37 protein-coding genes and 5 tRNA genes are annotated in these 54,008 nt (G+C 40.0%); 15 read left to right on the top strand and 27 right to left on the bottom strand.

Translation table 11 applies throughout. The features are described from left to right. The 3 genes from ACWIX0_RS06520 to ACWIX0_RS06510 all read left to right on the top strand — a co-directional run. The coding region (locus tag ACWIX0_RS06520) for a hypothetical protein (RefSeq protein WP_454172962.1) at window positions 1-3,008 on the top strand (3,008 nt) is incomplete at its 5' end. A 3-nt stretch (window positions 3,009-3,011) separates the two neighbouring features. Next, window positions 3,012-3,263 (top strand): hypothetical protein, encoded by a 252-nt coding sequence (locus ACWIX0_RS06515; RefSeq protein ID WP_454172960.1) that lies wholly within the window; start codon window positions 3,012-3,014, stop codon window positions 3,261-3,263. A gap of 289 nt (window positions 3,264-3,552) precedes the next feature. Next, on the top strand, window positions 3,553-3,852 hold the full coding sequence (locus ACWIX0_RS06510; protein WP_454172958.1) for a hypothetical protein: 300 nt from the start codon (window positions 3,553-3,555) through the stop codon (window positions 3,850-3,852). A gap of 266 nt (window positions 3,853-4,118) precedes the next feature. On the opposite strand, the gene ligA is transcribed toward ACWIX0_RS06510, so the two are convergent. After that, window positions 4,119-6,149 carry an NAD-dependent DNA ligase LigA gene (ligA, locus tag ACWIX0_RS06505; RefSeq protein ID WP_454172956.1) on the bottom strand — a complete coding sequence of 677 codons (2,031 nt, stop codon included), beginning with the start codon at window positions 6,147-6,149 and terminating at the stop codon, window positions 4,119-4,121. Window positions 6,150-6,278: 129 nt separating this feature from the next. Between ligA and ACWIX0_RS06500 the strand changes: the two genes are divergently transcribed. From ACWIX0_RS06500 to ppa, 4 genes are all read left to right on the top strand, one after another. After that, a complete protein-coding gene (locus ACWIX0_RS06500) occupies window positions 6,279-7,844 on the top strand; it encodes a chemotaxis protein CheW (RefSeq protein WP_454172954.1) in 1,566 nt (521 codons plus the stop codon). Between the two features lie 89 nt (window positions 7,845-7,933). After that, window positions 7,934-9,712: an aspartate--tRNA ligase gene (gene aspS / locus ACWIX0_RS06495; RefSeq protein WP_454172952.1), complete on the top strand. Its 1,779-nt coding sequence runs from the start codon at window positions 7,934-7,936 to the stop codon at window positions 9,710-9,712. A 79-nt stretch (window positions 9,713-9,791) separates the two neighbouring features. Continuing rightward, a complete protein-coding gene (locus tag ACWIX0_RS06490; protein ID WP_454172950.1) occupies window positions 9,792-10,376 on the top strand; it encodes an adenylate kinase in 585 nt (194 codons plus the stop codon). Between the two features lie 85 nt (window positions 10,377-10,461). Beyond that, entirely contained in the window at window positions 10,462-10,983 is a 522-nt protein-coding gene (gene ppa / locus ACWIX0_RS06485) for an inorganic diphosphatase (RefSeq protein ID WP_454172948.1), read from the top strand. Window positions 10,984-12,315: 1,332 nt separating this feature from the next. Here ppa and ACWIX0_RS06480 read toward each other — a convergent pair. Both ACWIX0_RS06480 and ACWIX0_RS06475 read right to left on the bottom strand, forming a co-directional pair. Then, a complete protein-coding gene (locus tag ACWIX0_RS06480) occupies window positions 12,316-13,290 on the bottom strand; it encodes a hypothetical protein (protein WP_454172946.1) in 975 nt (324 codons plus the stop codon). Window positions 13,291-13,390: 100 nt separating this feature from the next. Beyond that, complete coding sequence (locus ACWIX0_RS06475; protein WP_454172944.1) at window positions 13,391-16,726, bottom strand: FAD-binding and (Fe-S)-binding domain-containing protein; 3,336 nt, start codon at window positions 16,724-16,726, stop codon at window positions 13,391-13,393. A gap of 236 nt (window positions 16,727-16,962) precedes the next feature. Between ACWIX0_RS06475 and ACWIX0_RS06470 the strand changes: the two genes are divergently transcribed. Genes ACWIX0_RS06470 through ACWIX0_RS06460 form a run of 3 tightly spaced genes read left to right on the top strand, consistent with a single transcriptional unit; the run spans window position 16,963 to window position 20,975 of the window. Continuing rightward, the gene (locus tag ACWIX0_RS06470; RefSeq protein ID WP_454172942.1) at window positions 16,963-18,216 is read left to right on the top strand and encodes a glycosyltransferase family 9 protein; all 1,254 of its coding nucleotides are present in this window, start codon (window positions 16,963-16,965) and stop codon (window positions 18,214-18,216) included. Window positions 18,217-18,263: 47 nt separating this feature from the next. Beyond that, window positions 18,264-20,129 carry a menaquinone biosynthesis decarboxylase gene (locus ACWIX0_RS06465; RefSeq protein WP_454172940.1) on the top strand — a complete coding sequence of 622 codons (1,866 nt, stop codon included), beginning with the start codon at window positions 18,264-18,266 and terminating at the stop codon, window positions 20,127-20,129. 33 nt (window positions 20,130-20,162) lie between these two features. After that, on the top strand, window positions 20,163-20,975 hold the full coding sequence (locus ACWIX0_RS06460; RefSeq protein ID WP_454172939.1) for an IMPACT family protein: 813 nt from the start codon (window positions 20,163-20,165) through the stop codon (window positions 20,973-20,975). Window positions 20,976-21,035: 60 nt separating this feature from the next. Here ACWIX0_RS06460 and ACWIX0_RS06455 read toward each other — a convergent pair whose 3' ends face one another. Together ACWIX0_RS06455 and ACWIX0_RS06450 are read right to left on the bottom strand one after the other, a co-directional pair. Next, window positions 21,036-22,325 (bottom strand): cytochrome-c peroxidase, encoded by a 1,290-nt coding sequence (locus ACWIX0_RS06455; RefSeq protein ID WP_454172937.1) that lies wholly within the window; start codon window positions 22,323-22,325, stop codon window positions 21,036-21,038. After that, a complete protein-coding gene (locus tag ACWIX0_RS06450; protein ID WP_454172935.1) occupies window positions 22,304-22,474 on the bottom strand; it encodes a hypothetical protein in 171 nt (56 codons plus the stop codon). Before ACWIX0_RS06450 ends, ACWIX0_RS06455 begins: the two co-directional genes overlap by 22 nt. Before the next feature lie 513 nt (window positions 22,475-22,987). Between ACWIX0_RS06450 and ACWIX0_RS06445 the strand changes: the two genes are divergently transcribed. Next, window positions 22,988-23,776, top strand: a complete 789-nt coding sequence (locus tag ACWIX0_RS06445) for a hypothetical protein (RefSeq protein WP_454172933.1) — start codon at window positions 22,988-22,990, stop codon at window positions 23,774-23,776. 258 nt (window positions 23,777-24,034) lie between these two features. On the opposite strand, the gene ACWIX0_RS06440 is transcribed toward ACWIX0_RS06445, so the two are convergent. From ACWIX0_RS06440 to ACWIX0_RS06340, 21 genes are all read right to left on the bottom strand, one after another. Beyond that, a complete protein-coding gene (locus tag ACWIX0_RS06440; RefSeq protein WP_454172931.1) occupies window positions 24,035-25,603 on the bottom strand; it encodes a DUF2779 domain-containing protein in 1,569 nt (522 codons plus the stop codon). A 205-nt stretch (window positions 25,604-25,808) separates the two neighbouring features. Beyond that, a complete protein-coding gene (locus tag ACWIX0_RS06435) occupies window positions 25,809-27,542 on the bottom strand; it encodes a DUF262 domain-containing protein (RefSeq protein WP_454172929.1) in 1,734 nt (577 codons plus the stop codon). Window positions 27,543-27,694: 152 nt separating this feature from the next. Next, window positions 27,695-28,378, bottom strand: a complete 684-nt coding sequence (locus ACWIX0_RS06430) for an ABC transporter ATP-binding protein (RefSeq protein WP_454172927.1) — start codon at window positions 28,376-28,378, stop codon at window positions 27,695-27,697. Window positions 28,379-28,674: 296 nt separating this feature from the next. Next, window positions 28,675-29,985 (bottom strand): cell envelope integrity protein TolA, encoded by a 1,311-nt coding sequence (locus tag ACWIX0_RS06425; protein ID WP_454172926.1) that lies wholly within the window; start codon window positions 29,983-29,985, stop codon window positions 28,675-28,677. A gap of 165 nt (window positions 29,986-30,150) precedes the next feature. Continuing rightward, the gene (gene fusA / locus ACWIX0_RS06420; protein WP_454172924.1) at window positions 30,151-32,232 is read right to left on the bottom strand and encodes an elongation factor G; all 2,082 of its coding nucleotides are present in this window, start codon (window positions 32,230-32,232) and stop codon (window positions 30,151-30,153) included. 39 nt (window positions 32,233-32,271) lie between these two features. Continuing rightward, window positions 32,272-32,739: a 30S ribosomal protein S7 gene (rpsG, locus tag ACWIX0_RS06415; protein WP_023928651.1), complete on the bottom strand. Its 468-nt coding sequence runs from the start codon at window positions 32,737-32,739 to the stop codon at window positions 32,272-32,274. Between the two features lie 34 nt (window positions 32,740-32,773). Further along, window positions 32,774-33,163 carry a 30S ribosomal protein S12 gene (gene rpsL, locus ACWIX0_RS06410; RefSeq protein WP_454172921.1) on the bottom strand — a complete coding sequence of 130 codons (390 nt, stop codon included), beginning with the start codon at window positions 33,161-33,163 and terminating at the stop codon, window positions 32,774-32,776. A gap of 102 nt (window positions 33,164-33,265) precedes the next feature. Further along, entirely contained in the window at window positions 33,266-41,995 is an 8,730-nt protein-coding gene (locus tag ACWIX0_RS06405; RefSeq protein ID WP_454172920.1) for a DNA-directed RNA polymerase subunit beta/beta', read from the bottom strand. A 358-nt stretch (window positions 41,996-42,353) separates the two neighbouring features. Beyond that, a complete protein-coding gene (gene rplL, locus ACWIX0_RS06400) occupies window positions 42,354-42,734 on the bottom strand; it encodes a 50S ribosomal protein L7/L12 (RefSeq protein WP_454172919.1) in 381 nt (126 codons plus the stop codon). A gap of 20 nt (window positions 42,735-42,754) precedes the next feature. Then, window positions 42,755-43,237, bottom strand: coding sequence for a 50S ribosomal protein L10 (gene rplJ, locus ACWIX0_RS06395; RefSeq protein WP_454172917.1), 483 nt, complete (start codon window positions 43,235-43,237; stop codon window positions 42,755-42,757). Between the two features lie 318 nt (window positions 43,238-43,555). Beyond that, a complete protein-coding gene (gene rplA / locus ACWIX0_RS06390; protein ID WP_454172915.1) occupies window positions 43,556-44,254 on the bottom strand; it encodes a 50S ribosomal protein L1 in 699 nt (232 codons plus the stop codon). A gap of 29 nt (window positions 44,255-44,283) precedes the next feature. Beyond that, window positions 44,284-44,709, bottom strand: coding sequence for a 50S ribosomal protein L11 (rplK, locus tag ACWIX0_RS06385; protein ID WP_454172913.1), 426 nt, complete (start codon window positions 44,707-44,709; stop codon window positions 44,284-44,286). A gap of 41 nt (window positions 44,710-44,750) precedes the next feature. Beyond that, on the bottom strand, window positions 44,751-45,281 hold the full coding sequence (gene nusG, locus ACWIX0_RS06380; protein ID WP_454172911.1) for a transcription termination/antitermination protein NusG: 531 nt from the start codon (window positions 45,279-45,281) through the stop codon (window positions 44,751-44,753). Between the two features lie 17 nt (window positions 45,282-45,298). After that, on the bottom strand, window positions 45,299-45,478 hold the full coding sequence (secE, locus tag ACWIX0_RS06375) for a preprotein translocase subunit SecE (RefSeq protein WP_454172910.1): 180 nt from the start codon (window positions 45,476-45,478) through the stop codon (window positions 45,299-45,301). A 49-nt stretch (window positions 45,479-45,527) separates the two neighbouring features. Then, a tRNA-Trp gene (locus tag ACWIX0_RS06370) sits at window positions 45,528-45,603 on the bottom strand. A gap of 66 nt (window positions 45,604-45,669) precedes the next feature. Continuing rightward, on the bottom strand, window positions 45,670-45,840 hold the full coding sequence (rpmG, locus tag ACWIX0_RS06365) for a 50S ribosomal protein L33 (protein WP_115520417.1): 171 nt from the start codon (window positions 45,838-45,840) through the stop codon (window positions 45,670-45,672). Window positions 45,841-45,849: 9 nt separating this feature from the next. Then, complete coding sequence (gene tuf / locus ACWIX0_RS06360) at window positions 45,850-47,049, bottom strand: elongation factor Tu (protein WP_454172908.1); 1,200 nt, start codon at window positions 47,047-47,049, stop codon at window positions 45,850-45,852. A 109-nt stretch (window positions 47,050-47,158) separates the two neighbouring features. Further along, window positions 47,159-47,233 (bottom strand) — tRNA-Thr (locus ACWIX0_RS06355). A gap of 58 nt (window positions 47,234-47,291) precedes the next feature. Further along, window positions 47,292-47,368, bottom strand: a tRNA-Gly gene (locus ACWIX0_RS06350). Window positions 47,369-47,416: 48 nt separating this feature from the next. Beyond that, window positions 47,417-47,501, bottom strand: a tRNA-Tyr gene (locus ACWIX0_RS06345). Between the two features lie 63 nt (window positions 47,502-47,564). Next, window positions 47,565-47,640: transfer RNA gene (locus tag ACWIX0_RS06340), tRNA-Thr, on the bottom strand. A 602-nt stretch (window positions 47,641-48,242) separates the two neighbouring features. Between ACWIX0_RS06340 and ACWIX0_RS06335 the strand changes: the two genes are divergently transcribed. The 4 genes from ACWIX0_RS06335 (at window position 48,243) to lpxC (ending at window position 53,223) form a co-directional block, all read left to right on the top strand. After that, entirely contained in the window at window positions 48,243-49,580 is a 1,338-nt protein-coding gene (locus ACWIX0_RS06335) for a 3-isopropylmalate dehydratase large subunit (RefSeq protein ID WP_454172906.1), read from the top strand. A gap of 383 nt (window positions 49,581-49,963) precedes the next feature. Further along, window positions 49,964-51,397 carry a M23 family metallopeptidase gene (locus tag ACWIX0_RS06330; RefSeq protein WP_454172904.1) on the top strand — a complete coding sequence of 478 codons (1,434 nt, stop codon included), beginning with the start codon at window positions 49,964-49,966 and terminating at the stop codon, window positions 51,395-51,397. A gap of 88 nt (window positions 51,398-51,485) precedes the next feature. Further along, entirely contained in the window at window positions 51,486-52,172 is a 687-nt protein-coding gene (locus ACWIX0_RS06325; RefSeq protein WP_454172901.1) for a septum site-determining protein MinC, read from the top strand. A 157-nt stretch (window positions 52,173-52,329) separates the two neighbouring features. Continuing rightward, complete coding sequence (gene lpxC / locus ACWIX0_RS06320) at window positions 52,330-53,223, top strand: UDP-3-O-acyl-N-acetylglucosamine deacetylase (protein ID WP_454172900.1); 894 nt, start codon at window positions 52,330-52,332, stop codon at window positions 53,221-53,223. Window positions 53,224-53,309: 86 nt separating this feature from the next. On the opposite strand, the gene ACWIX0_RS06315 is transcribed toward lpxC, so the two are convergent. Then, window positions 53,310-54,008, bottom strand: a 699-nt coding sequence (locus ACWIX0_RS06315) for a tetratricopeptide repeat protein (RefSeq protein ID WP_454172898.1), incomplete at its 5' end; no start/stop codon positions are given.

Below are 54,008 nucleotides of genomic sequence, written 5' to 3'. Positions count from 1 at the left end.
GTTTTAGCAAGGCAGATATTGTAAAAGCAAAATCTAGCGTTGCAAGCCTTGCAAAAGCAAAATCTAATAATGCAATTTTTGCTAGCGCAAAATCTACCTACCCCCAAACCCCCTCCGCAAGGGAGGGGGCTTTAATAGCCAACGCTACCACCAATATTTGTCATACTGAGGCTTTAGCCGAAGTATCTCAAAATGCAACAAAACTTTGTCATACTGAGCGTAGCGAAGTATCTCTAAAAAACATAAATTGCCACGAATTTGCAACTTTTAACAAAGTCGCAAATTCTCGAAATGACGGCAATGCAAATTCTAGCAATGAGAGGATTTCTACCTCCCTTGCGGATTCGCAAACCTCTTATCCCCACTCATTTGCGGAGTTGCAAACTTCTTGTCCCCCCTCCCTTGCGGAGGGGGCTAGGGGGTGGGTATCTTTAGATTCCACTTCCAAGATTTCTTTGCACAATTTAAAAGCAGATTCTAGCAAGGCAGATATTGCAAAAGAAAAATCTAATAATGCAATTTTTGCTAGCGCAAAATCTACCCACCCCCAAACCCCCTCCGCAAGGGAGGGGGCTTCTTTTTGGGCTTCTTCCGCAAGGGATGGGGTTTTTAAAGCAAATGTAATCCCCAAAAATGCAAAAACAACACCTAAAAAACGCCTAGCCTTATCTCTAGCCACTAGCGCGGTTATAGCTAGTCTTAGCATAGAGACTGCTGCGGCGTGGTGTCAGTGGAAGGGCAATAGAGTAACTGATTACAATACTTTGCAATGTATCGGCACTGATAATGGAGGAAGTCTTAGTTCAAACACTTGGAGAACCAATTGGGGAAATACTTTTAATAGTATCTACACCGTGGAGCTAGGCAATGAAAATACCGCCCTTAGAATCAATGGTGGTACAAGTCTAACACTAGAATCAAATCTACGCAATGTGCGACTAGGCAGACTAACTGCTGGTAATATTACGCTAGGAGGGACTATTAGTGGGAAAACACTAGCTACCATAGGCACTGCAAATGTAACCTCTCTCACTTTGCAAGATAAATGGGATAGTGTTTCTTTGGGCAATGGCTCAACTATCGGTAGCCTTACACTACCTACTACTACTACTACTCTTACGATAAATGGTGGTGCACTCATAGGCAACAAACTCTCTGGCACTGTAGGCACACTAAGCATAGGCGATAGAAACACGCCAAATAGTGGGCTTGTTACGGATTTTAGTGGGGTTACTATCAACAATAATCTACTCATATATAGTGCCTCTATCGTGCTAGATGGATCTGCTGATACTTGGAAATCTAGCACCACACAAGGAGCGCATATCTATGTAAAAGATGGCGATGGTGCAAAAACAAAATACAATGACACAACGAAAAAAGGTATCGGTGTTGCAAACAATGCCATCTATGTCTCTGCTGGGGATAATATCGTAGTAAATGAAGTCTATAAATATGAGGATATTATTCGTAATAATGGCACAAGTGTGAATATAGGGCTAAGTAGCCTACAAGTGAGGGCAGCTCCAGGACAAGCTATCAAAGAAAGCGCAGATAAAAGTGGCTTTAGCATAGTCGCGGATGTGGCATCTAGCTATGGTGCGTCTGTGTATCGTGCTTTGGTGCTATCAAGCTTACGCAGAAACACGATGGCGCAAAACATACTAGATACGATGACGACAAAGACTTTCCATAGCGACAGATATTACAATCAAGAAGTAGAGCTAAGATTGCTTCAATATGATTTATCTCGCCTTACCAATCGTAGCTCTAAGTTTAGCAAGCAAACGCGCAAAAACACCAAAAAAGTCGATAAAGTGCGCGAAAAAATGGCAAGGCTAACTTTGGAGCAATCTAAAGGGCAGATTTTGGACAAAGGCTATAATAACTATGAGCTAATCGACCAACTAGATGCCATTTTTATCCCTTATACGGGTAGGCGTGATTGGCGATTTTTTGCATTGCCCTATGCGACATATAGCTATGTAGATTTTGGTAATTCTACTGCTATGGAATACGCAGGCGGTGCATTATTTGGCGTGCAAAGAAATTTGCGTGCAAATGGAATCTTTGGTGGCTATGTGGGGTATGAGTTTGTAAATACTGATACTGCGCTTATGGGCACAGATACACGCGCACAGACAAATAGCGTGCAAGCAGGGCTAAATTATTTCAAAACATTCTCTGTGCCTGCAAAAGTGTGGGAAGGATTTATCAAAGCAAATATTCGAGGTGGAGTAGATTTGCCTACCCTAAACATCATCGCAGGTGGTGGTAACTCATATCTAAAATCTAATGACAAAGCCTCTAGCCTACCGCTAATGTATAGCGTGGGCGCAGAAGTCAAAGGTGGGGTTACATTTTATCAATACAAGCGAAATAGCTATCTAAGCCCTGAAGTATCTTTGAGCTATGATATGCTATCTGCTCTAGCTAGCAAAATCGACAAACCAGAAGCCACAGTCGGTGGTGCAAACTATCGCCCTTTGGGTGCAAGTGAATTTTACAACACATTTTATTGGCATTTGCCCCAAATAGGTGCAGCACTTCGCTACTACAAAATGTGGGGAAATACTTTCCGCACAAACTTAAAAGCGGGTATAAAATATAATGTGCTAAATAAACAAAAAGCATATCTTAGTATTGGTGCTCTAAAAGATAGTAGCGATATTACTTTGCCTGCGGTGTATGGGAATGTGGCATTTGATATGATATGGATGATAAAGAAAAACCACGAACTATCATTTGGTGTAGATGCAATGCTATATGCTAGCACATTTAGCAAGGCAAATGAGAGGGCATTAAATGAATGGTTTAATGGTGTATCTGGGACTGCAAATTTTAAATACGCTTATTGGTTTGGAGGAAGCGACTATGTAACGGACAAAGACGGCAACGCCGTAGCTAGAAACATAGTCGAGGGAGGCAAAAAGTCTAAGAAGTCCAAAAAGTCAAAGAAAAAGAAAGAAAAGAAGTCTAAGAAAAAGGTTTATTACATTGATGGGTAAATCTTGGACTTTTGGAGGGATTTTGTTCCCCCTCCCTTGCGGAGGGGGCTAGGGGGGGTTGTCATACTGAGGTTTCGCAAGAAACCGAAGTATCTCTATTTTTGTCATATTGAGCGTTTGGCAAAATATCTCTATTTTATTGCGTATTTTGAGATACTTCGCTCACTTCGTTCGCTCAGTATGACAATCATTGCCGTCATTGCGAGCCGCGCTTTCACGGCGTTGCAATCCAAATCCCCCCTCTCTTGCAGATGATTTTGCCTTTGATTTCCCCCTCCCTTGCGGAGGGGAATTAAGGGAGTGGGTAAATCTTGGACTTAGATTTATTTGGGTTTAGGTTTAGACTTAGGTTTATTTGAGTTTAGGCTTGGGCTTTTGGAGGGGAAAAATCTTGGGCGTAGGCTTATTTGGTTTTAGATTTATGCAGGGGGTTTTATCCCCCTCTCCCATTGCAGATAATTTTGCCTTTGATTTCCCCCTCCCTTAGCACGAGGGGGTTAGGGGGTGGGTTCTTTATCATTGCGAGCGGATTTGAAAAATCCGCATGGCAATCTATAAGCAAAAAAACATTGTCATACTGAGGTTGCAACACAACCGAAGTATTTCGTCATTGCGGGCCGTGCTTGCACGGCGTGGCAATCTATACCATAATACACACAAAATAGATTGCCACGATTCTAGTCTTTTTGACAAAAGCCTAGAATCTCACAATGATAAGAAAACCCACCCCCAAACCCCCTCCGCAAGGGAGGGGGTTTTAAGAGGTGTTGCCACTCTTTCAAATGAGGGGGCTTTTTTGGATTTCCACGCGGATTTTGACAAGTTAAAATCCGCGTGGAAATGACTAAGTTTTTGTCATATTTTGCAGAGTGCGTAGCACGAAGTGAAATATCTCGATTTGTGTTTTGAGATTTTTTAGATACTTCGGCTTTTAGCCCCAGTATGACAAATCAGCATAACAAAGAAAATGCGAAACGGCAATATGACAAAATTATATATTGCCACGCGAGTTTTTTTGCCTGCTTGAAATAAAAGCCTTTTATATCCTCACAAAAACTAACGATACAAAAACACCATATTTTAAGCTGCCTTAAATCTTAAGCCATAAAATCACTTAAGCATTTCTCTTAGCGTTGCTTCATCTATGATTTTTATGCCTAATTCGCGCGCTTTGTCTGCTTTGCTTCCCGCATTTTCGCCACATAGGACAAAATCCGTTTTTGCGCTCACGCTCCCGCTTACCCGCGCTCCTAGCGATTCTAGCTCATCTTTTATCTCATCTCTACTGCGCGATAGCGTGCCTGTGATGACAAAGGTTTTGCCACTAAAAATTTCCCCTCTAAAATCCCCCCTAGTATTCAAATCAAAACCTTCATCATCGCTAGATTTTACGCTAGAATCTAGCGATTTTTTAGGAGGGATTTTAGGCTTTATGATTGCTAAAATCTTAGCGATAATATCAGCATTTATCCTGCCAAATTCTAAAATCGATTCTGCCATTTCCTCGCCAAAGCCATTGATTGACAAAATCTCTTCTTTAGATTTTGTAAAAAAATCCGCTCCAAACGCATTTGAAAGCTGTTTGCTAGCCCACTCGCCAATATTTGGCACACCTAGTGCGTTTATCACGCGCCATAGCTCAACCCCTTTGCTTTGCTCTATCGCTTCTAGCAAATTATTGATTTTTTTGTCTTTAAATCCATCCAAATCCTCCAAATCCTCGCGTTTTAATGCGTAAATATCCAAAATCGAAGTGATTTTGCCCGCGTCATAAAGCAAGTAGATGATTTTTTCGCCTAAGCCATCGATATTTAGTGCTTTTTTGCTCGCAAAATGCACGATAGATTCTTTGATACGCGCTTTGCAAGAGAGGTTTGCACAGCGGATAAAAATATCCTCTTTGACTAGCTCGCTCTCACAAATCGGGCAATGCGTGGGGGGCGTTATGGGCGTTTGTGTGCCATCTCGTCTTGTTGGGATTGATTTGATGATTTTGGGGATTACATCGCCACTGCGGATTAAAATCACAAAGTCATTTATTTGAATGTCTTTTTTGGCGATTTCTGCGTAGTTATGCAAGGTGGCACGAGAGATTTTTGCGCCTTCGATTTCTACAGGCTCTAGCTCTGCTACGGGCGTGATTATCCCTGTGCGACCGACTTGATGCGTGATGGATAGGATTTTAGTGATTTTTTCTAGCGCAGGAAATTTATACGCGCACGCAAAGCGCGGGGATTTTGTCGTCCAGCCTAGCTCTTTTTGGGATTCAAAGCTATCTAGCATTATTACCATTCCATCTAAAAGCATCTCAAAACTATCTCGTTTGGATTTTAGAAACTCATAATGCGCTTGGATTTCTTGCGCGTTTTTTGCTACTTTTAAATCCCCCAAAAACTGCGCAAACCCAAAATCTTGGATTTTGCGCAATGCACCAAAAAAGCTAGAATCTAGTGCGTTTTGTGAATGCGCGCTATTGCCTATGCCCCACGGGATAAATAATAACTTACGCCTTGCGCTAATGGTGCTATCTAGCTGTCGCAGTGAGCCTGCAGCGGCATTTCTAGGATTTGCAAAGAGGGCTTCGCCATTTTGCAATCGCTCGTTATTTATGCGCTCAAAATCTTCTTTTTTGATTACCACTTCGCCACGAATCTCTATCAAATCTTTATGTAAAATCTGCAAAGGTATGGAGTGAATCGTCTTTGCATTGTGCAAGACTTCCTCGCCTACTAGCCCATCTCCACGCGTTGCAGCACTGATTAGATTTCCATTTTCATAGCGCAGATTTAGCGAAGCCCCGTCAAATTTGGGCGAGCATACAAAAGAGGCATTTGGATAGATTTTTAGGATTTTATCTATCCATTGAGCCATTTCCTCATAGCTAAATACATCATCTAAACTCCACATTCTACTTAAATGCGTGGCTTTGTTAAATGATTCTAGCACTTCGCCTCCTACGCGCTGTGTGGGGGAGTGTGGCAAGATAGAATCCTTATGCAAATCCTCATAAGATTTTACTTGATGATATAGTTTGTCATACTCCTCATCGCTAGCGATAGGATCATCTAAGACATAATAAGCGTGGGCATACTTGCGTAGTTTTTCAACAGCTTGTTTGTATAACTCAAAAGAAGTAAGCATTTTTTGCCTTTTATAAGAGTTTGTAAAGAAAAAATGAAGTAAAATTGTATAATTTTTTGCATAAGTTTTAGCATACAAACTACCCAAAACAACTTACGCTACATAAAAACCACTTCAAAAGGAGTTCGCTTGATACAAGATATAGACCAAAAAACAAGCCTGCATCTAAACAACGAAGCGCAATTTTTATGCTTTACCCTTGATGATAGCAATCCTTTGGCACTTTTCCCAAGCAATCAAGATGGCACAAATCCTCAAAATCTAGCAAGCCCAAATGCACAAAATCTAGCGCAAAATCTAGCAAATATAGCAGGCAAGACAAACGCTACAACTGCGCAAAATGGGCAAAATCTAGTAGCACAAACAAATCAAAATGAGCACGCAAACCACACACATATTCAAAACACTATGGATACAAATAATCCAAACACAACGACAATCTGCCCGCATTGTGGCGGGGCTGTATGTCCGCATTGTGGTAATGTGGTGGATTCTGCAGAAAATAGCGATATGTCCCAAAATCCACATTTGCAAAATATTGCGCAAAATCTTGCTACACAAGAGGGCGAAAAAAATCTAGCCCAAAATCCGCAAGACTCGATATATTCAGGTGCTTCTAAATCTACAAATGCCACAAGCACCACGCACAATAAAGCGCAAAATTCACTTATCACAAATCTAAGTGCCCATAATCCACAAAATGCCCCACACACGCAAAATCTAGCCTCCACCCAAAATCACACTCAAAGTGAAATAAGCGAGAAAAAAAGCCACGCCCATCCATTGCTAGAAAACCTAGAATCAAGTGTGTTTAGCCCCACTTCTGGCGAAAAAATGGGCGAGCAACTTTATGCGATAAATGTATTTAAAGTGCGTGAAATTATTTATTATGACGGGGAAATCACAGAAACTGCGGGCGAAAAAGATGGGCTTGTGCTTGGATTTTTGACAGTTCGGGGGGAATCTATGCCGCTTATTGATATGCGCAGGTGGCTTTATTTTAGTAGCAATGACCCGCATAGAGATTTGCGTCCTTTTTCGATAAATTCTCAAAAAAGCCTTGTGGTGATTTGTCATTTTTCTAGCCAAAATATCGGGCTTAAGATTTTGGGAGTAAAGCGAATCATTAACAAAAATTGGGGCGAAATCACTGCAGGCGGGGAGTTTGGGTTTGATGGGGAAAGCAAGGTAGTGGCTACGACAAAATATGATGATGGCTCGGTGATTCAAATTTTAGATGTTGAGCGAATGGTAGCAGATGCGTTCCCTGATATGACGGACTCAAATAGGCTTGAAATTAGCAACCTACAAGCCATTCATAGCAACAAACTTATCCTTGTCGCAGAGGATTCAAAATCCGCTAGCAAGGCTTTGGGATTGATTTTGGAGCATTTGCATTTGCATTATATGAGCTTTGCAAATGGCGAGGGGTTGCTTGATTATTTGTATTCTGAAGGTGTGGCAAGTCAAGTGGGGGCTGTGATTACGGATTTGGAAATGCCAAAAATATCGGGCTTTGAAGTGCTAAAAAGAATCAAAAACAACCCAGAATCTAGAGGGATTCCTGTGATTGTAAATTCATCGATGAGTAGCGATTCTAATGTCGAAATGGCACAAAAACTAGGCGCAGATGCCTTTATCTCAAAATCAAATCCCGCAGAAGTCGAAGAACATTTACGCAGATTTTTAATCTAAAATCTTTGTGTAAAAAAGCCGTTGATTTTAAGGTTTTGGATACATATAAACAAGGCTTTTTCAAACTAAAATAACTTAAAAGGAAATCTATGCAAAGAACGCATTTATGCGCACAAGTAAAAGAGAATCTAATCGGGCAAGAAGTGGAAGTATGTGGTTGGTGCAATTCTTATAGAGACCACGGAGGAGTGGTTTTTATTGATTTGCGTGATAGTAGCGGGCTAGTCCAGCTTGTATGTGATTCTACCTCTACGCCTAAGGCTTATGAGATAGCACAAAGCGTGCGAGATGAGTTTGTCCTGCTAGCAAAAGGCAAGGTGCGAGCGCGAGGCGAGGGGCTAGAAAATCCAAAACTAGAAACGGGCAAGATTGAGATTTTAATCGACACGCTAATCATTGAAAACAAAGCAAAAACTCCGCCAATCCTTGTAAATGATGAAAACATAAGCGATGAGCTAAAGCTAAAATATCGCTACTTAGATTTGCGTAGCCCAAAGGCTTTTAGCGTATTTAAAACTCGTAGCAATATCACAATGAGTGCTAGAAATAGCCTGCAAAAAATGGGATTTTTAGAAGTGGAAACACCGATTTTGACAAAGCAAACGCCAGAGGGGGCTAGGGATTATCTAGTCCCTAGCAGGATTCACGATGGGGAGTTTTATGCCTTGCCACAAAGCCCACAGCTTTTTAAACAGCTGCTTATGATAAGCGGGTTTGATAGATATTTCCAAATCGCAAAATGCTTTAGAGATGAAGATTTGCGCTCAGATAGACAGCCAGAATTTACCCAAATCGATGTGGAAATGAGCTTTTGTGATGAAAATGATGTGATGGGCGTGTGCGAAAATCTACTAGCAGATATTTTTGGCGCGCTAAATCTACCAATAAAGACGCCATTTGTGAGAATCCCATATAAAGAGGCGATGGAAAAATACGGCAGTGATAAGCCAGATTTGCGTTTTGATTTGCCACTTGTGGAAGTGGGGGATTTGTTTGTGGATTCTAGTAATGAGATTTTTGCCTCTATCGCCAAAGATTCGCAAAAAAATCGCTTCAAAGCCCTGTGCGTGAAGGGCGGGGATAATTTCTATTCGCGCAAAATGCTAAGCGAGGCAGAAGAATTTGTGCGAAAATTTGGCGCAAAAGGGCTAGCATATATCCAAATCAAAGACGAGCCAAAAGGACCGCTAGTAAAATTTATCAGTCAAGAGAATTTAGATAAGTTATTAGAGCGCGTGGGGGCAACGCAGGGGGATATTATCTTTTTTGGTGCGGGGGATAAAAAAAGCATTTGGGATTATATGGGGCGGCTTCGCGTGAAAATCGCCCAAGATATGCAGCTAATCAACAAAGGAGAATATAACTTTGCGTGGGTGGTTGATTTTCCAATGTTTGAGCGAGATGAGGAGGGCGTAGTATCTGCCTTGCACCACCCTTTCACTATGCCTAAAAATCTTGCAGAATATAGCGCGGATTCTAGCGACATAGAAGAGATAGAATCTATCGCTTATGATGTCGTGCTAAATGGCGTAGAGCTAGGCGGAGGAAGCCTAAGAATCCACAAAATGCAAACCCAACAAGCTGTATTTGATTTGCTAGGCATTAGCAAGCAAGAGGCACAAGAAAAGTTTGGATTCTTGCTTGATGCTTTGCAATATGGCGCACCACCGCACGGGGGATTTGCTATCGGGCTAGATAGGCTTGTTATGCTTGTTACAGATTCTGCGAGTATCCGCGATGTCATCGCATTTCCCAAAACCCAAAAAGCCACCTGCCCGCTTACTTCCGCACCAAGCGCAGTGAGTGAGGAACTATTGCGTGAGTTGCACATTCGCTTACGCAATCCGCAAAAAAATTCGCTACAATAATGCGTTTTTACAAAAAAGCGCAGTGAAAAGCAGTGTTTATAAAATATTTTACACCTAAACCAAACATAAGGAGAAGCAAATGAAAAAGCTTTTTTTAATCATCGGTGCGCCAGGTAGTGGAAAAACCACAGACGCAGAGCTAATCGCTAAGAAAAATCCAAAATCAATCGTGCATTATTCCACAGGGGATTTGCTACGCGAGGAAGTAAAGCGCGGTAGCGAGCAGGGCAAAATCATAGGCGAAATCATCGCAAAAGGAAATCTAGTGCCTTTAGAAATAGTCGTAAGCACGATAATATCAGCTATGCAAAAAGCCCCAAAAGACATAATCATAATCGATGGCTACCCGCGCAGTGTCGAACAGATGCAAGCGTTGCACGAAAAACTAGAATCCCAAAATCTAGTAAAACTTGCAAGTGTCATCGAAGTCTCTGTAAGCGAAGCAGTGGCAAGGAAGCGCGTGCTAGGCAGGGCTAGGGGAGCTGATGATAATATCGAAGTGTTTAACAACCGAATGAGAGTGTTTTTGGACCCGCTAAAAAGCATCGAAAATTTTTATGGAGCAAGGAAACTGCTACATAAAATCGATGGGGAGCGCACCATAGAAGAAATCGTAGCCGAGATGAATGACTTTGTCATACAAACAGCGAAAAATCTAAAATAGATTTTGTTGTGATTTTAAATCATCACTCTTTATGCAAAATCTACCTCACAAAATCTAAAAATCAAAATCCAAAAAAGGAGCAAAAATGGACATCTCAAAAATACAAGTAGGACAAATACCAAGTAGCATAAACGCCATAATCGAAATCCCCTATGGCTCAAATATCAAATACGAAGTGGATAAAGAAAGTGGTGTGGTAATGGTAGATAGGGTGCTTTATGGGGCGATGTTTTATCCAGCTAATTATGGCTTCGTGCCAAATACTTTGGCAGATGATGGCGACCCTGCGGACATTCTCGTGCTTAATGAATATCCACTACAAGCGGGTAGTGCGATAAAATGTCGTCTTATCGGTATGCTAGTGATGGAAGATGAAAGCGGAATGGACGAAAAACTCCTAGCCGTGCCTGTAAGCAAAATCGACCCTAGATATGACAATATCAAAAGCCTGCAAGATTTGCCACAAATCACGCTAGATAGAATCAAAAACTTTTTTGAAACTTATAAAACATTAGAGCCAAACAAATGGGTAAAAGTCAAAGACTACCGCGACATAAATGAAGCTGAAAAAATCCTAAAAAAAGCAGTGGAAAATTATCAAAAATAGGCTAGATTTTTTATGCGCTATTGTTTTTATGCACATTTGTTTGCAGACTAGAATCTAAAAACGCTAGTGGCGTGATTTGCTACGCTTTTTACCACACTTGAAGTTTTTTTGAATGTTTTTTTAAGGTTTTTTACAAAAAGTGCGAAGTGATAAAAACTACCAAACTTTGCATTACTTGCGTTATTCTCGCAATGATTGCTTAGGTTTTTTAGATTTTTGTTAGATTTTGTTAGATTTTGTGATGCGTGATATTTTATGTAAATTTAAGACATATCAAACGCCTTTTTGTTGCGATATTTTACTAACCTTTACACTGCTTCAAATGCCCTAAATATCGATATGTGAAAGACCTATTCACATACCATACATATAATTTAACAAATGCACACCACGCCCTTAGCCTTTTTGCAAATTTTATTTTGTATGTATAATTTTTATCACTGAATACACCGCTTTTGAAACCTAACGCAAGGTATTTACCAACCAACAATTTTGCTTCAAAAATCTCATCTAACGCGTTGTTTTTAAACTTTTTATCTAACTTATCGTGTTTATCATCTAACGCTTTGGCTTTATTCTTTAATGCGTTTTATTTATTATTTTTTTCATCACGATACGCATTTACACCAAACACACATAACGCCACTAATCCTGCTTGTAAGATTCTTTTTAAGCATTTTAATCCTTGAGTTTTGCAATCCTTTTAAAAGTAAAGTAAAATAATATTTCATCTTGTTTTGTTTTTTCTCTCTTTGTTTTTGAGCGTTTTTACTATTTAGCTTAAAATCTTAAAAAACCCCTCTTAAAATTGCTTTTATACTTTTACGAACAAAAAAAGCCTTGTTTATCCTAAAATCTAAACCCTTTTTTTGTTAATCCCAATCCTAAAATAAAGCATTGTTTCGTATTTGTCTTCTTAAATTTTTTTGTCATACTGAAATTTTGTAAAAAAACGAAGTATCCAAAAAACAACTCAAAATATCCTTTTTGTTTAAGCTTATTTTGAAATTTAAAAAAAGATAAATTACAAATCAAAATGAGCGTAAGCGATTTTTTGTTTGCAATGGCAAAAATTCACCCCCTTAATCCCTTTCGTGCTAATGGAGGGGGAATTTTGTCATTGCGAGAATTTGCATTGCCGTCATTGTGAGCGAATTTGAAACAAAAAAATCTGCGTGGCAATTTATTTACAGCAATACTTTGCTACGCTAGGCATTACAAAAAATTGCCATTATTGCGTGAGTTTGTAATATTGTTAAAAAAAACAAAATCATTGCAAAATCGTGGCTATCTCATATTATTTTTGCAACAAACATAGCGTAGATTTAATAGCTATTTGCGCATAGATTTTGGTTTGTTTTCTAGCCTCTCTAAAATCAGGCAAGTAAGCCTATCGTGCAGTTCCTCACAGCCTTTTTTAGCATAATACTCCGCCCCTCCCACTAGCTTAAAATTTAGCACGCTAGCTACCACTCCGCAGTAGATTCCCTGCCCGTTTTCGCATAGATTTTCACTTATGGCGTGGGCGATGATGATATATTTTTTGCGTTTTTTGGAGCTGATTTTGCCACTTAGCGCACCTATGCAGCCTAATGGCTCTCCTAACTGACAAGATTTTTCAAACGCATTTAGCTTAGATTTGCCTATCAAATATTTATCCGCAAGCCTAGCGCAATATAGCCCGCTTTTAGCGTTTGGTGGCTTTGCATCGCATTCTTTTTGTAGCATTTTTTGAGCTTTTTGGAAATCGTTTGAATTTTGACTTGAGATTGTGCTACTTGAGCAAGCGATTGCAGAGCCTTTTTGACAATGGGCTTTTAGGGCTTTTGATTTAGATTCTTGGGTGGTTTGAGTGTGGTTTGCTAGAGCGAAAATCTCTTTTTCTTTTTGCAAATCTTGGAGTTGTTTGGTGGTGTATTTTGGCAAAGATTCCAAAAAATCATCTAGCCCTTTTAGCTCTTTTTTTGAGTATGGAAGTTTAGCGTTTGGTTTTGGCTGTGGTGCTTTGTCTTGTTGTTTTTCGCTTTTATTTTGTTTTGTGTCTTTATTAGATTTTGTGTTTTGCTCGTTTTTAGATTGCTTAGATTCGGCATTGACAGGGCTTTTTTGCCGTGTTTGTGCGTTTTGTTTTTTGGTGGCTAGATTTTTTGTCGCACTTGATTTTGGGGTTGATTTAGAGGTTGATTTTGCATTGGCTTGTGCTAGCGTCATAAATGCTTCACTACAATGCGCCTGCACAAAAAATGCCCCAACCAATACACAAAAAAACGCTCGCAAAAAATGCAAAAAGCCACAGAAAATAGCCATTTTTTATCCTTAAAATTATTGTATAAATGGCAATTATATCCCAAAATAGTTTTGTAAGATATTTACTTAAATCGTGCTTTGTTTTTGCGTTATAAATCATTTATTTTGCGCAAATATCCACAAGGTAAATGATATGTCGCCACTCAAAACCACTTTTTTTAGCGAGTCCGATTTCACAAGTGCTAGAGCTACTAAAGCCGATATTTACCCCGCTAAATATAGAATCTTTTTGGCAATTTTGTGGCGAGGTGCTAGCACACCCACTCCACAAATCATCACAATCCCTACTAAAATCTTGCGCAAAATCTTTTAGATAATTTGCGCCAAAATATTTTAGCGCACTCTCATTTAGACTAGGCGTAATAAACCCCTTGTTGCCCGCAAAACCACAGCATTTTACCTGCAAATCCTGTGCTATTTCTGCCCCGCACGCATTTGCAAGAGAGAAAATACTCTCTTCCCATTTATAAGATTTTACGCTTAAGTTTCTACTCCCACAGGGCGCATAGATTGCGACTTTTTCGTTATCTTTTTTGGTATTTGTTTCGCATTGATTTTGTATGCAAGCACTATAAGGGACAATCTCTAAATGTGGCAATAAATATTCATTCACAAACGCGGGCAAATCATAAAATCTAAGCGGATTTATCGCTTCAAAATCTCTCTTTGCTAATTTTTCTTGCTCTTCAAAATCTTTGATTTGCTTTAGTATCTCTAGCGAGCAAGCCGAGTGGTCGCACACGATTGGGATTTTGCCATTTTGGCTTGCTTCTTTTAGCGCAAAATACGCCTTTTTTGCTAGCTCTTTTCCCTCATTTTTGTGGTTTTTATACGCCTTGCCACAGCAAAGATTTTGTATATTTTTGGGATAATACAAATCAAATTTTGCCTTTTTACACAGGCTTTCAAAAACCTCTTGCAATGGTCTATCTAGCGACTTTGCAAAATCAAAAACCCTCCCCAAATCTTTTGGCGTTTTTGGTGCAAATATGCGATTTAAACAGGAAGTAAAATACACCACTTCACCATTTGGATTTTGGTTTTGTATATCGCTAAAAAGTCGTTTTTCATTTGATTTTGGCATATTTTGTGGAAGCAGGGGCGTGCCAATCAAAGTATGCAAAGAGCGTGTCAAAAAGTGCATATTTTTCCTGCCAAATATATCTTGCAATGCGTTGCTAAAGCTCGTTAGATTTTGCGCTAGGCTTGTCATAAGGGCGATATTTTTGCTTAGATTTTTTGTGATAAAACCTAAAAATCCACCCTCTTTTTTTGCTCGTTTTACGCTTAGTTTTAGTGCGATTTTTGCCGTGTCGATTTCTAGCGGGCATAGTGTCGCACACATCGAGCAAGTCGCACAAGTCTGCTCGCCTAAATATTTATAGGCATTTTTTAGCTCTTTATATTCGCGCTTTTGATTAGCGTTTTTTTTGCGCATAAATTTTAGTCGTTTGATTTCTCTATATAGCGCGATTCTTTGGCGTGGAGTTAGGCTTAAATGTTTGCTAGGGCAGATTTTTTCGCAAAATCCACATTCCATACACGCATCTAAATAATCCTCTATCACATTCTCACTTGCAGGTTTTAGGTTTTTTAGGTGGATGCGTTTGTCGTTTGTGATGATGACATCGGGGTTTATTAGATTGCGATTATCAAAGATTTGCTTTATTTTTTGGTTGATTTTGTAGGCTTTTTCTCCCCATTCTAGCTCTACAAATGGCGCAACCATTCGCCCCGTGCCGTGTTCAGCTTTTATGCTGCCATTTAGATTTGCCACCATTTTTGCCAAATCCTCCATAAAAGAGCCAAATCTTTTGATTTCAGCGTTGTTTTTTAGTAGCGGTGTGATGATAAAATGCACATTTCCACTCAAAGCGTGTCCAAATATGATTCCCTCGTATTTGTATTGCGCAAAAAGATTTTGTATGTTTTGTATCCCTGTCGCAAAATGCTCTATCTCAAAGCAAATATCCTCTGTGATGACTGTCGCCCCGCTCGGTCGAGAGGACGCAGAGAGAGGGAGGAGGGCTTTTCGTATTTTCCACCACGATTCTTGCTCCTTTGCTTCAAAGCTAAATCGCACTCCAAAAAGGCTTTTTATCGGGCTTAGCGCGTTTTTTATCGTGGCGATATTGCTTTGCAATTTTTCTAGCAAATCCTCTTCTAGTTGCACCAAAATCGCGCAATTTCCATCTTTTACCTTTGCTACCTCGCTAGGCATTCCCTCCAAACTAGCCGCACTCATTAAGCAAGCATAGTCCATTATTTCAGCCGCACTTACGATATTGTCATTTGCTGCTAAAATCTTTACAGCCTCGCTTGCAATAGCTAGATTTTCATAAAAAAGCAACGCACAAGCCTTGTGTGCGTAGTCTTGCACGCATTCGTATTCTACGCGTGAGATAAAGCCTAGCGTGCCTTCTGCGCCGATAAAGATATGGTTTAGTATGTCTTTTATGTCGCTAAAATCTATCAATGCGTTTAGGGCGTAGCCTGTGGTGTTTTTGATAGCAAATTTGCGCTTTATCATCGCACAAAGTTTTTTGTCAGACAAAATCTCATCTCGTAAATCAAGCAATGATTTTGCAATGTGAGGATAGCTAGCAATAAAATGGGCTAGATTTTCCCCCTCTTTTGCATCATCGCTTGTATCTAGGATAATCGATTTTGGGCTATGTATCGCGTTTTTTGTGTCGCTATTTTGATTTTGGCTTGGGCTTAAATCCCCCAAAATCACGCGGATAGATTTTATGGTTTGGTAGCTGTTTTGTTTTACCCCGCAACACATTCCGCTAGAGTTGTTGGAGAAAATCCCGCCGATTAGGGCGTTATTTATCGTGGCTGGGTCTGGTCCTATTTTGCGTTTATAAGGCTTTAAGACGGCATTTGCATCTGCACCGATAACGCCACATTCACAAATGATTGAAGTTGGGATTTTTTGCATAGCATTTGAGCTAAAATCCTTAGAATCTGCATTATATTTTGTGTTGGTTTTTGTGTTAAATTTTTTTTCATCAAATTTTAGAGCGATATTTTTCCAAAACTCATTTGCCACCACTAGCACGGTATCACTACACGCCTGCCCGCTTAGAGAAGTCCCGCTAGCGCGAAAAGTAAGGGGGATATTATATTTTTGACTTAGGGCAAATAATCTCTTTATCTCGCGCTCATTTTTTGCCCATACTACAAGTTTTGGGATATAGCGATAGCAAGAAGCATCGATTCCATAAGCAAATCTACGCGCATAATCGCTAAAGATTCGCTCCCCCAAAAATTCCTTTGCTTCGCGCTTAAAATCCAAATATGTAGAATCTAGTTTGATAGAATCTGTGTTGCTAGATTTTTTTTGCCTTTTGCGTAGCACAAAATCTAACAGCGAATTGGTATTTTGCGCTTTTGGCGATAGTGGATTTTGTAGCTGTGCTAGATTGCTCATTTTTCGCTCCGTTATTAAAATCTAAAACAAACATTACACGCTATTTTCTCTCAAAAATGCTTAAATAATGATAAGGCATAATATTTATAAAACATTTTTTGACAAAATGCAGTTTTGCAAAAGTATTAGTTAGGCTATAATTTAGAGCAATAAAAATCGGGGTTTGGATTTGGCAAATGGATTTGACAAATAAAAGCAAAAAACAGCAAAAATAGAAATAATCAAAAAGGCGGAGTATGAGCAAAATTGCGATTGTGCGGTTAAGTGCGCTAGGAGATGTGGTGGTATCTGCGAGTGTTTTAGGTGGGCTTGGCGTGTTGCTTGGCGGATTATTAGTAGCGGACAAAAAAGAAAAATTGCAAATTGATTGGTTTGTAGATGAGCGATTTGGCGGGATTTTACGCGATTCTCCTTGCATTAGCACGCTTCATACTTTGCCTTTTAAAAAATGGCTAAAATCCCCATTTGGAATCTATAAAATCTGGCGATATACTCGCTCTTGTGGGCAATATGATGTAGTCATTGATATGCAGGGCTTGCTAAAATCCGCCATCGTAGGGAAATTTTTGCAAAGCAAAAAGTTTGTAGGATTTAGCGCGAAAGGCTGTAGAGAGGGGCTAGCTAGCGTGTTTTATACGCATAAAGTTGATATTCCATATCATACAAATATTTTGGTTAGAAATTTTTTGGTGGCGTTTAGCTCTTTTGGCGTAGATGTGCGCAATATTTTGCGCAGAATCGGCAGGGAAGATTTGTATGAAAAGGGAATGGAAGAAATACCAAATGCTAGTAACATAGAAAAGCTAGAAAGCACGGTTATGAATCTAAGGGGGTTTAAAAGAGTGCTTGATTTGCGTGGGGCAGGCTTTGGGATAGATATTTCAAAAGTAGTGGATTTTAGCGATAGATTTTTATCCTATCAAAAATCTATGGCGACAAAAGAAAATGCAAATAAAAACGCGCAAGACGCGCAATCAAAAACACAAAATATCCCAAAAGAGATATTAGAATCTAAAAAATTTTTATTTGTCATAGAGGCTTCGATAAAAGAAAAAACCTATCCCATTGACAAATACTGCACGCTAGCCCAGCTCCTACAAAAGCATTATGAAAATATCGCGGTTTATGTGGTGTGGAATGATGATGAAAAAAAAGCAGATTCTCTAACCACTCTCCTAGAATCCAAAAACATTAAAGCTATCAAATTGCCACGACTTGATTTTAATAGCATAAAATTTGTGCTAAAAAATATGGACATAGTCATCGGTGGCGATACGGGGATAACGCATTTGGCGTGGGCGATTTGGCAGCCTTGCGCGATTGTGCTACTAGGAAATAGGCTAGATTCTAGTGGCAAAAATATGCGAGAGAGCAGGCTAAAGCGCGTGCTTTTGGGAAATCCTTTTGTGCTAAGTGAGGGTGAAGAGTTTGAAATCGCTTCTATCTCGCCTGCTAAAATCTTTGAATGCGTGAAAGAAAATCTAGAATAACAAATGCGCTTATTTCACAGACGCACAACATCTAAAAAAGGAAAATAATGCAACAAACCATTGAATTATTTAAAAAACATAACGAAATCACAATCATTGACACACCGCTTGATATTTATTTAGAGATTCCGCATTTATCGTATTTGGAAGTCAAAAAAGATGGCGGTGGCAAAGCATTGCTTTTTACAAATCCTATCGATTCTACAAAATCTAACAAGACATTTTCTATGCCTGTTTTAACCAATATTTTTGGCTCATTTAAGCGCGTAGAGCTAATCGCCTCTGCTAAACCAGAATCTATCGCTAATATCATCAAAGAATTGCTAAATCTATCCCCACCAAAAGGCATAAAAGGCATTTTTAGCGCGATAAAGCGATTTTCTAGGCTGTATTACACCCTACCAAAGCTAGTCAAAAAAGCACCTGCGCAAGAAGTGAGATTTTTAGGCAAAAATGTGGATTTAGGCATATTGCCAATTCTCACCACTTGGGAGGGCGATGCTGCTCCATTTATCACTATGGGACAGGTTTATACGCAGGATTTAGCGGGCAAGAAAAAAAATGTAGGAATGTATCGCTTGCAAGTGCATAGCAAGAATGAATTAGGCTTGCATTGGCAAATCCACAAAGATTCTACGCATTTTTTTAATCAATACCAAAAAGCAGGCGTAAAAATGCCCGTATCTATCGCGCTAGGTGGAGACGCGCTATACACTTGGTGTGGGCAAGCGCCACTGCCAAATGGAATCTATGAGCTAATGCTTTATGGGCTTATCAAACGCGCTCGCCCAAAAGTAGTCAAATGCCTTACAAATCCGCTTAGTGTGCCTGCAAATGCAGATATAATCATCGAGGGCTGGGTAGATACTACGCGTATGAAAAATGAGGGACCTTTTGGAGATCATACGGGATTTTATACGCCTATTGAGCCTTATCCCGTGCTAGAAATAAGCGCAATCACAATGAAATCTAAACCCATATATCCAGCCACTGTGGTAGGCAAACCACCGCTAGAGGATAAATATATGGGCTATTTGACGGAGAGAGTGTTTTTGCCACTTTTGCAAACAAGTGCTAGCGGGCTAGTTGATTATAATATGCCTGAAAATGGCGTATTTCATAACCTAATCTTAGCAAAAATCGCCCCACAATACTACGGACACGCACGCCAGATAATGCACGCGTTTTGGGGTGTGGGGCAGATGAGCTTTGTCAAACACGCTATTTTTGTAGGCGAAGATGCCCCGCCACTTGAAGATTATAAAGCTATTTTTGATTTTGTGCTAAATCATTTTACGATAGATTCTCTAGTCTTTAGCGAGGGAATATGCGATGCGCTAGACCACGCAAGCCCTCACTATGCCTATGGAGGCAAGCTAGGGATAGACATAAGCGATAATCAATGCGAAAAAAGTGCAAAATCTAATATAGAGATTTTAAGCGATGAAAATCTATGCCAAAAAATAAAAGCCATAATGCCTAGTGCAAAACTTGTGCGACAATATGGCACAAATACGCGCAATCCCATCGCAGTAGTGGGGCTAGAATCTAGCATAGATTTTAGCGGAGATAAGCCTTTAATTGAGGCTATCAAAAATCTAGCCACCCTAAAGCAACATCTAAAAATCGTAGTCTTTGTAGATGAAGCCAAAAATGACTTAGATAATGGCTATATGCTTTTGTGGCGCGTAGTCAATAATATCGATGCGAGGCGAGATATTTGCGTGCATAATGAAATAGTGTATGTAAATGCATGTGATAAAACCTACTCAAAATCTCACCCAAGAGAGTGGCCAAAAGAAACAGATTGCACGCGCTCCGTGATAGAATCTCTACGACAAAAAGGCTTTGAAATCGATGAAAATATGTTGCATAAATATCATATTTGCAAATCTAGCCAAACAAAGCGATAAAGATTTCACGCCCCCAACTAGCAAAACCAAACAATGCAAACGATAAGAACAGATTTTGCGGATATTATCCGCAGTGATTGCGTGGATTTTATGGCAAATGCTTTAAGCGAATATGAAATCAAAGGCTCAAAATTTCTAGGTTTTGGAGTGAAAATCTACGCAAATGCAAATACTAGTGCGACAAAATCTAGCCAAAACGCCCCACAAAACCACACGCAAAATCTAACGCAAAATGCTACGCAAAATCACGCACAAAATCTAATGCCAAATCTCGCACAAATCCCACTGCAAACTCCACTGCCAAGCCCCCTACCAAATAAACAAAATCCACAAAATCCCCTGCAAAACGCGCTAAATAGCCTAAGAAAATCCCACCCAAAAGCCGTGCATTTCGTCTATGCGTATCGTGCTATAAGCCAACTAGGGCAAATCATAGAGCGTAGCAGTGATGATGGAGAGCCAAAAGGTAGCTCTGGAATGCCTTGTCTAAGCGTCCTGCGCGGGTGGGAGATGGTAGATTTTGGGATTATTATCGTGCGATATTTTGGTGGCATAAAGCTAGGTGTAGGAGGGCTTGTAAAGGCGTATAATAAAGCCACTCTAGAAGCCCTAAACACGCTAAAATCTAACAACGCCATAGCTAACTACGCACCCGAAATATCGCTAACTTTACGCATAAAATATAGCGAGCTAAACGCGCTAAAATACACGATAAAAACCCATAATCTCATCATAGAAAAAGAGGATTTTCTAAGCGAATGCGTAGAGCTAACCTTGCGTGGCAATAAAGAAAATGTATCAAAATTTAGCGAGTGGGCACAGAAAAATAAGCATTTATTTTTATGATTTTGTGTAAGCGACTTTGTTGCAATATAAAAAAAGCAACAATCTTACTTAAAGCCGTTTTTATAGCACCCTCAAAAATGCCTCTAATGCGTTGATTTCCTCTTCGCTTAAATTGAGCGGGCGCAAAATCTCATCGCTCTTTGGAAAAGGCGGATTATAAGCCTTGCCCTCTTGTGGCTCTGGCTTTGCCATACCGAAATTATACCCAAACAGCACGCCTCGCAAATGCGGGAAAAGCCCGTTGTGCATATAGGGCGCACTTTTTGCCACGCCACGCAAACTCGGCGTTTTAAACGCCCCCACATCGCTAGGATTTTTGGTTACCTCATATCGCCCCAAATCCTCGTATTTCTCACGCCCATAGAAATGCAAGCCAAGATTATGAAACTTCCCATCGCTAAAAGCTACGCTATTATGGCAGTTGATACACCGCGCTTTGGTGCGAAAGAGGTGCAGTCCCCACACTTCCTCATCGCTTAGCCCCTTGCCATTGCCGTTCAAGAATCTATCAAAGCGATTTTGCGCGGGCATTAGGCTTCGCTGATAAGTAGCGAGGGCTTTGGCTAGGAGTTCTTTTGTGATTTTGTCCGTGCCAAAGGCGATTTTAAAGAGCTCTTTATATTCTTTGATTTTGCGGAGCTTTTTAGCGGCTTTATCGGCGTTATACGCCATTTCTAGCGGGTCGGCTATGGGAAAAAGGCTTTGAGATTCTAAATCCTGCGCCCTCCCGTCCCAAAATTTCTCTTTGCCAAACGCACTCATCGCTACGCTTGGCGAGTTTCTACGCCCTAGCTGTCTATTATGCCCATAGCTTACACTTCTCCCATCGGCAAACCCGAGCTCTTTATCGTGGCAATTTGCGCACGCGATTTGATTTGACGCTGATAGTCTTGGCTCGTTAAAGAGTTTTTCACCCAAATCGCGCTTTTCTTTAGAGTAGAGATTATGCGCGGGGTAAGGTGGCGTTTTTGGCAAGGGCGCAATCTCCAAATGCGCGCGCACTTGCGCTTCTACTTCGCCGCGCTTTTTAGAATCAAGTTCGTTTAGATTTTGACTAGATTGTAGCAGTCCTAACTGCCGTGCAAAATCCTCCACCACAGCCTCATCGATATGCGCTTTCGTCCATTTGGTAGAGTCCGCATTGCTATACATTTTGCGGAGATTCTCGATATGTGGTTTGGGTGATTTGGTGGCTTGAGTTTTGCCCTGTGCTTGTGCGACTACACCAAGCAAAGCAAACGCTACAAACGCTACATAGCAGATTTTAGACATTTTTTCTCCTTTGGTTTTTGTCATTGTGAGTGCGATTTCTTTGCTATATTGAATCGTCATTGCGAGCAGATTTTGCATAAATCCGCGTAGTAATCTATTGTTTTGTCATTGCAAGATTCTGCGCGTAGCAATCCAAAAAAGCCTCCTCCCTTAGCACGAGGGATAGGGGGTGTGTTTGTTATGCTAAAAACATTTGTCATATTTAAAGCAATGTCCAAAGTATCCAAAATCTTAATCCTTGTCATATTGAGCGCGTAAGTGCGAAATATCTCTAAAATCTAGATTGCCACGAATTTGCTAACGCAAATTCTTGCAATGACGCCCACCCTCACCCAACGAGTTGCAAGGACTTAGCCAAAACAAAAACCCACTCCGCAAGATATGTGGCTCATTTGGATTACCACGCTATGCAAGCATAGCTCGCAATGACAATCGCTTCTGTCATTTGCTTGCAAATGATAAAAAATCTATGCAAAATTTACAAAAGAAATCAACATTTGTTACAAAAATCTACAATTCTCACACAAATTCTACATTTTTTCTAAGTGTTTGTTACTTTTTCATTTATCGTTATTTTCATAGATTTTGGGAGGTTTGCGTTGGATATTTCATTTGCATACTTGATTTATAGCTAGTTATGTGGTTTTTATCTATATTGCCGTTTTTTTTTTTTTTTGGTATTGTTGTATGTGTTGGCTAAAGATTTTAGTCAAATGCGCATAAAACACAAAGGGGACAAAATGAAAAAAGCAACTACAAACACCACGCAAATCACACACAAAATCAAACGCAAAATCCCTCACAAAACTACCGCGATAAATAGCGCGTTTTTTAACGCTATTTTTACTATCCTTGCATTTATCGCATTTGCTACAAGTAGCACAAACGCCCTAGATAATGCAAAATCTAGCCAACTAAAAAAAGACATAAACACCATACAAAACACACTAAAATCCAACATAGACACGATAAGCACTCGCCTACATATCACCCTAGAAGCAGAGAACAAAGGCTTTGCAAAAGCGACATATAGCGCGATGGAATACGAGCATTTTTATCATAAATTTAAAGAAAAAAATGCAAATATGCACGAAATATCAAAATCTAGAAATAAGATTATGCTTCATTTTATAAATACCGCTAAAGAAGTGGCAAATGCGTATAGTGTGGCAGATGAGTTTGTGGCATTTGAAGAGGGGGTATCCATTATCACAGAGGCTTTTTTAGCAAAAATCGCACAGAGCAAAGCCAAGCTAGATAAACACGAATTTGGCAACAATCTACCGACAAAATCTAGCACAAAAGATTCTGTCAAATCCTTGCCCACACCAAAGACGCAAGAAAACACCTTGCCAAGCCCAAAATCTAACACCGCTACTGATGCCCAAAAACAATCCCTCTACCAAGAAAAAATAGGCTATATTTTAGCAGAATTTGAAAATGAATATATGGGGCTTGTCTCTGATGCGTATAGCGAGTTTAGCTCCAAAATCAAAGCGCATTTTGACAAAAATAAAACGACTAAATAACGCAATCTAACAAGAGATTTTGTTATTTTTTTCTTTGATTTTTGTGGATTTTAGATTTTACTTTTTTTGTAGATTTTGCGCTTTTTTATGCTTTTTTGTGCCATTTTATATTTTGCAAAATAGCATTTTGCAAAATGGCATAAAAAAGTGTGCGCAATAAAAATTGCGCTCACAATAAATGCACCTAAAAAATGCACAAAATAAAATCATAAAATCTGCTTTGCCACGCAACTTTATCTTTGTGGTTATGCCGCCACTTCAATCCCGCGCCACCTCTCTTAGCTTTTGTAGCACCTTTAGCATTGCGAGGGTATCGAGTTTGCAATACTCTAGCAAGGCTTTGCGGTAGGATTGTCGCGTGGATTTATCCATAAGTTTTAGTCGCGGGAATGCACTCATCGCCTCATCTCCATTGTGGATAAGCTCTAAATTCTGATACGCCCGCTCCATCTCTGGCACGAGGGCGGGCAAGACAGCCTTTATGGAGTAGCTTCCATTCATCGCGTGGTGGTAGTAGGATTTGTCCTTAAAGGGAATCATCAAATCGTGCGTATTTGCGATAAAATTTTCTAACGCCTCCGCATATTTGGGGAACGATTCTGCGAGGTTTTTCATCACGCCCTTTTCAAAGCTCGCATTATACGCCAAAATGCACGCACCCTGCGGAATGTCTTTTATCAATGATTGTATAAATGCTTCTCGTGGGTCGCTATGCGTATCGGCTAAAAACTCCCTATGCACCACCTCTTGTGCCTCGCCCAAATCCTCAATATGCAACGAATACTGAAAGGGAATCTGCATATACGCCCTCTGCTTATCAAAGCTAGGCACAGCTTCAGCGAAAGTCTCAAAATCGAGGTGATACACGGGATATGCTAAAGTGTCTAAAAACGCCTTTATCGCGTCTTTGTCGATATGCACCTCTTTTTTTAGCGCGCTTTGGACTTGGAGTTTTTGGCTCTCGCTCAAAATCCCAAAATCCTTTATCTCGCTAAAGCTTCGTATCCCGCTATGATAGAGCGCAAAAGGGTCAAAACTCTTGCGCCCCGCGATGTGAAAGATAGAATCTTGCTTTGGCACGGTATGCCAGCAATACCCACGAAAATCGCAATTATAAGGCGTGCTGCATTGCGCTCCTATGGGGATTTGTGGGGAGATTTCTTTGTTGCTTAGGGCGTTTTCAAACTCGGCGAGATTTTGCGCGACTTCGCCCTGCTTTGCTCTCACAGATTCTAGACAATCCGCCTTTGTAAAAAGTTTGTCTAGCTCCAACTCGCCATTGCGCTCATAGCTGTTATTTATGTGGATTAGATTTGCACCGATGACTTGGTGCGCGTTTTGCGTGCCTTGCGCATCTGTTTGGGCTTGTGCGTGTTTATCATAAATGTAGCTTGAGGCTTGTGTTTGCGTGCCTTGCGTTATCACAAAGTATTGTATCGCCAAATCATCGATATACACGCTTTTTAGGCTTGTCGCGCTTTTGACTTCGTTGATGATTAGCCCTTGTGGCGTGATTTGGAGTATATCCACCATTACGATTACGCCTTTATATTCAAATGTCGCCTCCGCGATTGCGCTCGCACCGCTTGCTATGAGGGCTTGCGTGCGCGCTATTTTTTCAGCGAAATCCCCCTCATCAAACTCAATTTTTTCCGTGCAATCAAACAATTTTAGGGCGAGCTCGCCCACCCTATCGCCACTCTCAAATCGCGCGAGTTGCGACTCGCTAGGGGTGTCTTGTATCTCGCGGGCGTATTTGTAGAGCCATAGCGATTTTTTGCACTGCAGTCCGCGCAGGTATTGGGATTTGGATAGATTTACGCTCATTTGTTGTCCTTTTTGTTGTGATTTTACCTTTGTTTTTTACGCCTTGTTTGTGGCGTGGCATTTTAGGCATTGTCAAAATTATAATAACAAAAGCGGACAAAAAAATGTCTTATTTTGTTTTGTGTCAATTTTTTGACACAATGAAAAACGGACATTTTGGTGTCTTGGTTTTTGAATTTTGCTAAAAAGGTGTAATGGTGAGCGTTTAGGATTCTTTAAAACTCCAAGTCTCTAGGACAAATTTTTCTAATGCTTCGTGGCGTGTGTCAATAGGGTCTTTGTCCCAAATACCTTTATTTACAACAAAAGATTTTATTTCTCTATGTTGCGCTAATGGCGAAATCTCATAGCTTTTTAACTTTGTTTCAAATGGTTTGTTGCCAATCGAAATATTGTGAGCACCTGCGATAAGCAAAAGATTGCCAATGCAATTTATGTATGACTTGTTAAATTCCTCATCGTAATCACAATATCCACTTGCTTTTCCCTCACCACTTTCCTCAATAGTTTCGGTTTGTGGAGCTATATGCTCTATATGTGGATTTTCTATATCTTTAAGTGTAAATTTATATCCCCTAGTTTTTGCATCTTTTCTTATAGTATTCTCATATCGCATAAGCAAATAAGGAATAATTCCTTTATTTTCTTTATAGATATTTTTAAGTTTGTCTCTAATTTTGTCATTGTCCCAATACCACGCATCTACATAAATTTTTTCTAATCCATTACAGAGAGATTTGACACTATCAAAACTTTCTAAAACACCATTAAGTCTTGTAGCCAAATCTGCTTTAGTTTGGATAAGTCTATCTCTAAAAGCAATAATTTCCAATGCTTCAAAAGTCTGTTCTAATTTATCTTCTTTGTATTGTATATTTCTAAATAGGCGATAGGCTTTTAATATAAAAGGATAAACTTCCCAAACCTCCAAATATTGCAAGTATTCTCCAAAGGTGCTATCCAAGTTTTCAAATTCTTTAAATTCTACAAAAGCATTTTTTAATTCTTTTACATAATCATCAATCCATTTTATTTTTGCTTCTGTTTTGTTTATTTCTTTTAGTTCTCTTTTGTAATTTAGTTCGTTGTTATTCTCTCTATAACGAAAACCAAACTTGGATTTTGACATATTAAAATAGTTAAGTATAGAATCCTCGCTTGCTTTTATATCCTTGAGCAATCTATAAATTTCCTCAAAAATTTTTGTCATTTCGATAAGTTTGCTTTCAGCTTCATCGCCACAATAAGTATAAATTTGATAAGCCAAGTAAGATTTTAGCTTTTCCATATTTGTTAAATCTTTGCCACGATTATTTTGTAGCTCAAACATAAGCACAGAATCTTTTTTCTCTTTAAACTCTATGCGAATCAATTCCGCTTTTTCCATAGCTTCAAAAATAGCTAGAAGTTTTTTTGTAGAAAAATCATTTACAACTTTCAATCTTTTTTCAAAAAATTCTTTTGCCTTTTTTATTCGTTCTTGCGATGGCGTTTGTGGTTCGTGCTTTGTATTATCTCCCTTGATAATGAAATCTCTAAAATAATCTCTATCATATTCTACGGCTTCGAGCTTTGGTTTATTTCTATTGATAAGATAATCCTCTTGTATGTATTGTATGAAATCTTTATTAGTCATATCATTTCTTAATGTTTCGGTTTTGGCTCTAGTTTCTAACGCATTTACTAATGCCCTAACAAAAATTATTATAGTAGTAATGCGTTGCTGTCCATCTATAATATCACTTATTTCATTGTTTGGTTTTTCAAGCAAAACATTGCCAAAAAAGTAGTGATTTTCTCCCTTTGTAGCTTCTTTTAAATCCTCCAAAAATTCATTCCATTGCTTCTCGCCCCAAGAATAAGCCCTTTGATACACAGGGATAGCATATTGCTTTGAACCTTCAAAGAAAGATTTTATTTTTGTTGGTGTTGGTGTCATTTAAAACTCCTTGTTAGTATAATAGGTTTGACATTATGCCAAAACCACACAAACCAACCCGATTTTAAAATGCACAAAGCACGCCACAAAATCGCCCTGCATAGTTCGCGTTTATTGCCATTTTTTGCGTATGGATTCGCATTTGCTAAACCTTAACCGCGCGTAGCACTAAAATCCACAATCCTATCTAGCTCCGCTCCAAAATCACTGCTAAACGGCTCATCTCCGCGCGCTTCCTCCACTATCTCGCCATTTTGCATTATGTAGATTCGCTCACACCACCTCCGCGCTAGCTCCACGCTATGCGTGATAAGCAAAATCCCCAAACCCATTTTACTTTGCAATTCTTGCAAAATCCCCAAAATCTCGCGCTCAAGCGCAAAATCTAGCCCAGAAGTTACCTCATCTAAAAGCACATATTTTGGTCGCACGAGCAACGCCCTAGCAAGGCAAAATCTGCTCGCCTGCCCGCCAGAGAGCATAGCGGGGTAATAATCTAGCAGGCGAGATTCTAGACGCAATCGCGCCAAAATAGGCAAAATCCTCTCTTCTTGCTCGCGCGCTTCATACACGCCGAGCAAGTTTTGCAATGGCTCGCTTAAGCTCTCCCGCAGTGTTAGTCGCGGATTTAGCGAGCTTATAGGGTCTTGAAATAAAATTTGGACTTGCTTATAAAACTTCTTTTGTGCGCTAGGATTTGCTAAGGCTTTAGATTCTACGCGCTCGCCATTGAGGTAGATTCCCGCATTTAGCGCAAGTTTTTGCCCTGCTTGCAAATCCTCATAGCAAGCCATTTTCACATTATTTTTGTCATATTTTGGCTTTGAAAAAACCAAAATATCTCTTTGTGTTGTATGGTGAGATGCTTCGCTTCGCTTAAGACGACAAACCGTGTCGTCATTGCGAGAGTTTGCTACTTTGTCATTGCCACGCTTTAGTTTTTACAAAATCTAAAATGCGTGGCGATTCGCATATAGACAAACATATATGTTAATTTAATCTGTGGTGTTTGTATTTTGCGTGCAATGTCGCGGAGTTGTTAGTTTTAGCATTTTTTTGTGGCGTAAGATTTTTGACAAAATCTATGTTGATAAAATTTTTGTTTGGCAAAGTTGCAAACGCTAGATTTTGCTTAGAATCGATAGACGAGGCTTAGATATTGCTCAAAATTTGGCATTACAGATGAAGAAAATTTTAAACCCTGATTATTTAGGGCAGATAAAATAGAAAAATTCAAGTTAATTTTTGAACCAATCTCTAAGGAAAAATGCTTTTTTATGTCAAACATCACCCCAAGTTTTGTGCCAATACCGATAAAAAATAGATGAAGCAAATCTGTATGTTGCCCTGCCATATTATATATTGGTCGCAAATATCCTTGTTGTTGCGTAACAGGAGGATAAGAAGGTTGTCCTTGTGGAATCGTGCAAGAACCATAGTAACTACCATACCATATATTGGTAGGCTCACATACAAAAGATTTGTTATATTTATCATAAGTATCGCTTAATATCATATATGAAAAACTATTGCTAAAACCTAGCACAACCCTAGCGTTGCTATTGCCAAGCGGAGGTATCCAATCTATCCCCACACTATGGATAATATTATTCGCATTTGAATCTAATACCTGAGATTCAGGCATATAATTACCATAGTAATAATCGTATGATGATGTATCACCACCGCCAATGCTAGAATATCCATACCCTAGCCCAAAATACACTCGCCAACGATTTACTCCACTGCCAAATAGATAGCCTGCTTCAAGTGTCGCACCATAGTCTGCACCAAATCTAAAGAGATAGTTTGAAGTCGTTGTGCTAGCTCCGCTATATAGAAGCAAGACATCGACTTTTGGCGAGAATGCGATAAACCAACCATTTCTATCATTTGGGTTTGTGTATTGATAGGCAGATGGATTTTGGTATTTGCGTCTTGTGCGATTTGGGGTTGTGGATTCTAAGAGAGTGGTTTGTGTTTCTTGGTAAGTGGCAAAATCTATGTTAGGCTTATGTTTTCTTGCTTCTTTTTGTGCTTTTTTTGTTTGGGCTTGGATTGCTTTTTGATTTTTGGTTTCTTGTGCTTGTATCTCTTTTTGCATTTTTCTTTCTGCTTTTAGAGCCTCTTTTTGTGCGCGCATCTCTTTGGCTTTGGCTTGCTCTAATTCCCTTGCTTCTTGTGCTTCGCGCTTTTTTTGCGCTTTCATTTCTTTGATTTGCGCTTCTTTTTGGATTTTGGCTTGCAGTGCTTCTCTTTGTCTCTCTAGCTTTTGCAATCGCTCATCTAGCTCATCAGCCACCGCTAAAGAAGTCGCTATATAAGCACAGATTAGAATAATAAAAAATCTAAAAAAAGCTTTTAAGTAGGTATTATTTTTCCCCCCCCCCGCACAACATTTGCGAGAATCGTTTAGCATTTGTGATAAGGCGTTAGCAAACATAAATATCCTTTTTTAAGATTTTGTATTTGTGAGGTAGATTTCAAGCGAAGCTAGATTTTGAAACTTATTTTAAAACTTTTTGTAAAAAAGCCAAAAAGCAGATTTTGCAAAAATATAGATTTTGCCCCCTCCATTTTATTTTGACACAAAGTAGCGTTATATATTCTAGCCTTTGCGTTTCTCGATGATTTCTTTTGCGGTGTTGTTTGGCACTTCGCCATAGTGGTCAAACTCCATACTATAAGTCCCACGCCCCTGCGTAGCGGAGCGCAAATCCGTAGAGTAGCCAAACATTTCAGCCAACGGCACAAACGCATTTACGATTTTTAAGCCCATTCTATCGTCCATTGAGTTTATCTGCCCTCGCCTACGATTCAAATCTCCAATCACATCGCCCATATACTCCTCTGGCACTTCGACTTCGACTTTCATCAATGGCTCTAATAATACGGCATTTGCCTTGCGACACGCGTCTTTAAACGCCATAGAACCCGCGATTTTAAACGCCATTTCGCTAGAATCCACTTCGTGATAGCTTCCATCATATAGCGTTACTTTGCAATCTACCACAGGATAGCCCGCTAGCACGCCACTTTGCATTGCTTCTTGTATCCCTTTATCCACGGCTGGGATATATTCTTTTGGGATTACACCACCGCTGATTTCATTTACAAACTCATAGCCACTGCCCGCTTCCTTTGGCTCTAGCTTGATATGGACATGTCCATATTGCCCGCGTCCGCCCGATTGTTTAGCGTATTTGCACTCTTGGGTAACCTCTGTGCGTATCGTTTCTCTATACGCAACTTGTGGCTGCCCTACTTCAGCTTCTACTCTAAATTCTCTTTTTAGCCTATCTACGATGATTTCTAAGTGTAGCTCGCCCATACCGCCGATGAGGGTTTGTCCTGTCTCCTCTTGCGTGCTTACGCGAAAACTTGGGTCTTCTTCAGCGAGCTTGCCTAGCGCGACTGCCATTTTTTCTTGGTCTGCTTTTGTTTTTGGCTCTACGGCGATATGTATCACAGGCTCTGGAAACTCCATTCGCTCCAAAATCACAGGACGCTTTTCATCACATAGCGTATCGCCTGTAAGCGTATCTTTTAGCCCTACAAATGCGCAGATTTCGCCCGCATAGACTTCTTTTATGTCCTCTCGCTTATTTGAGTGCATTTTTAGCAATCGCCCTACGCGCTCTTTTTTGCCCTTCGTAGAATTTAGCACATAGCTACCTGATTCTAGTTTGCCTCGATACACGCGCACGAAAGTGAGCTGCCCTACAAATGGGTCAGTCATAATCTTAAACGCAAGCCCTGCAAACTCGCCGTCATCGCTAGATTCTACGAAAATCTCGGCGTCATTGTTTTGTGGGTCTATGCCTTTTATGTTGGTTACCTCTGTGGGGGCAGGAAGAAAATCCACCACCGCATCAAGCAAGGTTTGCACGCCTTTATTTTTAAAGCTAGATCCACAAAGCATAGGGATAAGACTCATAGAGTGGCAACCTAGCTTGATTCCTAGCTTTATCTCATCGATACTTAGCTCCTCGCCGCCTAGATATTTTTCCATAAGCGTTTCATCTTGCTCAGCTGCGGCTTCGATTAGCTTTTCTCGGTATGAGTTAGCCTTTTCTTGCAAATCCGCTGGAATCTCCTCAATGTCATATTTCGCTCCCATTGTCTCATCATTCCACACGATTGCTTTCATCGCTATCAAATCAACTACGCCTTTGAAATTTTCCTCCGCACCGATTGGGATATTGATAGGCACAGGATTTGCCTTTAGTCGCTCTTTGATTTGGGATTCTACGCTATAAAAATTCGCACCGATTCTATCCATTTTATTTACAAATACAAGTCTTGGCACGCCATATTTGTTTGCTTGTCGCCACACGGTCTCGCTTTGTGGCTGCACACCACCTACGGAGCAAAACACCGCCACTGCGCCATCTAGCACGCGCATAGAACGCTCTACTTCAATGGTAAAATCCACATGCCCGGGAGTGTCGATAAGATTTACTTGATAATCTTTCCAAAAACAAGTAGTCGCCGCAGAAGTAATCGTAATCCCGCGCTCCTTTTCTTGCTCCATCCAATCCATTGTCGCAGCACCGTCATGCACCTCGCCGATTTTATGGCTCACACCTGTATAAAATAAGATTCTCTCGCTTGTAGTGGTTTTTCCAGCGTCAATATGGGCAGCGATGCCGATATTGCGGATTTTGTTTAGTGGGGTTTTTCTCGCCATTTTGTTGTCCTTTTTGTGGCTTAGTCTAAGTAGGTTTGCTTACCAGCGATAGTGCGCAAATGCTTTATTTGCTTCTGCCATTTTATGCACATCTTCTTTTTTCTTAAACGCCGCACCTTTATCACTTGCAGCATCCATTAGCTCATTTGCTAGTCTATCTACCATTGTGCGTTCGTTTCGCTTGCGAGTGGCTTCTAAAATCCAGCGAATGCAAAGCGACTGCTGTCGCACAGGGCGCACTTCTACGGGGACTTGATAAGTCGCACCACCTACGCGTCTGCTACGAACTTCTACAAGTGGCTTCACGCGCTCTAGGGCTTTTTCAAAAATTTCGATTCCTTTTTCGCCACTTTTTTCCTCGATTTTGGCAAATGCTGCGTAGATAATCTTTTCTGCTACGCTTTTTTTGCCATCATACATCATTTTATTGACAAATTTCGTTACGACTTTGTTGTCATAAATAGGGTCGCCTAGAATCTCTCTGCTAGGGGCTTTTCTTCGTCTCATTTAGATTCTCCTTATGTAGTTATGCGTTTGTGGGCTATTTTTTTTCAGCACCAGCTTTTGCTTTTTTTGCGCCATATTTAGAGCGAGATACGGTTCGTTTTGCTACGCCTGCAGTATCGAGCGCGCCACGCACGATATGGTATTTCACACCCGGTAAATCTTTTACCCGTCCACCTCGCACAAGCACGATAGAGTGCTCTTGGAGATTGTGTCCTTCACCCGGAATGTAGCTAATGACTTCAAACTTACTTGTCAAACGAACTTTTGCTACTTTACGCAAGGCAGAGTTTGGTTTTTTAGGCGTAGTGGTATAGACGCGAGTGCATACTCCTCTTCTTTGCGGGCATTCTACCAATGCTGGCGACTTTGTCTTTTTGGTTACTTTTTTTCGCTCTTTGCGAATGAGTTGGTTAATGGTTGGCAATGTTTGTCCTTTCTTTTAGTTTATTTTTAGATTTTGGATTGACAAAGATTAAACGGAGGATTTTACAACATTTAATCTTTGTTTTCTCTTAGTTTGCTTGTTTTATTGGGCTTTTTTGGAATATTGCTCCTTAGGCTTTAAGATAAATCGTTTATCTTTGTATAAGCCCGTCCCAACAGGTATCATTCTACCTAGCACGACATTTTCTTTTAAATCCTCCAAGAAATCTGTCTTTTGAGCGATGCTTGCTTCTGTTAGCACCTTTGTAGTTTCTTGGAAAGAAGCCGAAGAAATGATAGAATCACTACTAATCGCTGCGCGAGTGATACCAAGCAACACAAGCTCTGCAATGGCAGGCTCTCCGCCGTTTTTGATTGTGCGCTCATTTTCCTCTTTAAAATGTCGCTTGCTAACTAGGTCATTTTCGATAAAACTCGTATCGCCAGAATCTATCACGCGCACTTGTCTAAGCATCTGCGAAACAATGACTTCGATATGCTTATCAGCGATATTTACGCCCTGCCCGCGATAGACTTGCTGAACTTCATTTACGATAAATCGCAACAGCTCTTTTTCTCCACCGATGCGCAAAATATCGTGGCTTGAAGTAACACCCTCTGTGAGTGCCTCGCCTGCGTGGACAAACTCATTTGCATACGCAAGAATGCGTTTATTTTTGTCGATTAGATATTCGCTAACCCTGCCATCTTGTGCGGTAATGATTACGCGCTCTTTATTTCTAATAGGCTTACCTATGGTAACTATGCCATCAATTTCAGCAAGCACGGCTGCATCTTTTGGCTTCCTTGCTTCAAATAGCTCAGATACGCGAGGCAAACCACCTGTAATATCGCGAGATTTTACCGTGGCTTTTGGTGTTTTTGCAAGAATATCCGCACGAGATACGCTACCGCCCTCTATGACTTCAGCGGATATAGAAGTATTTGGCTCTAGCGCGTATCGTTTGACTTCTTTATCATTTGTGATAATGATAGATGGCTTTAGCCCTGAGGGGATATAGTCATTGACTTTTAGCTTTTTCTTGCCATCAGTTTTGTCCTCTTGCTCGGTTACCGTTACGCTTGGGATAATATCTTCAAAACTTACCACCCCGTCAATATCGCTAATCACAAGGGTATTATAAGAATCCCAAGTAGCGATTAGATTATCAACTTTTTGTGTAGGTTCTGCGATGAGAGAATCAGGCTCGACATTGCTATTATCATTTAGCAAGATTTTAGAATCCCTTGCAATATAGTGTCGTGTCGCCTCTCTGTCATTCTCATCAGCAATCACAGCAAAAATGCCTTTTTCTTTGATGACATCGCCTGCTTTGATTTCGTGCCTGCGCTCCAAATGGTCGCCCTCTAAGAGATAATATTTCACAATCCCTTTTTCTTTAGAGAATATTTTTTGTGAAATAGGCGCATTGTCTTTGGCGATGATTTCGCTAGCATAGGGGATACGATTTGGCACATTCCAGCCGTCTTTTACGATGTCTATGATAGAGCCACCTTTTGAGACTTTATAGCCACTACTATGAGCGATATATAGTTTGCCCTCTAGTCTTCCGCTAACTCCTGCAAGCTCATTTTGCTTAGCAACATCTCGTTTTCGCACGCTGTATCTAGCTTCTTGCTTACCATTTTTTACGGTTACTACGATTTCATCGTGTGCGCTTTCAATATGCAATGTCCCATCAAATGGAGCTTTTACTTTTGGCTCGACTACTAGCACAGCGGCATTTCTACGATTTACTACGATATTTTTGCCCTCTTTGTTTTTGTAGGTTTTTAGGTTGTAATACCTTATAAAGCCCTCTTTTTCTGCGCGGATTTCTTTTTCCTCTTGTGTCCTGCTAGCTGTCCCGCCCACATGGAATGTGCGGAGTGTTAGCTGGGTGCCGGGCTCGCCGATTGATTGTGCTGCGATGACTCCCACCGCTTCGCCCGGTCGCACCATTTTGCCCTCTCCTAGATTTAGTCCATAGCATTTTGCGCATACTCCTTTAGGGGCTTTGCAAGTAACAGAATTTCGTATCGTTACAGATTTTACATTTGCTTCGATGATTCTGCGTGCGGCTTTTTCATCTATGAGGGTTTCAGCACTAAATAGAACTTCATTTGTGATAGGGTCTATCACATCAGCTGCTAGCACTCGTCCAAACACTCTCTCTTCTAATGATTCTAGCAATTCAGAGCCATCAATAATATCGCTAATCTCTATGCCCTCGTGCGTGCCACAATCCTCCATTGAAATTTTGACATTTTGGCTAACATCGATTAGTTTGCGCGTTAGATACCCTGCGTTTGCTGTTTTTAGCGCGGTATCAGCTAGCCCTTTTCTAGCTCCGTGCGTGGAGTTGAAATACTCAAGCACATTTAAGCCCTCTTTGAAGTTTGAAACAATAGGCGTCTCAATAATCGTGCCATCAGGTTTAGCCATAAGCCCGCGCATAGCGGATAACTGCCGAATCTGTGCCGTGCTACCACGCGCACCAGAATCTGCCATCATATAGATTGAGTTAAACCCATCTTTGTCTTTGGCAATGATTGTATTCATTTTTTCGCCAAGCTCTTTGCTAGCCTCTGTCCAAATATCAATAGTTTTATTGTATCGCTCCGCTTCGGTTAAGATTCCGTGCTCAAACTCATCTTGGAGTTTTCGCACCTTTTGTCTTGCGGCAGAAATGATAGATTCTTTATTATCAGGGATAATAATATCTGCTGCAGAGATAGAGATTCCCGCTTTTGTCGCATACGCAAAACCTAGATTTTTTAGATTATCAAGGAAATTTGCTGTCGCACCGATACCTGCTTCTTTATAGACATAGTCGATTAAGATACTAATGTCTTTTTTCTTTAGCACGCGATTCCATAGATTTGTAGGGACAAAATCAGGCAAAATCGAGCGCAAAATCATTCTGCCTGTGGTGGTGGTAACGGGTTGTCGCTCTATTACGGTTTGGATTTTGGCATTTATATCTAGCTCCCCTGCATCAATAGCAACCATAATTTGATCAATATCACTAAATAATTTATGCTCGCCTTTTACACCCTTGCGCTCTAAGCTTAGATAATACAGCCCCAAAACCATATCTTGGCTAGGCACAGCCACAGCTTTACCACTTGCAGGAAGCAAGATATTCATAGAGCTTAGCATTAGCACTTTGCATTCTGTGATAGCTTCTTGGCTAAGCGGGACATGCACTGCCATTTGGTCGCCGTCAAAATCCGCATTAAACGCAGAGCAAACAAGCGGGTGAAGCTGTATCGCTTTACCATCAATTAGCTTAGGGTGAAATGCTTGAATAGACTGCTTATGTAGCGTAGGAGCGCGGTTTAGCAACACAGGATAGCCCTCTACAATTTCTTGTAGGCATTCCCACACCTCATTTACTTTTTGCTCTATCATCTTTTTTGCTTGTTTTAGCGTGCTAGCATAGCCCTTTTCTTCTAATCTAGCGAGCAAATGAGGCTTAAATAGCTCTAACGCCATATTTTTGGGCAATCCGCATTGATCCATTCGCAAATTTGGTCCTACGACAATGACGCTTCGTCCGCTGAAATCCACACGCTTTCCAAGTAGATTTTGACGAAATCTACCCTGCTTACCTTTGATAATTTCGCTTAGAGATTTTAATGGGCGTTTATTTGCCCCTTTGACTGCATTTGCATTTCTGCCATTATCAAATAGCGCATCAACGGCTTCTTGAAGCATTCTTTTTTCATTGCGCACGATGATTTCAGGTGCGTCTAGCTCAAGTAGCCGTTTTAGCCGTTGATTGCGATTTATCACACGGCGATACAAGTCATTGACATCACTTACTGCAAATTTACCACCATCAAGGGCGACTAAGGGACGCAAATCTGGTGGCAACACAGGAAGCACAGTTAACATCATCCATTCTGGGCGATTGCCTGAATTTAGAAAACTCTCTACCACTTTTAATCGCTTAATGATGGTTTTCTTTTTTGCTTCAGAATTTGTCTCTTTTATGTCGTTTTTTAATGATTTTCCAAGCTCTGCTAAATCTAGTTGAGATAGCAACTCTTGCACTACTTCGCCACCCATTTGCGCGACAAATCCTCTATCTACAAATCGTTGGTTAATATTTTGGAATTGCTCCTCATTTAGCACATCATATTTTAAAACAGGCTTAGTAGAAGCATCATCATAAAATGCCTCGCCGGGATCTTTTACAATATATGCCTCATAATAAAGCACGCGCTCTAAGTCTTTCATTTTTACACCCAAAAGCGTGCCGATACGGCTAGGCAAAGAGCTAACATACCAAATATGTGCCACAGGAGTAACCAACTCTATATGTCCCATTCTAGAGCGACGGACTTTAGAGCTTGTAACCTCTACGCCACATTTTTCACACACCATTCCTTTGTAGCGAGGCTTTTTGTATTTGCCACATAGACACTCATAATCCCGCACAGGTCCAAAAATCTTGGTGCAAAATAGCCCATCTCTCTCTGGTTTTAGCGTGCGATAGTTTATCGTCTCTGGTTTTTTGACTTCGCCACGACTCCAAGAGCGGATTTTTTCAGGGCTAGCAAGAGTAAGCTGAAAAGAGCTAAAATCTTTTGGTCGTTTATCCTCTTTGATTTCAAGCACTCTTGGTTTGCCATTATCATCGACTACACTCTCATCATAAGAATTAGATTTTATTGCCTCTGTTGTTTGCTCATCATAGACATTTACATCAAGTGCTAAAGATTGAAGTTCTTTTGTTAGCACATAAAATGTCTCTGGGATTTCAGATTCTCCCACAGGCTCGCTTCTAGTGATGGAGCGGTAGGCATTTTCGCGTCCATTTATGTCATCAGATTTTAGGGTTAGCATTTCTTTTAGCGTGTGTGCCGCACCATAAGCCTCCAACGCCCACACTTCCATTTCCCCAAATCTTTGCCCACCAAAGAGTGCTTTACCACCCACAGGTTGTTGCGTAACAAGGCTATAAGGACCTGTGCTTCGTGCGTGCACTTTTTCATCGACTAAGTGATGGAGTTTTAGCATATACATATAGCCGACATTGACTTTTTCGCGGATTTTCTCCCCTGTCTTGCCATCATATAGCTCGACTTTGCCGTCCATATCGATTTTTGCTAGCTCAAAAAGTGTGTCAAGTTTTTTCATTGTGCTATCTTCAAACACAGGCGTTGCAAACTTAACACCCCTTGCCCAATCTTTCGCGCACTCTAGCAGGGTATCATCATCGCATTTTTTGATAAAATCTATGATTTTTGTGTCTTTTTCGTTGCTAGATTCTGCGATTTGTAGCATTTTTGCTCTTAGCTCATCTTTGAAGTTTGCTTTTTGGTGTTCCAAAATCTCTTCAAGCTGTTTGCCTAGCCTCTTACCCACAAGCCCTAAATGCGTCTCTAAAATCTGCCCGATATTCATACGACTTGGCACGCCTAAAGGATTTAGCACAATATCCACAGGCTCGCCATCGGCAGTATAAGGCATATCCACCATTGGCACAATAGTGCTTACAATGCCTTTATTTCCGTGTCGTCCAGCCATTTTGTCGCCTACTTTTAGTTTGCGCTTGGTGGCTATGTAGATTTTGACTTGTTTTACCACACCGCTTGGCAAAATATCATCTTTTTCTAAGATAGAGAGTTTTTCCTCGTGTTCCTCACCAAGTGTCTTTTTTTGGTCTAAGAAACTTGATTTGATTTTTTCATACTTTGTTTGCACGGCTTTGGGGTAGTTTTTGATAAGCGTAGTAAGCGCAAAACGATTGATGTTTGTTATCTCATTTTTGGGGATTTTTTGTCCCTTTTTGTATTTTTTGCCATTTACTTCAGCTTCGCCACTTAGCTCCTCTTTGCTTAGCATAAGCCCTACGCGCAAAAGCTCCTCTTTATTTAGCATCGTAAGTCTATCGTGATGCTCAATATCAAGGGCAGATTTTTCTTGCTCATAAGCACTCACAGCCCTCGCATCACGCTCATAGCCTTTTTTGGTAAAGATTTTGACATCAACAATCGTCCCTTCTAATGACGGAGGACAATACAAAGATTTATTTACCACATGCCCAGCTTTTTCGCCAAAAATCGCACGAAGTAGTCGCTCTTCAGGGCTTGGTTTTACTTCGCCTTTTGGAGAGACTTTGCCTACTAGAATCATACCTGCGGTTACATAAGTGCCAATCCGCACAATACCACTCTCATCAAGGTGAGCTACCTCCTCTTCACGCACGCCCGGAATATCCGCAGTAATCTCCTCTGTCCCGTGCTTTAGCTCTCTAGCTTCGATTTCTTTTTCATAAATATGATTTGAAGTGAAAGCATCTTCTTTGATAAGTCGCTCGCTTACGACAATAGCGTCCTCAAAATTATATCCATTCCACGGCATAAATGCTACGCGGATATTTTTGCCTAATGCTAGCTCACCTCTATCCATACTTGCGCCATCTGCGATGATTTGCCCAGCTTGAACTTTGTCGCCTTTTTTGACAATAGGTCGTTGCGCAAAGCAGGTGTTTTGATTAGTTCGCAAATTTTTTTGCAACGAATAATCATCAATATAGACGCTATCGCCTTCCTCGCCCAAAATATAAATATTGCGAGAATCCACACGCTCAACAACCCCGCTTCGTCTTGCTTTTACCGCTTCCCAAGAATCTCTTGCGATAATTTGCTCAATCCCCGTGCCAACGATTGGGGCATCAGGTTTTAATAGCGGGACAGCTTGTCGTTGCATATTTGAACCCATAAGTGCGCGGTTTGCATCATCGTGCTCCAAGAACGGAATCAACGAAGCAGCCACACCCACAAGCATTCTAGGACTTAAATCAATCAACTCCACTTCTTCGGATTTTCGCAAAGTGATTTCACCACCACAACGAGTCTCGATAAGAGAATCTACGATGTTATTATTAGCATCTAGCTTTGTGCTTGCAGGGGCTATGACTTTGCCATCTTCTTGTGTCGCAGTAAGATAGACGACTTCATCGGTAACCTTGCCATTTACAACTTCCCTATATGGTGCTTCAATAAAGCCTAAATCATTTACGCGAGTAAAAGTAGATAGCGTGTTGATAAGCCCGATATTTTGTCCTTCAGGGGTTTCAATAGGGCAGATTCTGCCATAATGCGTAGGATGCACATCGCGCGCTTCAAACCCTACGCGCTCTTTTACCAAACCTCCCTCGCCAAGTGCTGATAGACGGCGTTTGTGCGTGATTTCACTAAGTGGATTTGTTTGGTCCATAAATTGTGAAAGTTGTCCGCCTGTGAAAAACTCCATAATCGTGCTTGTGATAGTTTTTGCATTTATCAAATCTTGTGGCATTATGCTATCAAAATTCCCACTCATCGTAGTTAGCTTATCTTTAATCGCCTTTTGCATTTTGACAAGCCCAGAGTGCATTTCATTTGCTAGCAATTCGCCTATGGCGCGGATTCTGCGATTGCCTAGATTATCTCTATCATCGATTCTGAATTTACCCTGCCTACCCTCTTTGCAATTTTTGACACCCATAAGGTAACGAGCGGATTCTATAATGTCTTGGTGGGTTAGCACGGTTACATAATTTGGCACATTTAAGCCTAGCTTATGATTCATTTTCATTCGCCCTACCCGTGTCAAATCATACGCTTCAGGATCAAAAAACAATCGCTTAACAAATTGCTTTGCAACTTCTTTTGTTACGGGTTCTCCCGGACGCATTACTTTGTAGATTCTAATAGCGGCTAACTCATTTTCATCATCAGTTTTTTCACTTTGTTTAAGAAGTTTTAGAGAATCTGTCTCGGCGATAAAAGCGTTTATTATGGAATTATCCACACCGCTTGCAATGTCGTTTATGATGACAAAATCTTTTAGCTTAAGTTCGGTTATTTTTTTGAGCTTTGATTCATCGATTTGCGTAAGAGTATCAAGGATAACCTCCCCACTCTTGCTATCAACAATAGGCTCAAAAATGTAGCGACCTAGCAAAGTTTTTGCGGGGTATTGTATGTATTCAAGCCCTTTTTCTTGCAACTCTTTTGCTTTTTTTGCACTTAGTCTCTTACCTGAAGGCACGATGATTTCGCCATTTATATCTTTTATATCAAAATCTACTCTGCCCTCAAAATCTGCTGGGTTAAATTTGATAAGAAATTCATCGTTTTGGACTTTGATAACAAGGCTTGGATAAAAGATTTTTAAAATATCCATTTTGCTATACCCAAGCGCACGCAAAAAGATAGTCGCAGGGACTTTGCGCCGTTTGTTTATACGAACAAACATCGTATCTTTTGCATCATATTCAAAATATAGCCACGAGCCTCTATCAGGGATAATCTGCCCCATATAAATGGGTTTATTGATGGTTGAAGCGGTGTCATCTTGCTTAAAAATTACGCCCGGACTCCTATGTAGCTGATTTACCACCACGCGCTCTACACCGTTAATGATGAAACTCGTGCGGTCTGTCATAAGCGGAATCTCACGCACAAAAATACTTTGCTCTTTTCTGTCTTTTGGTGCGAGTTTATCGCCTTTTTCGTCTTTTTCCCATTGGATAAGCTCGACTTTTAGCTTCAAAGGTATGGCATAGGTAATACCACGCTCCATAGCCTCTCTAATGGTGTATTTTGGTTTGCCATACTCGCAACTTTTATACTCAAGGGTAATGCGATTTTGAGCATCTTGGATAGGGAAAATTGACTTAAATACTTTCTCTATCCCGCTTTCTTTGCCATCTCGTGGATACAAAAACGAATCATAACTATCGCGTTGCAAAAGCAAAAGATTTGGCACTTCTAAGCCCTGCTGTTTAGCAAAATCAATGCGAAGTCTATTTTTGGCTTGTGTTTTTGACATTTGATAATCCTTGAAAAAGTATTTAGCTACACCCTAAGAGATTCTAGTTTTAAACATTTTGGTAAATCTAGCATTTTAGATAAGTTTTGCTAGTTTGGTTTATTTCAATCGCGCAAAATAGCGTGATTTAAGCCATTTTATATCACTTATGCTATTTAAAACGCTAAGCATTTTAAGTAATCGCAAAATCATAGATTTTAATCAAACACCACGCTTAATCTATGCTTGCCACTTGCAAAATCTTTATCCAATGATTCTATAAAATCTAAAATCTCTTAGGGTGCATTTTAAAAGCCTAGAATGTGTTAAATTCTAGGCATACAAACTCTTAATATCTAGCTCTACGCGCTTTTGTGGCTTATTTGATTTCCACTTTCGCGCCTGCTTCTTCGAGCTTTTTCTTAAACGCTTCGGCGTCATCTTTATTGACACCCTCTTTGATAGTGTGAGGAGTTTGTTCAGTAGCATCTTTTGCCTCTTTTAGCCCAAGCCCTGTAATTTCACGCACAGCTTTGATAACGGCGATTTTATTTGCACCTGCTTCGACTAGGACTACGGTAAATTCTGTCTTTTCCTCTGCGCTACCGCCAGCACCGCCTCCTGCTGCTACTGCTCCTGCTACAACTGTGGGTGCTGCACTCACACCAAACTTTTCCTCAAACGCTTTTACAAGCTCTGATAACTCTAGGACAGATAGTCCGCCTATGTAATCTAGGACTTCTTCTTTTGTGATAGCCATTTTTTCTCCTTTTTAGATGGTTAGTTTTGTTCTTTTTGCTTTTTTAGATTGTCCAATCCTGTAACAAAATATCGTGCAGGAGCAGTCCAAACTGACAAAAGCATACCGATAAGTTCTTCTCTGCTTGGTAGCTTAGAGACGGCGAGAATGTGGGTTTTATCCACTTTTTCGCCATCAAAGCAACCAACTTTAATAGAAAAACTCGCTTCATTTGCGCTAGCAAATTTTACGACAATCTTTGATAGCGCGATTTGGTCTTCCCCCCAAATAAAGATATTTGTATCTTTAATATCTAAATCTGGGTAACTAGAATTTTTAAGCGCAATGCGTGCCAAAGTGTTTTTTATCACTTGGACTTTTGCACCCGCTTGTCGCGCTAAAGCGCGTAGCTCTTCTAACGATTTAACGCTTGTGCCTTTGTAATCACATAGCAATAAAGCATTAGCAGTTTTAAATTCTTGGGTAAGAGCGTCAATTAGTTCTTGCTTTTGGGTTTTAGTCATCTTTCCTCCTTTCAGACGAGACTTATACAAGGCAACTAGAATCTAGCGATTAAGCATAATGCCCTTGTAATCATCAGTCTAAGATAAATTAAATTCTCCTCTTTTTTGTTTTTATCAATCTAATCGCATAATTGCCTAGTCCTTATTTTCAGTTTTTTAATTATATTAAGTGTTTGCCAAATATTTTGAAAAAATTATGTCTTTAGATTAACCTCGCTATGTTGTTAAATTCTAGGTAATCTTAAGTCGTTTTTTTCAAACATTTGGATTTAGGCTTTTTTTGATTTTGACAACGCCGTTATTTTGCTGTCAATTTTTTTATTTCACATCCATCAAAATCTGCGTATCAAGTTTTACAGCAGGGGACATTGTCAAAGACAGCGCACCGCCACGAATAAATTTGCCTTTTGCGCTAGATGGTTTTAAGCGATTTATCGTTTTTACAAGCTCTAACATATTATCACGGATTTTATCCTGCGGGAAGCTAGCCTTACCTATTGGGGCGTGAATATTTCCTTTTTTATCTACACGGAAATTTACTTGTCCGCTTTTAGCATTAGAAACTGCTTTGCTTATGTCAGCGGTAACGGTGCCTGTTTTTGGGTTTGGCATAAGTCCTTTTGGTCCTAAGATTCTGCCTACTTTGCCTACAAGTGCCATCATATCGGGGGTAGCGATAACCATATCAAAATCTGTATTGCCGTTTTTTATCTCTTCTGCTAAATCATCTGCACCCACAATATCTGCACCTGCTGCCTTTGCTTCATCAGCTTTTGCACCTTTGGCAAAAACCGCTACGCGCACTTTTTTACCCGTGCCGTGTGGTAGCACCACTGCCCCGCGAATCATTTGGTCTGCGTGACGAGGATCAACCCCCAATCGTAACGCAATCTCTACCGTCTCATCAAATTTTGCCGAAGCAAGAGATTTTACCGTGCTAATCCCAGAATCTATGTCATAAAACTTGCTTTCATCTATTTTTTGCAATAGATTTTGGATTCTCTTTGCTACTTTCATATCCTATGTCTCCTTAAAAATTTAGATTCCTAATCTATGATTTCAATACCCATAGAGCGAGCACTTCCAGCCACTATTTTTTTTGCCGCTTCTATATCGTTAGCATTCAAATCTTCCATTTTCATATTAGCAATTTCTTCAAGTTGTTTGGAAGTTAGCTTGCCTATTTTATTTTTCAGCGGATTATCAGAACCTTTGGTAATGTTAGCAGTTTTTTTGATTAAATCCGTTACGGGAGGTTTTTTGGTGATAAATGAAAAACTCTTGTCTTGATACACGGTAATAATCACAGGGATATTAAAATTACCCATATCTTTGGTTTTTTCATTAAACGCCTTACAAAATTCCATAATGTTAATACCCCTTTGCCCCAAAGCTGGACCAACGGGCGGAGATGGATTTGCCTTGCCTGCTGGGATTTGCAATTTTAATTCTCCAACTACTTTTTTTGCCATTTTTCTACCTTTCGTAATGAAATTTTAGTCGTTAAGAAACTTTATATGATTTTCTCTACTTGTGAATATAGTATTTCTATCGGAGTATTTCTGCCAAAAATAGAAACATTCAACTTTAGTTTTTTATGCTCAATGTCATAACCTTCAACAGTGCCTGTAAAATTTGCAAAAGGACCTTCATTTATACGAACAACCTCACCTTGCTCAAATGAAATCTTAGGTTTAGGTGCTGCACGATTTTGGACTTTTTCCAAAATATGAGCTATATCACTTTCTCCAAGCGGCGTAGGTTTTTTGCTCTCCCCGATAAATCCACTCACTTTTGGTAATGATTGAATCGTATGCCACAACGAAGTGTCCAAATCAACATTGATAAATACATAGCCCGGATACAAGCTCCGCTCACTTACCTTTTTAATGCCATTTTTTATCTCATAAACATCTTCGGTAGGCACTATGATTTCTTTTAGTCTATCTTGGATTTGATATTGCTCGACCAAATTTTCAATAGCTCGCTTGACGGATTGTTCGCTACCAGAATAAGTCTGTATAGCATACCAGCTTAACGACATACAAGTCTCCTAAGTTTCTATAAAATACTAGATACAGAAGCAGACAAAATTAAATCAACTAATCCTAAAAACAACGCAATAACAAAGACAACCACTACAACAGAAATAAGCGCATTACGAATCTGCTCTCTAGTAGGGAATATTACTTTAAACAGCTCTTCTTTTGCTATCCTGTAATAAGAAACTATCTTTTTCATTATTGTTTAACCTTAGTTTTTTTATTTTGCTTGATTAGCTCGATGCAAATGGCAGGTCAGGAGGGACTCGAACCCCCAACAGTCGGTTTTGGAGACCGATGCTCTACCATTGGAGCTACTGACCTTCAAAGCTAGAGAATCTACTTAAGTTTTGCGTTTAGTCTTGCACTAAAGTAGATTCTACAAAATTCCTAGCTTTTTAGCTTAACTTCTTTATGCACAGTGTGTTTGTTAAGTCTAGGGCAGAATTTCTTAAGCTCCAGTTTTTCTGTCTTTGTCTTGGCATTTTTCGTTGTGCTGTAATTTATATCACCACACTCCGAACACTTTAAGCCAATCTTTACCACATTGCCTTTTGCCATTTTTTAGCCTTACTCAATGATTTTGCTTACAACGCCAGCACCAACAGTCCTGCCACCTTCACGGATAGCAAATCGTGTCCCCTCTTCAAGCGCGATTGGGTTAATAAGCTCAACTGTGATTTTTACATTATCACCGGGCATAACCATCTCCACACCGCTAGGTAAAGTGATTGAGCCTGTTACATCGGTAGTGCGCACATAAAATTGTGGGCGATAGTTATTGACAAATGGCGTATGTCTTCCGCCTTCTTCTTTGGATAGGACATATACTTCGCCCTCAAACTTTTTATGCGGAGTGATAGAACCCGGTTTGCAAAGCACCATACCACGCTCTACTTCCTCTTTCTTTGTTCCACGCAAAAGGATACCTACATTATCGCCAGCCTCGCCCTTATCAAGCTCTTTTCTAAACATTTCCACGCCTGTAACGGTAGTTTTTTGCGTATCACGGATTCCTACGATTTCTACTTCATCGCCCACCTTTACTACGCCACGCTCGATTCTGCCTGTAACGACCGTCCCACGACCTGCGATTGAAAACACATCTTCAACAGGCATTAGGAAAGTTTTTTCAGTATCACGCTCAGGTGTTGGGATATAAGCATCTACTTCAGCCATAAGTTTTAGGACTTTTTCGCCCCACTCACCTATATTGCCAGACTTTGCTTCTTCAAGGGCTTTTAGCGCAGAGCCAGCCACGATAGGTGTAGTATCACCGGGAAATTCATATTGGCTTAGCAACTCACGCACTTCCATTTCTACCAAATCAAGCAATTCTTGGTCATCTACCATATCTTGTTTATTTAAGAAAACAACAATATATGGAACACCTACTTGACGAGATAGTAAGATATGCTCTCTAGTTTGAGGCATAGGACCATCTGCTGCTGATACAACCAAAATCGCGCCGTCCATTTGCGCTGCACCTGTAATCATATTTTTTACATAGTCAGCGTGTCCGGGACAATCCACATGCGCATAGTGGCGATTTTCTGTTTCATACTCTATGTGAGAAGTTGCAATGGTAATCCCTCTTTCGCGCTCTTCAGGTGCATTATCAATCTTATCATAGTCTTTCATTTCTGCAAGACCTTTTGTTGATAAAACAGCTGAAATAGCCGCGCTTAATGTTGTTTTGCCGTGGTCTACATGCCCAATAGTCCCAATATTTACATGGGGCTTATTTTTGACAAATTTTTCCTTTGCCATAAGAATCTCCTTAAAAAAATTTTCAAAGTCTCGGATTTTATCTTAAAGTTCTTTATAAAAAGCTAAAAAACTTTAAAAACATCACAAAAACTAAGATGACGAGAAAAACTGGAGCCCATAAGCGGGATTGAACCGCCGACCTCTTCCTTACCAAGGAAGTGCTCTGCCACTGAGCTATATGGGCAATTTTAAAGACTTTGGGAAAAATGAGTAAATGAAAGCATTTATTCAGCTCCCAGAGGTGGAGCGGGAAACGGGGCTCGAACCCGCGACCCTCAGCTTGGAAGGCTGATGCTCTAGCCAACTGAGCTATTCCCGCAAATACCATTTTGGCTACCACACCTAGAATCCAAACAAGAATCTAAGATGGTGGTGAGTCGTGGATTCGAACCACGGAAGACATAGTCAGCAGATTTACAGTCTGCCCTCGTTGGCCACTTGAGTAACTCACCAAAACAGCAAAAACTGGTCAAACGCCAAATGAGATAGATTCTCTTTTGTTTGTGGTTGTAAAATGGAGCTGGTTAAGGGACTTGAACCCCCGACCCTCTGCTTACAAGGCAGATGCTCTACCAACTGAGCTAAACCAGCGTAAATAGCGCAAAATCTAAGTTTTATTTAGAAAATCTAAGGTGTTGTTTTTGCGTGTGTGTTTCGTATTTTTGGTATGCGGTTTCATAAAGAAAACTGCGATTATATACAAAATGTGTCTTTTTTGTCAAGGGTAAAATACGGATTTTGCGCAATATTTATGCGAGTTGTTACCTTTGGTAATATTTTTTAAAACTACGCAACAACAAAAACAACCAAAAACCAAACAATATCAAAATAAATCAAAAAATAAAAAAAACCAACGCAATGTAACCAAAACTAAATTAAAAACGATTAAAAACTGCTAGATAAGCATATTTTAAGCATAGTTTAATTTGTTTTTAATTATAGTTTTGTTTGCAAAAAAATTCCACTGATTTAAGATTTGGTATTTTGTGTTTGCGCTATACTTTTAAAAAAATGGCTAAAAAAAATGGCGTTTTTAGCGACACGAAGCGACACAAAAATACTAAGTCATTATTGCAAAATCAAAATGAGTTAAAACACAAATTTCCAAAAACAAAGTTTGCAAAAATATCACAAAAACACCCTAAAATAATCGAATAAAACTACAAAAAACACTAAAAAGGTGGAATCTACAAATGTCAAAACCAAAATCCCCCCAAACTATCACAGAAAAAATCTTTTCTCATCATTGTGGCAAAAGCGTCTATGCCGATGAAATCATAGAAACAAACATTGATATGGTGATTGGCAATGATATTACCACGCCTATATCCATAAAAGCCTTTGAAAAATCAGGCGCAAAAAAACTTGCAAACCCTGATAATTTTTGCATTGTGATGGATCACTATATCCCTGCCAAAGACATTCTCTCTGCAAATCAAGCTAGAATCTCACGCGATTTTGCAAAAAAACATCAGCTAAAGCATTATTTTGATGAGCGAGATATGGGCATCGAGCACGCTCTCTTGCCCGAAAAAGGTTTGGTAGTGAGTGGCGATGTCATCATCGGTGCAGATTCTCACACCTGCACTCACGGGGCGTTAGGAGCGTTTAGCACGGGGCTTGGTAGCACAGATTTAGCATACTCAATGATAACGGGCAAAAATTGGTTTAGAGTGCCTCGCTCTATCAAAGTAAATTTCCGCACAAAAAACAAAACACAACACAACAATGACACGACAAAAACCACAATGCCAAAGGGAATCTATGGCAAGGATTTAATCTTAGAGGTTATCCGTCAATTAGGCGTAGATGGCGCACTTTATCAGGCATTAGAATTTGGAGGCGAAGCCATAAGCCTACTTAGTATGGACGATAGATTTTCGCTATGCAATATGGCAATAGAAGCGGGAGCAAAAAATGGCATAATCGCGCCTGATGAAATCACAAAAGAGTTTTTAGAATCTAGGGAGAGGGAAAATGGTAGCTTAAGGGCAAAACCTATCTTTCACACGAGCGATGAGGGTGCAAGCTATGAAAAAATCTTAGAAATAGACATAGACACCCTAGAGCCGCTTGTAGCGTATCCATTTTTGCCAAGCAATGGCAAGCCTATCAGCCAAGCCACAAAAGATGACATAAAAATCGATCAAGCATTTATCGGTAGTTGCACAAATGGACGATTAAGCGATTTGCAAATCGCAGCATCTATCCTAAAAGGCAAAAAAATCCACCCCGATGTGCGACTAATCATAACCCCCGGCACACAGGCGATATACAAAGCCGCGCACAAACTTGGCTACATTGATACCTTGCTAGAATCAGGCGCACTCATATCAAACCCCACTTGTGGAGCTTGTCTAGGCGGATATATGGGGATTTTAGGCGATGATGAAAAATGTATCAGCACGACAAATCGCAACTTCATCGGGCGAATGGGTTCGCGCAACTCTCAAGTATTTTTGGCAAATTCAGCCGTAGTAGCCTACTCCGCAATCAATGGCAAGATAGCCGACCCACGCGAAGTTTTGTAGATTTTGCATTCTACAAATGCCATATAAAGATTTGCAAGATATTTTTATAAAATCTACATTGATTTTGTAGAATTTAGATTCTCTTTAAGATTGTAAAATTTGAGGAAAAAAGCACAAAAATAGCAAAACAAACCAAAACAACAAGCGGAGTAACAAATGAAAAAAGAAGCGTTTAAAAACGGGGTATGGGGCAAATGCGCAAAACAAAACCCACGAACAAAATCCACACAGTGCACAAAAAAAATTTTTTTGATAACCACAAGTGCCAACAATAAAGAATCTATAAAAGCTAGGCAAATATTACGGGGGGGGGGGGGCAATAAACAATGGGGGACAAAACAATGCGCTTAGAGAGAAGCAAAAGTCCAAATCAAGGGGCAAATATGAATAATTTTGCAAAGATTCTAACCGCACTTGCTCTACTTCTTTTGGGGTTTTATGTTTATTCGCTTGATTTGTTTAGCAATAACCCTCCCCAAACCAAAGTATATCTTTACTTAGACCCCACAAAAGCCGTCCCCATCGAAGACAAAAGCGTTTGGAATCCAAACAAGCAAATCGCTATTTTAGCCCAAAGTGCGAGCGGGATAAAATCCTACACCATAAAAGCGCGCACCCAAAGCGGACTTACCGTGCTGGATAAAAAAGAACCCGTAGTAGATAAACCAAAAAAGCTAAAAATCTGGTTGCCACAGCCTGAAGTAGCGTTGCCCGATAAAACCACGATAGATTATGAGATTTGCATCACGGATTGGAGCAATGCAAATCTTTTTAGCGGAAGCACCACAAAGAAAAATTTACAACTAACCATAAACACCAAACAACCCGTCATTACGATTATTGCTCATTCAAACAAAATCAGCTATGGTGGTAGCGCACTTGTAGTATTTCACATTGATAGCATAGATATAAAAGAGCTAAACATTAGCAATGGAGCGCAAGAATTTATCCCCTACCCTTTTATGAAAAAAGGCTATTATGCCGCGCTTATGGCTTGGGGGATAGAAAACAAAAATTTTAGCGCGAGTATTTTTGTGCGGGATTCTGGCTACAACTCACGCAAAATGACCGTGCCATTTATCAAAGATAACGCCCCACGATATTCAAAATCTACTATTGTGCTAAAAGAGGATTTTCTAAACAACAAATTAGATTCTCTCATCAGCGATATTGGGCGAAGTTTCCCCGCTGGTATGGAGGATAATTTTGAAAAATTTAAATACATAAATGAAACGATTCGCACCGAAGATGACACACTTATAACCAAAAGTTTGCAAGAAGCAATGCAAGAGAGAGCAAAATCTATCTCGCCTAAGCCTGCGTGGGAGCATTTCGCTCCGCTAAAAGGATATAGCACGGTTGGGCGATTTGGCGATGCTAGGACTTATATCGCACCTGATAAACAAACAAGTCAATCGCTGCATTTAGGAATCGATATGGCAAGCGTAAAAAATGACAAAATCCATTTATCAAATGACGGGAAAATCGCCCTATCACGCCAGCTAGGCGTATATGGCAAAACCATTTTAGTAGAGCATAATTTTGGGCTAGTAAGCCTGTATTCTCACTTGCAAGAATTGCAAAAAGCCGAAAAAGAGACAGCAAAAAAAGGGGATATTTTAGGGCTTACAGGGCAGAGTGGTTGGGCGTTTGGCGACCATTTGCATTTTGGGATTTTGGTAGGTGGAGTGGCTGTGAGGGTGGCTGAATGGGTGGATTCAAAATGGATAAAAAATAATATCTTAGATATTTTTGAAACAGCAGCCCTAAGCATAGAGCGACAGGGCGAAAATCCTATGGATTTGGAACAAAATTAGCAGTGTCAATCTTGCACATCAAAATAGATTTTGCAAAACATAGCAAAATCTAGGCAAAATCTACCCAAAATCCGCATAAGGAGCTATATTGAAAACAAGGCAACACAATCAACGAGTGATTGTTTTAGAAGAACAAAACGAAGAGGATATTATCAAATTTTTGCAAAAAAACGAGATATTGCTAACTCGCTTTGTAATCAATTTTAAATCCCCCATTTCAGCCCACTTGCAAGCCATTCTAAAAGAGCTAAATCTGTGCTATTTCGTAGGCGTAGTAGGCATAAAACCTAGCCAAAATGACATAGATTTGCTAAATGAGCAAAGTGAGCCTACTACACAATCTAGCCCAAACACTGCCCAAAATCCAAAATCTAAAGAAAATCCTTTGCTAGATTTTGCCACATCAAAAAATCTAACTCAAAAAAATACCCCATCAAATGAAGTAAATGCTAACATTGCGACAAAGATTCCAAAGATTATCCACAAAGTGCGAAGCGGGGAGGAAATCATAGAATCCAACTCTTTGCAGATTTTAGGGGACATCTCAAGTGGCGCAAAAGTCAGCACAAAAGGTAGCGTAACGGTATTTGGCGACTGCTATGGGGTGCTAGAAGTGGAGGGAGAATTTTTGATTTTGCGTAAGTTAAAATCAGGGTATATTTTGTTTAACGGAGAAAAGCTAAATGCCGATATGCTCGCTAGAATCAACGCAAATGACAAGCTAAAAATCATCATAAAAAGTGGCTTAAATTTTTCCATAAAAGATATTTTTTAAAAAAATAGATTCTAGCAAATCAAATATCACAAAGGCTATCAAAAATAAGCTAAATCGCGCAAGAAATCGCTCAAGTTTGCGACAAACTTGAAAACTTGCAATACAATACAAAAAAACAACTAACAAAAATTATCATAAACTACCACAAAGGATATAAATGAAACAACGAACCATAAAGAAAAAAGTAGAATTAACAGGCATAGGACTTCACAAAGGCGTGCCTGTAAAGCTAGAGCTAGAGCCACTAAGCGCAAATAGCGGAATCGTATTTTATCGTAGCGATTTGGGCGTATCTATCCCGCTAAAACCAGAATCTATCATCGACACGACTATGGCAACAGTAATCGGCAAGGGAGAAGCAAAAATCTCTACGATTGAGCATTTGATGAGTGCGATATATGCCTATGGGATTGACAACCTAAAAATCAATGTCGATAATGAGGAAATCCCCATAATGGACGGAAGCTCTATCGCGTGGTGTATGTTGCTTGATGAAGCAGGGATTGCAGAATTTGATGAAGCTAGAGAACTTGTGATGATAAAAAAACCGCTTGAAGTGCGAGATGGCGATAAATTTGTCCGCTTAGAGCCTAGCGAAAAAACGATTTTTGATTTTGCCATAGATTTTAGCCACCCAGCCATAGGCAAACAGCAATACAGATTTGCATTTTCTCGCAAAACATATCGCGAGGAAATCGCTAAAGCTAGGACTTTTGGCTTTTTGCAAGAGGTGAATTATCTGCGCTCCATAGGGCTTGGCAAAGGGGGAAATCTAAGCAACTGCATAGTTTTAGATGAAAGAGGGATAATGAATAAGGAAGGTTTGCGATATAGCGAAGAATTTGTCCGCCATAAGATTTTAGATGCCATCGGCGATATGGCGATACTTGGGATTCCCCTGCTTGGTAGCTATGTCTCTTTTGCAGGTAGCCACAAGCTAAATTCTATGCTTACCCAAAAACTACTTAGCGATGAAAGTGCGTATGAAATCATCACTTCAGCCAAACATCAAAAAGCATTAGAATTTGAAAAAGCAGTGGCGTTGGATTAAAAAATCCTCTTGCTTGGAGGGGTTAAAAATATGGTGCGAGAATCTAGGCTAGATTTTATGTCGTTGTGATAGCCTAGATTTTACACTTATGGGTTATTGCTAAATGACTTTCGTAGTTGCATATATTTATCACAAGAGTCTTTTACCCCCAAATCGCAGGCTTTTTCGTGATATTCTAATGCAAGTAAATAATTGGGCGACACGCTTTTATTGTCTTGATATATATTTCCCAAAGTCTCGCAGGACTCGCCATATCCATAATTACAGGCTTTTTTATAGTATTGTATGGCTTCATTTGTGTTTGTATCCCATAATAAATCGCCTACTGCTTTGCAAGACGATAAAAAATTTTTTTGAAACTCCATTTTTTTAGATTGCCATTCTTTTGTTTGTTGTGTTTGATTTTTTAGAAATGTTTCTAGTTCTAAAATCAAATCAACCACCTTTTTATGAGATTCTTTGGTTGCTAACGAGTTAGGTATAAAACTTTTTATTTCTTTTGCATCTTTTAGAAGTTTTTTGACAGAGTCAATAACAGAGCCATTATAATTTTGACACACCATTTCTTCAACGGTAACTTCGTCAACCATATGAAAAAAATCGTATAAAACTGAACAACCAACAATATTCCCATTATTGCAAGAGGATTCATAAAAGTTAATACATTTTGATATGCCCATACCGCCACATATCTTTTCATACTTATTATACTCACACATTCCCATACTGACTACACTTGCTACTATTGCAAATGCTAACACGAACTTTTTCATTTTTTTACTCCT

The sequence above is a fragment of the Helicobacter sp. T3_23-1059 genome (assembly GCF_053654515.1).
Note: the sequence above shows the minus strand (reverse complement) of the source record. Positions and strands in the feature narration are given on the sequence as shown.

Bases quoted from the DNA above. Each gene is read 5' to 3' on its own strand.
- ACWIX0_RS06475 (WP_454172944.1), bottom strand. From the start codon at position 16,726: ATGAGCAATCTAGCACAGCTACAAAATCCACTATCGCCAAAAGCGCAA.
- secE (WP_454172910.1), bottom strand. From the start codon at position 45,478: ATGAAAAAGATAGTTTCTTATTACAGGATAGCAAAAGAAGAGCTGTTT.
- nusG (WP_454172911.1), bottom strand. From the start codon at position 45,281: ATGTCGTTAAGCTGGTATGCTATACAGACTTATTCTGGTAGCGAACAA.
- ACWIX0_RS06460 (WP_454172939.1), top strand. From the start codon at position 20,163: ATGCAAACGATAAGAACAGATTTTGCGGATATTATCCGCAGTGATTGC.
- rplK (WP_454172913.1), bottom strand. From the start codon at position 44,709: ATGGCAAAAAAAGTAGTTGGAGAATTAAAATTGCAAATCCCAGCAGGC.
- ligA (WP_454172956.1), bottom strand. From the start codon at position 6,149: ATGCTTACTTCTTTTGAGTTATACAAACAAGCTGTTGAAAAACTACGC.
- ACWIX0_RS06445 (WP_454172933.1), top strand. From the start codon at position 22,988: ATGAAAAAAGCAACTACAAACACCACGCAAATCACACACAAAATCAAA.
- ACWIX0_RS06330 (WP_454172904.1), top strand. From the start codon at position 49,964: ATGAATAATTTTGCAAAGATTCTAACCGCACTTGCTCTACTTCTTTTG.
- ACWIX0_RS06435 (WP_454172929.1), bottom strand. From the start codon at position 27,542: ATGACACCAACACCAACAAAAATAAAATCTTTCTTTGAAGGTTCAAAG.
- ACWIX0_RS06470 (WP_454172942.1), top strand. From the start codon at position 16,963: ATGAGCAAAATTGCGATTGTGCGGTTAAGTGCGCTAGGAGATGTGGTG.
- ACWIX0_RS06465 (WP_454172940.1), top strand. From the start codon at position 18,264: ATGCAACAAACCATTGAATTATTTAAAAAACATAACGAAATCACAATC.
- rplJ (WP_454172917.1), bottom strand. From the start codon at position 43,237: ATGACTAAAACCCAAAAGCAAGAACTAATTGACGCTCTTACCCAAGAA.
- ACWIX0_RS06510 (WP_454172958.1), top strand. From the start codon at position 3,553: ATGGCAATCTATAAGCAAAAAAACATTGTCATACTGAGGTTGCAACAC.
- ACWIX0_RS06335 (WP_454172906.1), top strand. From the start codon at position 48,243: ATGTCAAAACCAAAATCCCCCCAAACTATCACAGAAAAAATCTTTTCT.
- ACWIX0_RS06425 (WP_454172926.1), bottom strand. From the start codon at position 29,985: ATGTTTGCTAACGCCTTATCACAAATGCTAAACGATTCTCGCAAATGT.
- ACWIX0_RS06455 (WP_454172937.1), bottom strand. From the start codon at position 22,325: ATGCAAAATCTGCTCGCAATGACGATTCAATATAGCAAAGAAATCGCA.
- rplA (WP_454172915.1), bottom strand. From the start codon at position 44,254: ATGAAAGTAGCAAAGAGAATCCAAAATCTATTGCAAAAAATAGATGAA.
- ACWIX0_RS06405 (WP_454172920.1), bottom strand. From the start codon at position 41,995: ATGTCAAAAACACAAGCCAAAAATAGACTTCGCATTGATTTTGCTAAA.
- ACWIX0_RS06480 (WP_454172946.1), bottom strand. From the start codon at position 13,290: ATGGCTATTTTCTGTGGCTTTTTGCATTTTTTGCGAGCGTTTTTTTGT.
- rpmG (WP_115520417.1), bottom strand. From the start codon at position 45,840: ATGGCAAAAGGCAATGTGGTAAAGATTGGCTTAAAGTGTTCGGAGTGT.
- tuf (WP_454172908.1), bottom strand. From the start codon at position 47,049: ATGGCAAAGGAAAAATTTGTCAAAAATAAGCCCCATGTAAATATTGGG.
- fusA (WP_454172924.1), bottom strand. From the start codon at position 32,232: ATGGCGAGAAAAACCCCACTAAACAAAATCCGCAATATCGGCATCGCT.
- ACWIX0_RS06490 (WP_454172950.1), top strand. From the start codon at position 9,792: ATGAAAAAGCTTTTTTTAATCATCGGTGCGCCAGGTAGTGGAAAAACC.
- rpsG (WP_023928651.1), bottom strand. From the start codon at position 32,739: ATGAGACGAAGAAAAGCCCCTAGCAGAGAGATTCTAGGCGACCCTATT.
- lpxC (WP_454172900.1), top strand. From the start codon at position 52,330: ATGAAACAACGAACCATAAAGAAAAAAGTAGAATTAACAGGCATAGGA.
- rplL (WP_454172919.1), bottom strand. From the start codon at position 42,734: ATGGCTATCACAAAAGAAGAAGTCCTAGATTACATAGGCGGACTATCT.
- aspS (WP_454172952.1), top strand. From the start codon at position 7,934: ATGCAAAGAACGCATTTATGCGCACAAGTAAAAGAGAATCTAATCGGG.
- ppa (WP_454172948.1), top strand. From the start codon at position 10,462: ATGGACATCTCAAAAATACAAGTAGGACAAATACCAAGTAGCATAAAC.
- ACWIX0_RS06440 (WP_454172931.1), bottom strand. From the start codon at position 25,603: ATGAGCGTAAATCTATCCAAATCCCAATACCTGCGCGGACTGCAGTGC.